A 57,671-nucleotide genomic window follows, 5' to 3' on the forward strand; every position below is an offset into this window, starting at 1 on the left:
CTTATGAATTTATGAAACACGCTAAAAAAAATGAAAAAAAAATTATACTTACTCCTATATATTGGGATTTAAAAGAATATTTTAAAGTAACAGGACAAAGTGAAAAAATAAAATTTTGGGAAATGAGTGAAAGAAAAAGAGAATTTATTTTTAAAAATTGTGATATATATTTACCACATTGTAGAGAAGAAGCAGAAAGTATTACAAAGAAATATCATTGCAACACACCTTATAAAGTAATTCCTTATGGGACAGATAAAAACTTTAGTAAGGGACAGAATCATTATTTAAAACAAAAATATGGAATAGATGATTATATCTTATGTGTAGGAAGAATTCATATTCAAAAAAATCAATTGGGTCTTATCAAAGCTTTTCAAAGAGAAAAAGTCCCTATTGTACTCGTAGGAGGAGTCAATGATGATCAATATTTAAGAAGATGTATGAAAGAAGCAGGCGAAAATATATATTTTATAAAAAATACTCATAGAAATGATCTGCCTTCTATTTATAAGAGTGCAAAGGTTCATGTGCTTCCCAGTTTTTTAGAATACCCAGGATTAGTAAACCTAGAGGCAGCAGTTGCAGGATGTAATATAGTCACTACTCAGATAGGAACTGCAAAATCCGTTTTAAGGGACTTTGCAGTCTATTGTAATCCTTATGAAAAAAAATCTATTTATGAACAAACTATGAAAGCTTATGAAAAAAAGAAGGATCATCTACTACAAGAATTTATAAAAGAGCATTATACATGGGATAAAATAGGATTAGCTATAAAGAAAGTTTATGAGATGATTGTATCTACATAAAATATACTAACTCTGATTTACCCTCTTTCTATTGATTTTTTAAAAAGTACTTCAAGATTATTTTAATAGTATTGAATGCATTTTTCAAATTTATTTTTATGTCTTTGCTAAAATATAGTTTGTTTTTAGTCAGAGCTAACCATATAGGATAGCTCTTTTTTTTGTGCTAATTTTAGTACAAAAAATAGGCGGAACCATTTCTAAAAATAATACATAGGTTAAATTGAGTAGATAAACTAAGGCAACTATTCGAATGATTTATATAACATCAAGAAATATAGAATGGAGGAGGAAAATGAAAGTTGTTATTTTATGTGGGGGAAAAGGTCTAAGAATGAAAGATAAATATGATTTACCCAAACCTCTGCAAAAGATAGGTGACAAACCTATATTATGGCATATTATGAAAACTTATATGTATTATGGCGTTGATGAATTTATTTTACTTTTAGGATATGAAGGAGAAAAAATTAAGGAATATTTTATGAACGATTATTGGAAAAACAATAATTTTATATTAGATAGAAAAGAAAATAAAATTTATCTTATAGAAGAATATGAAAAATGGAAAATAACTTTTGTAGATACAGGAAAAGACACTATGACAGGTGGAAGGATTAAACAAATTGAAAATTTGATTGAAGATGAAACATTCATGCTTACCTATGGAGATGGACTTTCAGATGTTCATATTAAAAATCTATTAGATTTTCATAATAAACATAAAAGAATTGCAACACTCACAGGTATTCAAAAGAATAGCTCTTATGGGAGGTTGATTGTAAAGGATCATATAGCTAAGTCTTTTGAAGAGAAACCTTCTACTGAGGAAATTATCAACGGTGGATTCTTTGTATTGAATAAAAAAATATTTGATTATATTTCAGATGAAAAAAATTGTATATTTGAACAAGAACCTTTGATGAATCTTGCAAAAGATGGACAATTGGCAGTTTATCCTCACAAAGGATTTTGGATAGGCATAGATACTTATAAAGAGTTAGTAACTGTCAATGAAATGTATGCTCAAAAAAAAGCCCCATGGGAGGTTTGGAAAAATGAAGAATCATTGGGAAAATAAAAATGTATTGATTACAGGGGCTACAGGTTTTTTAGGAGGATATTTGACAAATAGACTAATAGAAAAAGGAGCAAATGTAATTGCTTTATTTAGAGATCATATCAAAAATATAAAATTTAATAAAAATGTGAATTGGATAAAAGGAGATCTAACAGATAGATATTTATTAGAAAGAATATTAGGAGAATATGAAATTGATACAGTATTTCATTTAGCTGCTCAAGCTATTGTAGGTATTGCCAATAAAAATCCCATATCTACCTTTGAATCAAATATATTAGGAACATGGAATGTACTTGAAGCTTGTAGAAGAAGTCCTTTGGTTAAAAATATTATTGTAGCTTCTAGTGATAAAGCGTATGGAGAACAAGATCTACCTTACAAAGAAGAGATGGCTCTTATGGGAAAACATCCTTATGATGTATCAAAAAGCTGTGCCGATTTAATTAGTATGTCTTATTATCATACTTATAAACTTCCTGTTTGTATTACAAGATGTGGAAATTTATATGGAGGAGGAGACATGAATTTTAATCGAATCATTCCTCAAACTATTGAGTCTATTTTAAATCAAAACTCTCCAATTATTAGAAGTGATGGAACTTTTGTTAGAGATTATTTTTATGTAGAAGATGCAGTAGAAGCTTATTTATTGTTAGGAGAAAAAATGAGTGAGCTTAAATTGTATGGAGAGGCATTTAATTTTGGTAGCGAAGGATATTTATCTGTAATAGAGCTTGTAAAGTTAATATTAAAATTAATGGACAGTCATTTAGAACCTATTGTTTTGAACGAAGGAAATCATGAGATCAAAAATCAATATCTTTCTATAGAAAAATCAAAAAAAATATTAAAATGGAAGCCTCATTTTACTTTAGAAGAGGGGATAAAAAAGACTATTGATTGGTATAGGAAATACGCTCAAGGAGAGGTAAAATATGGATAATGGTTTTTGTATTGTTGTATCTAAATATAGGGTATATCAAGGAATCGTGCTCATAGAGTCATTGTGTGAAAATATAGAAAATCCTCAAATATTTGTGTTGTGTATGGATCATGAAGGATATGAAATTTTATCTCGATATAACAAAAATAATATAAAAGTTATTTCAATTTACGAGCTAGAAGATGAAATACTTCTTTCTAAAAAAAGAGAAAGAAGCTTTACTGCATATTGCTGGACGCTTAAACCTATATTTTTAGAACATATAATCAATCATTTTTCAAATCTAAAAAGGGTAACTTATTTAGATGCTGATATTTATTTTTTAAATGATGTAAAATCAATTTTCAAAGAAAATATAAATTCTTCTGTTCTATTATCAAATCACAATTATACAAAGAGTTTAAAAAAATATGAAGCTATATGTGGGAAATATAATTCAGGATTTATTAGCTTTAAAAGAGATGAAAAGGGACTAAATGCATTAAAATGGTGGAAAGACAAGTGTTTGTCGTGGTGTAGTGAAGTGATTGAAAAAGAAAGATTTGGAGACCAAAAATATTTAGATGAAATGATTCTTTTATGGGATGGAGTAGAAGAAATTCAAACTATAGGAACAAACATTGGATTTTGGAATCATGGCAGATATAAAACAAGTATCATAGAGGATAAGGTATATATTAATAATGTTCCTTTAATTTTTTATCATTTTGCAGGATTTAGAATTTTAAATGAACAAGAATTTGCATTTACAATTGGATTTAGAAATGAATTTGTAAATCATGTATATCTTCCCTATATGAAAAAAATTCAGGAGTCTATTAAAAGAGTAAAGGATATTTTTCCAAATTTCCCACAATATTTTTATGATAGAAATCAGCTAAAAGGAGCAACTATTTATACCATTTCTTAAATAGGGAGGGAGGATATGGATAGGTTTCATTTTTCTACGGTGATCTCTAATGGGTATTTATACAAGGTACTTGCCATGTACCAAAGTCTCAAGAAATATTGTAATAATTTTAGATTATATATATTGTGTATAGATCAAAGTGCATATGACATTTTATATGACTTAAAACTTTCATATGTAGTTCCTATTCATTTATCTAATATAGAAGATAGGCATTTGAAAAAAATAAAGTATACTCGTACTAAGGGAGAATATGCATGGACTCTAAAGCCTGTCATGATGCATTATGTGATGAAACATTTTAAAGATGCAAAGTATTTTGCTCATTTAGATGGAGATCTCTATTTTTATGAAAATATAGAAAAAATATTTAATGAAAATCAAGAAGCCTCGCTTTATTTAACTGATCATAACAATTCAAAAAGATTTTTAGATACTTATAATATAACAGGAAAATATAATACTGGATTTGTAGGATGTAAGAATGATGAAATTGGTTATGATGCAGTAAATTGGTGGAAAGATCAATGTATTCTTTGGTGTTATAAAGATGCAGATCAAAAAAATAAAAGATTTGGGGATCAAAGATATGTAGAAATGTGGGAAGAAAAATTTTCAAATGTACATGTAATAAAAACGATAGGAGCCAATGTAGCCATCTGGAATATAGATAATTATCGAGTATCCTCTAAAGAAGATAAGATATATGTAGAGGATGAAAAAATGATTTTTTATCATTTCTCAGGACTTAGTATATATAATGATCAAGAGTTCAATCTTTGTTGGTTTGAAGGGTTATCAGATCAAGTCGTAAAATATATTTATATACCTTATTTAAAAGAATTAAGTGATATGATTCAATATATAAAAAAAAGATATCCTAAATTTGAAAGTGGATGGATCAAAAGAGGAAGCGTCAGAGATGTTCATTACTTTCATTTATAAAATGATAAGCAAAGACTTTAGTCTTTGCTTATCATTTTTATATTTAAATATTTGTTTTGACTTCTTCTCGTGCATAAGAAGTTTCTTTTTTTGTAAATAGTTTTTTTCTTATCATATTTAAAGGAATGATAAAGAAAGATAAACCTATTATAATCATCCATTCATGCATATTTAAAGGTGCAGTACGAAGTATCTTTCCACCTACAAAAGTAAGCATGATTTGAACAAATATAATAAATAATACAACTTTTGAAAAACCAGGGTTTTTTCTGATATTGTCAAATATATTTGCTTTTTCTGTTCTGGCATTAAACATATTAAATACATTTAAAAATATAAAGAATGAGAAAAAGCCTGTTAAAAATACTATGTCTCCTTGAGAAGATCTAAAAGCTTTATGAATCATATCAGAAGAAAGAAATAGTATACTTGCTATTGCTACAAAAATTCCATTAAATAAAATCGAATTCCACATAGATTTAGAGACAATGCCCTCTGTTCTAGTTTTTGGTTTTTCCAGCATATATCTTAAAAGTGCAGGTTCTCCACCAAAAGCTAGAGCAGCTAAAGTATCCATTACAAGGTTTACCCAAAGCATCTGAGTCATAGTGAGAGGAAGTCCTCCTGCAAGTCCTAAAAAAGGACCCATAAAAGCTACGAGTACAGCAGCTACGTTGATGGTTAATTGAAATATAATAAATTTTCGTATACTATTAAAAATTGTTCTTCCATAAAGAATAGACTTTGTGATAGATAAGAAGTTGTCATCTAATACGACAATATCTCCAGCTTCTTTGGCTACTTCTGTACCTGAGCCCATAGCAAAGCCTACATCAGCTCTTTTAAGAGCAGGAGAGTCATTGACACCATCTCCTGTCATACCTACTACCAATCCTAATTCTTGAGAAATCTTTACAAGTCTAGATTTATCACTAGGAAGTGCACGGCTTATGACACGAATATGAGTAAGAACTTTTTTTAGTTCATCATCTGTCATGTTATTAATTTCTTCTGAAGTAAAAGCTAAGTCTTGATCATTTTTTAAAAGTCCTGTTTCTTTTGCAATAGCTACTGCTGTTTCTTTACGATCTCCTGTAATCATTACCACTTGAATCCCTGCATTTTGAGCTTCTTTGATGGCTTTTATAGATTCTAATCTAATTTCATCTCTGATTCCTACAATTCCTACAAGAGTATGATCTCCTGTAACTTGGTCATTTGAAATTTCCCCATTAGAAGTAACAAAAGCGAGTAATCTCATAGAACGATTAGCTAAAATCTCCATTTGCTTATCTAAATTAGTATAAAGCTCTTTTGAGAAATTTTGTTTATTTCCCTCTACATCATAATAGTGTGTACATTTGTCTAATAATTTTTCAGGAGCTCCTTTCATTAAGACTCCATTAAAATCACCACTTAATTGACTAGCTGAGAATTTTCTATTGCTACTAAATTCAATTTCGCCTATTTTATTAAATGTATTTGTAGAATCAAATGAAAAATCTACAAAATTCATTAAAGCTCGATCGGTAGCATTTCCTCCTACTACTTGAGGATGATTTGTATGAGTATCACTAATGACTGCTGCTGTGTTGTATTGTATAGAAGTTTTCATAAGTTTCTTAAAAGGAATAGAGAGCTGTCCAAAAGACTTGAAGCTTTCTCCATTTCCAGTGATAAATTCTACGCATTCAAGATGTCCTTTTGTAATAGTACCTGTTTTATCACTAAATAAAATATTGATACTTCCTGCTGTTTCGATTCCTATTAATTTTCTTACTAATAAGTTATCTGAAAGAAGTTTTCTCATATTAAGAGATAAAACGATGGCAATCATCATAGGTAAACCTTCAGGAACTGCTACTACAATAATGATAATTGCTAGTATAAAAGCTGTAACCAAATCATTTAAAGGATTGCCAAGGGCAGGATATTGATTTGTCCAATTACTTAAGTATTGTAATATAGTTTGAGTATTAAACTGATTATCAATCACTGCAGTTTTAAAGAAATAAGAGATAGCAATTAATGTTCCACCAATGTATCCAAATAGAGCAATTTTATCAGCTAAATCTTTTAATTTTATTTTTAGAGGAGAATCAATGTCATCCCCCATAGATAATTCTTGAGCAATTTTTCCAAAGGTAGTTGTATCACCAATTCTTGAAGCAATTAATATAGCTTCTCCTGAAGTGACTACAGAACCTCTATAAACTTTTTTAGGATCTGAAAAATCATCCTTTGAAAAATCCACTTCACTAGAAGAAGCTATTTTAGATACTTCCTCTGATTCACCATTTAAAGTAGATTGATCCACTTTAATATTTCCATCAAGTAAAAATCCATCTACTGGAACTTTATCTCCAGGCTGTAGAAGAATATAATCTCCCTTTACAAGTTCATCAATCAATAATTCTTGAGCTATTCCATCTCGAAATACTTTAATACGAATTTTAGAAGCTTCTTCTTGTAGTTTTTGAAATGAGTTTTCATTACTATATTCACTAACAGTAGAAATAAGTGTTGCCAAAACTACTGCTAGGGCAATTCCTAAGGATTCATACCATTCAGATTTGCCAAAGAAAAAAAAGATTACATTAATAAATAATGCTACAATCAGTATTTTAATGATAGGGTCATTTAAATTTCCTTTTAACTTGTCCCAAAATGTTTCTCCTTGTGAGGGAGTAAGTTGATTGGTTCCATATTTTTGACGAGAAATCTCTACTTCTTCTGATGTTAATCCATTGTAAAATTTCATGTTTTTTTATCCTCCTTATCTAGATGTGAAACTATATAGTTTTAAAAACTATATCAAGTTATATAGATATAATATTATTGGGTTAAATATATTGCAATATGCAAATATATTTAATTTTAGACACATATAATAAAAAATTATAAGATATCTCATTTATTCTTGATTTTTCTAAGAATATCTTTTAGTATGATTAAACATGCTTATTTATATGTTTATAGATAGTATTAAATACCGTATAATAGATTTGAGGTGAGGATATGATTCATAAAGACGAACTATTAAAAATAGTAGAAGAATTATCTTTTTCAGATGAAATAAAGCTTACAGATATTCCAGATCTACATTTATATATTGGACAAGTTCAAAATTTTTTAACCGATAAGCTTGATCATTTAAAAAGGTCTAAAAAGGATAAAATTTTAACTACTACTATGATTAACAATTATACAAAAGATAATTTATTGATGAAACCAACGAAGAGCAAGCAATATACAAAGGATCATATTATCTTAATGATTTTGTTATATTATTTAAAACAGATTTTATCTTTAGATGATATAAAAAAAATATTTAAGGTAGTATTAAAAGATATGTCTACTACAGAAGATGATGTGATTGCTTTAGAAGATATTTATTCTATTTTTGTAGATCTTAAAAATGACGAATTAATGGGAATCAACGATACTTTATCTAAAAATTTAGATGCTATTTTAGAAAAAACAAAAAATATTAATAGTCAAAATCCTAAAGAAAAAGAAAAGGATCAAGAAATGGCTGAGTTATTTTTAGTAGTAATTATGTTAGTAGCACAAGCACATGCACAAAAAAGATTGGCAGAAAAAATTATTGATACTTATTTTAAGGAAAATGAGTAAAAAAATTAAAAAAATTCCAGTTGAATGTTGACAAAATTACTTGGGTATAATATACTTAAAACAGAATTCATAGTAAATTGCTTGGGATTCCGAAGGAGTGATAGAATGAAGCTATCTACCAAGGGAAGGTATGGAGTAAAAGCTATGTTTGAATTAGCATTAGCCTTTGGAGAAGGACCAATAGCTTTAAATAGTATTGCAGAAAAACAAAATCTTTCTGTTCATTATCTAGAACAACTCTTTGCCAGTCTTAGAAAAGCAGGACTTGTTAAGAGTATAAGGGGAGCACAAGGAGGCTATATGCTTTCTAAAAAACCAGAAGAGATTACGGTTGGAGATATTATAAGAACCTTAGAAGGTCCTGTAGCTCCTTCTGAATGTGTTATAGAAGATGAGAAAACAGAATGTTATAAAGCTGATTATTGCGTAACAAGAACCATATGGGAAAGAATAAGAGATAGTATTAATGCGGTAGTAGATAATATTACACTTCAAGATATGATCAATGATTATAAAAAGATCAATAAAGATGGTTATATGTATTATATATAAACTTGCAGGGAGATGATGGAATGAATAAAAGAGTGTATCTTGATTATTCTGCGACAACACCAGTAAAAAAAGAAGTCTTAGATGCAATGTATCCATATTTTGATGAAAAATTTGGAAATGCCTCTAGTATATATTCTTATGGAAGAGAAGCAAAACAAGCAATAGACTTAGGAAGACAAAATGTGGCTCGTTTAATTGGTGCTCAAGCAGATGAAATATATTTTACAGCTGGAGGCTCTGAAGCAGATAACTGGGCAATCAAAGGAATTGCTTATGCAAATAAAGAAAAAGGAAATCACATTATTACTACAAAAATAGAACATCATGCAGTATTACATGTTTGTGAATATTTAGAAAAAAATGGATTTGAAGTTACTTATCTAGATGTAGACGAGGATGGTTTAATTGATTTAGAAGATTTAAAAAAAGCTATTACAGATCAAACAATACTTATTTCTATTATGTTTGCAAACAATGAAATAGGAACGATACAACCTATTGAAGAAATTGGTAAAATTGCAAAAGAAAACAAAATATATTTTCATACAGATGCTGTTCAAGCTTTGGGAAATGTAGAGATAGATGTGAAAAAATTAAATATTGATTTAATGTCTGTGTCTGCTCATAAAATTTATGGACCAAAGGGTATAGGAGCTTTATATATTAAAAAAGGAGTAAAGATCCATTCTTTTATTCATGGTGGAGCACAAGAAAAAAGAAGAAGAGCAGGAACTGAAAATACTTCAGGAATTATAGGATTTGGAAAAGCTTGTGAATTAGCTTTAGAGAATATGGACAATCATATTGAAAAGTTAATAAAATTAAGAGAAAAATTAATCAATGGAATTATAGAAAAAATCGACTATGTAAGAATTAATGGGCATAGGGAAAAGAGACTACCAGGAAATGCAAATATTGTATTTGAATTTATTGAAGGAGAATCTCTTTTATTAAGTTTAGATCTAGTTGGAATTGCAGGTTCAAGTGGTTCAGCTTGTACATCAGGTTCACTAGATCCATCTCATGTTTTAATGGCTATTGGACTTCCTCATGAGATTGCACATGGATCATTAAGACTTACTATTGGAGATTTTACTACAGAAGAAGATATAGACTATGTACTTGAACAACTTCCTAAAATTGTAGAAAGACTAAGACAAATGTCACCATTATATGAAAATGTAAAAGGGGGTCAAAAATAATGTATACAGAAAAAGTAATGGATCATTTTACAAATCCAAGAAATGTTGGAGAAATTGAAAATGCTGATGGAGTAGGACAAGTAGGCAATGCAAAATGTGGAGACATTATGAAAATATATTTAAAAGTAGAAAATGATATTATTGAAGATGTAAAATTTAAGACCTTTGGATGTGGATCTGCTATTGCATCTTCTAGTATAGCAACAGAAATGATTAAAGGAAAATCTATCAAAGATGCAATTAAGGTTACTAATAAAGCGGTAGTAGAAGCTTTAGAAGGTCTCCCACCACAAAAAATTCATTGTTCTGTATTGGCAGAACAAGCTATCAAATCTGCATTATATGATTATGCACAAAAGCATAATATTCAATTAGAGGGATTAGAAGATTTTGATCCTAACGAAGATCATCATCATGATGAGGAAGCAGAATAAGCCCAGGAATTCCTGGGCTTATTCTTTGAAAACGAGTTTAAAACAAAGTTATAAAAACGTCACTAATTTTTAATAATTGTTCCTTATGTTTATACTTTGTTTTAATATAATTTATTAATGATTTGAATACATAATTATATATATATCATAGAAAAATAAATAATAAAAGTAGGTGATCAAGTGACTTTATTAGATAAGAAAAAAGTAGTAGTAGGAATGAGTGGTGGTGTAGATAGTTCAGTAGCAGCTTATGTTCTACAAAAACAGGGATATGAAGTAATTGGAGTAACTATGCAGGTTTGGCCAGATATGGAGGAGGAAGAAGTACAAAGAGTAGGAGGATGTTGTGGACTATCTGCTGTAGATGATGCAAGAAGAGTAGCAGATAAATTGGGAATTCCTTTTTATGTCATGAATTTCAAAGAAATTTTTGAAAAAAAAGTAATTGACTATTTTGTAGAGGAATATGTAAAGGGAAGAACTCCTAATCCTTGTATTGCCTGTAATAAATTTATGAAATTTGAAGAACTTTTAAGACGAGCTCATAATTTAGGAGCTTATTATGTAGCTACAGGACATTATGCAAAAGTTTTATATGAAAACAATCAATATAAAATAAAAAGATCTAATGCAGTAGCCAAAGATCAAACTTATGCTCTTTATAATTTTACGCAAGAACAATTAAAGCATACATTAATGCCTCTAGGTGACTTTTCATCAAAAGATGAAGTTAGAAAAATTGCAGCAGATCTTGGATTTGATACAGCTTCAAAACCAGATAGTCAAGAGATTTGCTTTGTAAAAGATAATGATTATGGAAATTTTATTGCACAAAGAAAACCAAATAAAATTATTCCAGGAAATTTTGTTGATAAAGATGGTAATATATTAGGAAAACATCATGGAATTATTTATTACACCATAGGTCAAAGAAAAGGATTAGGAATTGCTTTAGGCAAGCCTATGTATGTAGTAGATATTATTCCTGAGAAAAATCAAGTTGTACTAGGAGAAAATGAAGAAGTTTTTGGAAAAGAACTTTTAGTAAAAGATGTAAATTTTATTACACCTAGTGAAATAAGTTCTAAAATGCAAATAAAGGTACAAATAAGATATAATGCAAAGCCTACAGAAGCTACTTTATATATAGAAGAAAATAATCAAGTACGTATTATATTTGAAAAACCTCAAAGAGCGATTACACCTGGACAAGCAGCTGTATTTTACGATGATGATGAACTCTTAGGAGGAGGAACAATTGTTAAAAAAGTAATATAATTGAAATGCACTTTTGAGTGCATTTTTTTTATTTATAAGTGGAATTATAAAAGTATAGCAATTAAATGTGTGGTGAGATAAGATGCTCAAAAGAGGAAGTGAATGTATAGGATTACCAGTACTATGTTTAGATGAAAGATGTAGGATTACTACTGTGAAGGATATTCTTTATTGTACTGAAAATTTTAAAGTTTTTTCTTTTTTAATCAAAGAAGGTGGCTACTTTTATGAACCTAAAATGATATTTTTTAAAGACATTTTAGAAATTCATGAAAATAGTATCAAAATTCAAAACCAAAAAAGTGTTCATACTATAAAAAGAAAGATAGAAAAAGTAAATTCTATTCAAAGTATTATAGGATTAGAGATTATTACTATTGATGGGAACACAATAGGAATGGTACAAGATGTACTGATAGAAGTAGGTACTGGAAAAATAGTGAATTTTATTTTATCAGAAAGTTTGTTTGATGATTTGATGGAAGGACGTCCTCAATTACCAGTTACAAATGTTTTTGAAGTCCATGACAGATCTATTATATTACCAGAAAATATGACTCACACTATTCTTCATGATACAGGAGGTATTAAAAAAAAGTTTTCTCTAGAATGATCAAAGGAAGGAGTATAGCAAATGAAAAATAGATTTTTTTCAGGGATGATTGCAGGAAGTATGCTTGGAATGACTACAGGAGTATATGCATATAAAAAAATGAGTCCTAGACAAAGAAGAATGGTCATGAAGAGAGGGAAAAGATTTATAAAGAATGCAACAGATGTAATAGATATGGTGCAATCTATGAGTATTTTAAGATGATTTTATAAAAAGCAGCTCCTTGTAGCTGCTTTTTATAAAATTAAATTTTAAACTAATAAGTAACAAAATAAAAAATGAAGGAGGAAAAAATGAGTAAGCCTTTTTATTATCTTTTTAATATTTTAAATTTAGGAATACGTTTATTTCTTATTTTATTATTAGGGTTTTGTAGTTATTATCTTATTCAGATTGGGAATCAATATATTGATAAAAATAAAAGACTAAAAATGAAAAAAAAATATTTTTTTTATTTATGGACTATAATTATTAGTTTTTTGTTGTTTTTTTTCATTTTTCATTTTAGAAAAATTTTATGGAAATTATTGATTCCTATTATGTGGTCAATCGTATTTGCTTATTTATTAAATCCCATAGTTAAAAAACTTGACAAAAGGGGAATAAAAAGAGTTTGGAGTGTATCTATTGTATATTTGTCTATTATTATGATTATTTTTATTATATCTTTTACAGTGACTCCTGCTATCATAGAAGAGACAAAAAAGCTAGTAGACCTATTTCCTGAATATACAAAAGAAACAAATAAATTTTTAAATAATTTATACATAAAAATTGAACAATTAGATCACTTTTCTCCAGAGCTAGGATTTATGAAAGATAGTATTGAAGAAAATTTGTATAAAATACAAAATATTTTTACAAAAGGAATGAAAAATATTACAACAAGCATATTAAATATATTTTCAAAAATGGTTACAATTATATTGATTCCTATATTTTCTTTTTATTTTTTAAAGGATATAGAATATTTTAAAAAGAAAATCATATTTTGTATCCCTAAATCATGTAGATGTGAATGTATTAGAATTTTTAGGGATATCCACTTACTATTGAATAAATTTATTAGAGGACAATTTATTGTAGCTATTTTGGTGGGTGTATTAAGTACAATAGCTTTATTATTTATTCGAGTAGACTTTGCTGTTTTAATAGGGATGATTGCAGGCATTTCTAATATTATTCCTTATTTTGGACCTATCATAGGATCTGTTCCAGGTGTTTTTATAGCTCTATTAGATAGCCCTATAAAAGCTTTATGGGTGATTTTGGCTTTTGCGATTATACAACAAATAGAAAGTGCTATTATTACTCCTAAAATAGTAGGAGAAAGTGTAGGACTTCACCCTATCATAGTCATTTTATCTTTATTATTAGGAGGTGAATGGTTTGGTTTAATAGGTCTTTTATTTTCTGTTCCTATAGCTGCAATTATAAAGATTTTTTTAGAACATATGATGGATTGGATGATGAAAGGATAAGATTTATAGGCAATTGACAAGAAGTATGAATTTTTATATAATCAATTCAAGTTCATATAATAAGTACGATGATGAAGAGGAGTACATAGATCTTTAATCTATAGAGAAGAAATCCATAGGCTGAGAGATTTCTGATTAAAGTCTTTAGAAGCAGCTTCAGAGTATTAATCTTGAAATGAAGTAGAGATTAACAGATGGCAACTGTTATCATGCTAGGTATTATAAAGAGACCAATTTTTTTTGGTAAGTAGGGTGGTACCGCGAGAAACCTCTCGTCCCTATACAGGGATGGGAGGTTATTTTTTTGTATAAATAAATACTGGAGGTAGGTACAGTGAAAAAAATGGGATTAAATGAAATAAGAAAAAGTTTTTTAGATTTTTTTGAAAGCAAAGATCATTATGTGAGAAAAAGTTATTCATTGGTTCCTGAGAATGATAAAAGTTTATTGTTAATCAATGCAGGAATGGCACCTTTGAAAAATTATTTTATGGGTATAGATACACCCCCTAAAAAAAGAATGTCTACGTGTCAAAAATGTATTCGTACAGGAGATATCGAAAATGTAGGGATTACTGCAAGACATGCTACTTTTTTTGAAATGCTTGGAAATTTTTCTTTTGGAGATTATTTTAAAAATGAATCTGTTCATTGGGGTTGGGAATTTGTAACAAAACATCTAAATCTTCCAATAGAGAAATTATGGGTAACTGTATATGAAGAAGATGAAGAAGCATATAAAATTTGGAATGAAAAAATAGGACTTCCTAAAGAAAAAATTGTGAAGCTTGGAAAAGAAGATAATTTTTGGGAAATTGGTACAGGTCCATGTGGTCCTTGTTCTGAGATTTATTATGATAGAGGAGAAAAATATGGATGTGGACATGTAGATTGCAAACCAGGATGTGAATGTGATCGATATGTTGAATTTTGGAATCATGTATTCACACAATTCGATAAAGATGAAAAAGGTAATTATAATCCTCTACCAAATCCTAATATTGATACAGGAATGGGACTAGAGAGAGTTGCATGTATTATGCAAGAAGTAGATAATATATTTGAAATCGATACAATGAAACATATATTAGATGAAGTGGTAAAAATTTCAAAACAAGATTATAAAGGTGAAGATAGAAAAGAAGATGTATCTATAAGAATTATTACAGATCATATTCGTTCTGTGACATTTATGGTAAGCGATGGGATTTTACCAAGTAATGAAGGCAGAGGTTATGTTTTAAGAAGACTTTTAAGAAGAGCAGCAAGACATGGAAAATTATTAGGAATTACACAAAGCTTTTTAACGAATCTTGTTGATTCTGTCATAGAAGTATCAGGAGGGGCTTATGAAGAGCTTATAGAAAAGAAAGAATATATCAAAAAAATTATTTCTATTGAAGAAGAAAGATTTCAAGAAACAATTGATCAAGGAAGTGAAATATTAAAAGGATATATTGAAGGGATGAAAAAAGAAAATAAAAAAGTATTATCAGGAGAAAATGCTTTTAGGTTATATGATACTTATGGATTTCCATTAGAGCTTACAAAAGAAATTCTACAAGAAGAAAATATAGATGTAGATGAAGATGCTTTTAAAGAGGAGATGGAGAAACAAAGACAAAGGGCAAGAAGTGCTAGACAAAATAAAGATGAGGTAGGATGGAAGGAAGATTTATATAGCAAACTAAATGATAGAATAAAATCTACCTTTATAGGGTATGAATGTGATAAGAATACTTCAAAGGTAATGGCTATCATAAAAGAAGGAGAAATCGTTTCAGAAATCTTAAAAGATGATGAAGCTATTATTATATTAGAGGAGACACCTTTTTATCCAGAAGGTGGAGGTCAAAAGGGAGATCAAGGAATTTTATATGGAGAAGAATTTGTATTTAAAGTATCAGATTGCAAAAAAGTAAATAACGATAGAATTATTCATATAGGAAAAGTATTAAAGGGTAGATTATCTATAGAATCTACTATTGTTGCTGCAATAAATATAGAAAATAGAATCAATACAGGAAGAAATCATACTGCAACTCATATACTACAATCAGCTTTAAGGGAAGCATTAGGAGAGCATGTTGAACAATCTGGATCTTTAGTAACATCAGAAAGATTAAGATTTGACTTTTCTCATTTTCAACCTCTTACAGAAGAAGAAGTTGAAAAAGTAGAAGATTTAGTAAACAAAAAAATATTAGAAGGTTTAGAAGTTACTGCACAACAGATGAATATGGAAGAAGCTAAAAAAAGAGGAGCAACAGCTTTATTTGGTGAAAAATACGGAAACGTAGTTCGTGTAGTGACTATGGGAGATTATAGTATAGAACTATGTGGAGGAACTCATCTAAATAATACGAGTAAAGTGGGTTTATTTAAAATCATAAGTGAAGGTGGAGTTGCTGCAGGAGTAAGAAGAATTGAAGCAGTAACAGGTCCTAAAGCTTATGAATATATGAAGTCTGAGGAACTGAAAATCAAAGAAATTGTGAAAATTGTAAAAAGTAATTCAAAAGATGTAGTAAGTAAGGTAGAAAGTTTAGTAGACGAGTTAAAGAATACTTATAAAGAAATGGAAGCTATAAAAAATAAAATGGCAAGTGGAGCAGTTGATGAAATTTTACAAAATATGATTGAAATAGATGGAATAAAAGTGATAAGATATAAATTATTAGGATTAGATGTAGAAGAGCTAAGAAATTTAGGAGACCAATTAAAAGATAAAATAAAATCAGGTTTGATTGTACTAGCAAGTATAAAGGATGATAAACTAAACTTTATTTCAATGGCAACAGAGGATATGGTAAAAAAAGGTATTCATGCAGGAAATATCATCAAACAAGTTGCAAAGGTTGCAGGTGGTGGTGGAGGTGGAAGACCAACCATGGCACAAGCAGGAGGAAAAGATTTATCTAAGATTGATAAAGCATTAGAAATAGTAGAAGCTTTAGTAAAAGAACAGCAAAAATAATCAAAAATGTGGACGGAGGTGATCAATACTTTCGTCCATTGCGTTCTATTTTGTAATTTTTAAAAGGATTATGTATAATTAGACAGAATATATACAATATAAGAGAGAAGGGAGTGTATAAAATGTACGATCCATCGAACTATACTATGAAATTTAATGTAGAGAAGGAAAATATAAATGAAGCACAAGAGATTTTGAAAAGTGTGTATCAATCCTTGAAAGAAAAAGGATACAATCCTATAAATCAATTAGTTGGTTATATTCTTTCGGGAGATCCTACTTATATTACAAGCTATAATAATGCAAGAAGTTTAATTAGAAAGCTAGAAAGAGACGAATTATTAGAAGAACTATTAAAAAATTATTTAGAAAAACAATAGGAGAGAAAAAAATTGAAAAAGAAAATCTACATAGCTATTCTTTTAATATTTATTTTACTTACTTCATTTTCCTATGGAGATGAAAAGAAAAAAGTAGTGTTACTTCTTATTAATGAAATCAATTATGAAGACTTATATAATTTAAGTGCTGTAAAAAATTTAATAGATGAGGGTAGTATAGGATTTCTTAATACTAGAAGCTCTGGAGGAGCGAGTGCATATAAATCTTATGCTACTTTGGGAGCAGGAACAAGAGCAGAAGCTTCCCCTACAACAATAAGCTGTTTTGAAGTAAATGATCAAACAAAGAACATCTATAAAAGAAGAACTGGGGCAGATATAAAAGATAATGGAATTATCAATATAGATATTCCTGCATTGAGAAGATTAAATGAAGCAGGTGACTATGGTGCAATTGCTGGAAGTTTAGGACAGTCTCTTCATAATCAAAATAAAAAGACTGCTGCTATAGGAAATGGAGACATTCAAGATGATTTTGTTAGATTAGCTCCAATTGTAGCTATGGATGAAAAAGGATATGTAGACTATGGAAGTATTGGAAAAGAAATCTTGATCAAAGATGATACATACCCTTTTGGATTAAAAAGTGATTTTTCTAAGATGATGGATGTATTTGAACAATCTTATAATCAGTCCGATTTGGTTGTAATAGATGTAGGTGATATGAATAGATTAGAAAGATATAAGCCTAATTTATCTGATGAAATGTATATTGTGCAAAAACAGAAAATATTAAAAGATGCCAATGACTATATAAATAAATTAGTAGAAAAAATAAATTTTGATCATACAAGATTAATTTTGCTGACTCCTTATCCAGCTTCAGATGATATAAAAACGGGGAATAGACTCACACCTGTAATTTTTTATGGAGATGGTATTACAAAAGGAATAGTAACTTCGTCTACAACTAGAAGAGTAGGTATTATAGGAAATGTAGATATTGCTCCATCTATTGCAAGATATTTACATGTAGATACAAATCAAATGAGTGGACAAGAAGTAAGATTTATAGAAAAAAATGACTCCTTTGCTTTTTTGATGAATTTAAAGGATAAGATTGTAAGTACATCTATTAATCGAGGTCCTGTATTATCTACTTTTGCTATATTTGAAATAATTGTATCTATTGTGGCTTTGTTATTTATTTTATTTGAGAAAAAAATAAACAAAAATATTATATTGCATTTTAAAAATATATTATTAAGCACGATGGCCATTCCTTTTGTTTTATTGATTTTACCTATATTTAATATTCAAAATATTTTTGTGACATATATTCTTGGTATAGGATTAGTAAGTTTAATCATATATATGATTAAACAATGTAGTAAAAATATATTAGATGGACTGTTTATGTTGTCTTTTATTACTACTGTAGGCCTACTTTTAGATATCTTGATGAATGCAACCTTAATTAAGAATTCACTTTTAGGATATGATCCTATTATCGGAGCAAGATATTATGGAGTAGGAAATGAATATATGGGTATTTTAATAGGATCTACTTTAGTACTAGCAACTATTATTCTGGATAGATTTAAAATAAGTAAAATATGGTCTATAGTTATATTTTTGGTGACTATTTTAATTATTGGATATCCAAAGTTAGGAGCAAATGTAGGAGGAACTATTGCAGCTGTAGCAGCTTTTATTTTTACTTCATTAAGATTATTCAAAATAAAAATAAAACTAAAACAATTTGTTGTTATTGGAATAGCAGTTGTCTTTGTAGTTTCATTTATGGCATTTATTGATATTAGGTTTTCTAAGAATCAATCTCATTTAGCTGGAGCGATTGAGCAAATTATCTCAAGTGGCCCTGGAGCTATTTTATTGATTATAAGAAGAAAATTGGAGATGAATGCAAAACTTATTGGGGTAACCATTTGGAGTAAAGTTTTATTATCAGCTATTATTATATTAGCAACTTTATTCTATAGACCAGTAGGGACTATTTATAAGTTAAGCAACAAATACCCAAATCTTTCTATAGGATGGTCAGGAATTGTAATGGCATCTATTGTAGCTTTTTTTGTAAATGATTCAGGAGTAGTTGCAGCTGCCACAGGAATTATTTTTTTAGTAATGAGTATGTTGTATCTTACTTTGTTTGGTTTAAACAAAGATAGTTAGGAGTCTTTTTTTATGGAATACAGAGCATTAGGAAATACAGGGATAGAAGTATCTAGATTGTGTTTTGGAGGATTGACAGTAGGCCCATTGCAAGCTAATTTATCTCCAGATGAGGGAGGAGAAATTATTGCACAAGCTTTTTTAAGAGGAGTAAATTTTATAGACACTGCTGAACTTTATGAAACCTATCCTCATATCAAAAAAGCATTAGAAATTTATAGAAAAGATGATATAATTATTGCTAGCAAATCTTATGCTTATGATGAAGAAACTGCTAAAAGAAGTCTTGACAATGCTTTAAATGGATTAGGAGTCAATAAATTAGGTATATTCTTACTTCATGAGCAAGAAAGTGAACATACTTTAAGAGGGCATTATGAAGCTTTAAAGTATTATTTAAAAATGAAAGAGTTGGGTATAATAAAAGCTGTAGGCATTTCTACGCATACCATAAGAGCAGTAAAGGCAGCAGCAAGTATGAAAGAAATTGATGTGATTCATCCTATTATCAATAAGACAGGTATTGGAATTCAAGATGGAACAAGAGATGAAATGCTAGAAGCTATTCACTTGGCTCATAAAAATGGAAAAGGTATATACGGAATGAAACCTATTGGGGGAGGAAATTTAATTTCTTCTGTAGATGAATGTTTAGAATATGCTTTGTCTATTTCAGATTTACATTCCATAGCAGTAGGAATGCAAACAAAAGAAGAAGTGATTGCAAATGTTATGAAGTTTAGTGGAGAGGAAGTACCTTCTGATATTAAAAATAAAATATCTAAAAAGCCAAGAAAATTACACATAGATTTTTGGTGTGAAAAATGTGGAAGCTGTGTAGAACATTGTAAGCATAATGCACTAAAAATTGAAAACAATCAAGTAGTAGTAGATAAAACAAAATGCGTATTGTGCGGATATTGTAGCAGTTATTGCCCACAGTTTTGTATTAAAATTGTATAGAGATGAGGATCAATGATGAGAACAATGGGATTAGATGTAGGAGATAAAACTATAGGTGTTGCTGTTAGTGATGCAATGGGAATGATTGCTCAAGGGGTAGAGACCATTCGAAGAGTTGGTAAGAAAGCAGATTACAAAAGATTACAAGAATTGATTGAAGAAAAGTGCGTTACAAAAATTGTAGTGGGACTTCCTAAAAATATGAATGGTACTCTAGGGCCTCAAGGAGAAAAGGTATTATCCTTTGTAGAGGGACTTAATAATAGATTTAAAGTAGAAATCATTTTATGGGATGAAAGGCTTACTACAGTAGCAGCAGAAAGAACTTTAATTGAAGGAGATGTAAGACGAGAAAACAGAAAGAAAGTAATAGATATGGTAGCAGCTACATACATTTTACAAGGATATCTAGATGCACAAAAATTTTAAAGAGGTGATGAAATGGAAGAAAATAAAATTACTTTAATAGATGAAAATGAAAAGGAAACAGAGTTTGAAATTATTGCAACTCTAAATATTGAGGAGACAGAATATGCAATACTTCAACCCTTAGATGATGAAGAGGGAGTAGTGATTTTTAAAATTATAGAGGTAGATGGAGAAGAGATATTAGAAAACATTCAAGATGATGAAGAACTAAATCAAGTATTAAGTGCATATGAAGAATTAATGATGGAAGAAGAATAAAAGCTGCAACCTAAGGTTGCAGCTTTATTCTTGACTAGAGTGTAAATATATAGTAAAATTTAATTGATAAGGTATTTCAGTTAATAAAAACTAAGGAAGTGAAGAGTATGGAGCTTATATGTAAAGTATGTGGAAATCACATAAAAGATGTAAGTGCAAGTAGATGCCCAAGATGCTATACTCTATTAAAAGAATTGCCTAAATGTGAAAATTGCAAGGGCTGTTCTTTAACAAAAATGAATTGTAGTAAAAAGGCATAAAATAAAAGTAGAAATAGAAAATACCCTTGACTTTTACAGATTTTACAAGTAAACTATTGCATATAAAATATATTATTAATTGAAAAAGAAGGTGCTAAAGTGAATGATATTATGGAAAAATTAAAAGATAAATTAAAAGAGAAAGGATACAAATTAACTCCTCAAAGAAGAGCAACTTTAGATACAATTATTAATAATCAAGGGAAGCACCTAAGTACTGAAGAAATTTATGATATGGTAAAAACAGAATGCCCTGAAATTGGATTAGCTACTGTATACAGGACACTACAACTTTTAGATGAATTAGATATTATTACAAAAATTAATTTTGATGATGGATGTAGTAGATATGAACTAAATAATCATGAGGATAATCATCAGCATCATCATCTCATTTGTGTAAAATGTGGTGAAGTTATTGAAGTAGAAGTGGATTTACTAGAAACACTAGAAGAAGAAATAGAAAAAAATTATGATTTTAAGATTCATGATCATAAAGTAAAATTCTTTGGATATTGTTCTAATTGCAAATAAATCCTGTATCCCATGTAGGTTACAGGATTTATTTCTTTTTGATACAAAGTGAAAAAATTATGTATTGGATAAAGAGTAGATATGTATATATGAAATACATTGTTTAGTTATAAAAAAATGAGTAATAATAATAAAAGGACTAAGTATTTTCATTAAAATTGTTACATATTGCTAATACATAGTAAATAAAGTATAATAAATTAGGTGGAATTGTCCGGGTTTTCAGTAGGAAATAACAAAGTTTAGGGCGGCTTAAATATTAAAGGAGTGTGACATTGTGGTAAGAAGAACATCAAAAATTAGAGTGATTCCGTTAGGAGGACTTAATGAAATCGGTAAAAATATGATGGCGATTGAATACAAAGATGATATCATCATCATAGATTGTGGACTTAGTTTTCCAGAGGACGAGATGCTAGGAATTGATATGGTGATACCAGATATTACTTATTTGATGAAAAATAAAGACAAAGTAAGAGGAATTGTTTTAACTCATGGTCATGAAGATCATATCGGCGCGTTACCTTATGTACTTAAAAAATTAAATGTTCCAGTATATGGAACTAAATTAACTTTAGGATTGGTAGAGAATAAATTAAAAGAACATAAATTGTTTTCAAGTGTACATATGGAGACTGTAAAACCTGGAGATATAGTAAAATTAGGAGAGTTTAAAGTTGAATTTATCCGTACAAGCCATTCAATTGCAGATGCAGTATGTTTAGCAATCCATACTCACTTAGGAACAATTGTGCACACGGGAGATTTTAAAATTGATTTTACACCTATTGATGGAGATCCTATTGATTTTCATAGATTAGCTGAACTAGGAAAAAAAGGAGTACTTTTATTATTTGCAGATAGTACAAATGTAGAACGACCAGGATATACTATGTCTGAAAAAACTGTGGGTACGACTTTTGAAAATATATTTAGGAATGCAAATCAAAGAATTATTGTTGCTACTTTTGCATCGAATGTACATAGAGTACAACAAATCATTGATGCAGCATACAAATTCAACAGAAAAATTTCTGTTTCAGGAAGAAGTATGGTCAATGTAGTAAATGTAGCGATGGAATTAGGTTATTTAAAAGTACCAGAAGATATACTGATAGATATTAATGATATTAATAAGTATCCAAATGATGAAGTAGTTGTAATTACTACAGGAAGTCAAGGAGAACCTATGTCTGCGTTATCTAGAATGGCATCTTCTGAACATAGAAAATTAGAAATTCAGCCAGGAGATATGGTGATTCTTTCTGCAACTCCAATTCCAGGAAATGAAAAAACAGTAGCAAGAGTAATCAATCAATTATTTCAAAAGGGAGCAAATGTTATTTATGAAGCATTAGCAGATGTACATGTTTCAGGCCATGCGTGTCAAGAAGAATTAAAACTTATGCATTCTTTGATTAAGCCTAAATACTTTATTCCTGTTCATGGAGAATATAGACATTTAAAGCAACATGCAAAATTAGCTGAAAGTTTAGGAATGCCAACAAGCAATATATTTACAATTGAAACGGGTCAAGTTGTTGAATTGTCTAAAGACTATGCAAGAGTTTGTGGAAATGTTCCAGCAGGAAATATACTAGTAGATGGATTAGGAGTTGGGGATGTAGGAAATATTGTATTAAGAGATCGAAAACATTTATCAGAAGATGGATTAATGGTAGTAGTAGTTACTATTAGTAAAGAGGATGGACATGTAGTTTCAGGACCTGATATTATTTCAAGAGGTTTTGTGTATGTAAGAGAATCAGAAGCATTAATGGATGAAGCAAGAGCAGTAGTAAGAAATTCTCTTCAAGTCTGTCAAACAAACGGAGTAAGAGAATGGGCAGCTTTAAAATCATCTATAAAGGATAGCTTAAAAGGTTTCTTATATGAAAAAACAAAGAGAAGTCCAATGATTTTACCAATTATTATGGAAGTATAGATAATGATGCAAGATCTTCAAATGAATAAATCACTCAAAAGCTATGGATAGACTTGATTTATCTATAGCTTTTTTCTATGAGAATATGTTGTAAAACATTGTAGACAATTGTATAATGAAATAATGAATATGTATTTTTGGAGGTATGTGAATGATATCAAAAATTAAAAGAGTAATAATGATGATGTTAATTGTCGGAGTTGCAGGAATTATTGGAGGAAGATTTTATTTTTATCAATCGATTCAACCTATAAATGTAAATAGCAATCGTGAAGCTATGGTAATTATTCCAAAAGGTGCATCGACAGGGAATATTGCTAATATATTAAAAGAGCAAAATTTAATTCAAAATTCATATACTTTTCGTATCCTTAGTAAATGGTCTAGTGCGGATGGAAAAATGAAGGCAGGAACATATTTATTAAAGGAAAATATGTCAGCTGAGGAAATGATAAAGATTTTATCTAATGGAGAAACAGCAAAAACTACTACAAATATTACAATTCCAGAAGGATTTGAATTTAAACAAATTGTGGATCGATTAGAAGCAAGAGGATTAATCAATAAAAATAAGTTTATAGAGATAGCAAATTATGAGGATTTTAATTATGCTTTTTTAAAAGATATACCTAAAGGAGAAAATAGATTAGAAGGTTTTTTGTTTCCAGATACTTATGAAATAGGAAAAGAAGAAACAGAAAGAGAAATTATTATAAAAATGCTAGATCGTTTTAATAATGTATTTAAAGATGAGTATTATAAAAGATCAAAAGAGATAAATATGAATATTAATGAAGTGGTTACTCTAGCATCTATTATAGAAAGAGAAGCTAAGTTAGATGAGGAAAGACCTATTGTATCTAGTGTGTTTCATAATCGAATCAAAAAGAAAATAAAGCTTCAATCTTGTGCTACGGTTCAATATGTATTAGGTGAGAGAAAGGTTCATTTAAGTAACAAAGATATTGCCATTGATTCTTTATATAATACGTATAAATATGAGGGGCTTCCGCCTAAGCCTATTGCATCATCTGGAGAAGCTTCTATAAAAGCTGCTTTATATCCTAAAGATACAAATTATTTATATTTTGTAGTTTCTAAAAATGGTGCGCATCATTTTAGTGAAACATATAAGGAACATTTAAATGCCAAGAATGCCAATTAACAGATAGGGAAAACTAATACGTGAAGGGTATTCACGTATTCCTTTTTGTTTATTTAAAATTAAAGGAGTTGTAAGTGTTGAGTAATATAGTCAATGAAGCAGTAGAAGAATATATTAGAGATTTGTTACCTGAAAAAAATGATCTATTAAAAGAAATGGAAGAGTTTGCAGAAATTCATCATGTACCTATTGTGCATCCAGAAGTAGCACAATTATTAAAAGTGATGACAAAAATAAATAAAACAAAGTCTATTTTAGAGGTAGGAACAGCCATAGGATATTCAGCTATGATTTTTACAAATGCTATGGAAGATGGTAAATTGATTAGTATAGAAAAAAGAGAAGATATGGTGGACTTAGCTAGAAAAAATATTCAAAGAGCAGGACTAAGCTCAAAGATAGAAGTGATACAAGGAAATGCCGAAGATGTATTGCCTACTTTAGAGGGAAAATTTGATCTTGTATTTTTAGATGCAGCCAAAGGACAATATATGAAGTTTCTATCCTCTACTATTGATCAATTAAAGCCAGGTGGAGTGCTTATTTCAGATAATGTATTGTATAAAGGAATGACGGCTTCTGATGAATATGTAATAAGAAGAAAGATAACAATTGTAAAGAGAATGAGAAAATATTTAGATTATCTTATGAAGCATTCTCAATTAACCACTTCTATTTTACCCATTGGAGATGGTGTAGCAATTAGTTATAAGAACGAGGAGGAAATAAAATGAAAAAAATTGAATTGTTAGCTCCAGCAGGAGATTTAGAAAGACTCAAAATGGCCATTATTTATGGAGCAGATGCAGTGTATATAGGAGGTCAAGTTTTTGGCCTTAGAGCTAGTGCAAAAAACTTTTCTTTTGAAGATATGAAGGAGGGAGTTGAATTTGCACATGATAGAGGAAAAAAAGTTTATGTTACTTTAAATATTATTCCGCATAATGAAGATTTAAAAGAGCTTGATGAATATTTAAAAGAGCTTTCTAAAATAGATATTGATGCTGTAATTTTATCAGATCCAGGAACACTTATGTATGTAAAAGAGCATATGCCTCATATGGAAATTCATTTAAGTACACAAGCTAATAATACAAATTATATGAGTGCTAAGTTTTGGTATGCTCAAGGAGTAAAAAGAATTGTAATAGCTAGAGAGTTAGCTTTTGATGAAATAAGAGAAATAAGAGAAAATACACCAAAAAATTTAGAATTTGAGGCATTTATTCATGGAGCTATGTGTATTTCTTATTCTGGAAGATGTCTTCTAAGTAATTATATGGCCAATCGGGATGCCAATCGAGGAGAATGTGCTCATCCTTGTAGATGGGAGTATTATTTGATGGAGGAAAAAAGACCAGGAGAGTATATTCCAGTGTTTGAAGATGAAAAGGGAACATATTTTTTTAATTCAAAAGACCTATGTATGATTGAATATATTCCTGATTTGATTGAATGCGGATTATCTAGTTTAAAAATAGAAGGAAGAATGAAAAGCTCCTATTATGTTGCAAATATAGTAAATGTGTATAGAAAAGCAATCGATACTTATTATGAAAATAAAGATCAATATACATATAATCCTAAATGGATGAATGAAATTAAAAAGGCGAGTCATAGAGAATTTACAACAGGATTTTATATGAATAAACCAACACAAAAAGAACAATTATATCAAACGAGTTCTTATGTAAGAGAATATGACTTTTTAGGCTTAGTAAAGGATTATGATGATGAAAGTGGTATCGCTACTATAGAACAAAGGAATAGATTGTTTAAGGGCGATGAAATTGAGATTATGGGACCGAATATGAAAATATTTACTCAAAAGGTTGAATATATATGGAATGAAGAAGGAGAAGAAATCTCTGTAGCTCCTCATGCCCAACAAATTATAAAAATAAAGATGAAAGAGCCAGTTGAGAAATATTATATTGTAAGAAAACCTAGAGAAAATCATTCAGATAAATAAATTCATATAAGTATACACCACTTTGAACTTGGAGATAATGAAAGTATCTTCATAGATCAAAGGAGGTGTTTCTTTTTGTGGAGTCTAGGGTAGAACGTAAAAAGAAAAATCAATATATTCAACAAAAAAAACAAAGAATTATTTTTATAGGAAGTATTTTTACTGTATTACTACTTACTTTAATAGGAAGACTTTACTATATTCAAATGGTAAAGGGAGATGAATATTATGAATCTGCTAGAAAACAATGGACAAAGGAAATTCCTATAGGAATTAGCAGAGGAAAAATATATGATAGAAATCAAAATTTATTGACGAATCGACACAAAAAAGAATATCTGATGGTTTTTCCTAAATATTTTACACCATCTAATCAAAATATAGAAATTTTACAAAAAATAAGTGGAAATAAAGCAGATATACTCAAAAATAAAAAAGTACTTAGGGATGAACCTATCAAATTAGAAATTATAAACCATAATAAAGAATTCATAGACCAAGCTATACATATGAAAGGGATTTTTCCTATTGAATATACAGATCGATATGAAAAAACAGGATTAGCAGCTCATGTGATTGGATATATCAATACTATTGATAATAGAGGAGAAAAAGGAATCGAAAAAGTATATGATGAAGTTTTAAAAGAAAATCAAATGTCTAAAGTTGCTGCTATTGTAGATGCACAAAACAGACGTATTCCAGGACTGAAGTATGAGATGATCTATGGTTCATCTATTCAAAAAAATATTATTACTACACTAGACTATAATATTCAAAAACTAGTTGAACAAGAGCTAGACCAATTGAATAAAAAAGGAAGTGTTATTATATTAGATTCAAAGAGTGGAGAAGTTATAGCAATGGCAAGTAGACCAAATTTTGAACAAGATCAAGTTGTAAAATATTTAAAAAGCACAAAACAAGAGCTTTACAATAGAGCAATTCAGATTTCTTATCCACCAGGATCTATTTTTAAGATTATTGTAGCGGCAGCTTTTTTAGAAGAAAATATACAAGAAGATACTTTTTTTTGCAAAGGATATGAGGAAATTGATGGAGTGCAAATAAAATGTTCTAGTTTTAAACAAGGAGGACATGGAGAAATTCATTTAGAGGAGGCTTTTGCTAAATCATGTAATAGTGCTTTTATACAAATGGGTAAAAGGATAGGAGGAGAAAGAATTGTAGATATGGCTCAAAAATTTGGATTAGGAGCCAAAACAGAAATAGGATTAGCAGAAGAAGTAGAAGGGAGAATTTCTACAAAAGATCATATAAAAGGAGCAGGAATAGGAAATTTATCTATTGGACAAGGTACTTTAGAAGTTACAGCTATTCAAATGGCTAAAATGACTAATATTATTGCAAATGGTGGAGTAGATCAAGGAATTACATTGATTCAAGGAATTAGTGATGAAAATGGACAAATTATAAAAAAAGTAGATAAAAAACCTATACAAAGAGTAATTTGCCATGAAACAGCACAAAAAATTCAAAGGATGATGCAACAAGTCATTGAAGTAGGAACTGCTAGGAATGTTAAGTTATATGAAATAGGAAATGTGGCTGGAAAAACTGGATCATCAGAATCAAGTAGTGAAGGAAAAAAAGTAGTTCATGCATGGTTTACAGGCTATTATCCAAGTAATGATCCTAAATATACTATTACTGTCATGATTGAGGATGGGAAATCAGGTGGGAAAGTAGCAGCACCTTTATTTAAAAAAATTTTGAAAGGAATATTACAAATAAAGTAATTTTATTGCAAAGACATGCACACCTTTATCTTTTTACACATATAATTAAAAATGACATAAAATTAGGAGGTGTGCATCTTCATGTGGACGACAATGGCAACTTTATCCTTGATTTTAGCAAAACCTATTTTTACATTTGTTTCTTATGTATCTAGTAATACTTCTTTTCCAAAACCATTAACACCAGAAGAAGAGGAGCATTATTTAAAATTATATGAACAGGGAGATGAGGAGTCAAAAAATATTTTAGTAGAGCGAAATTTAAGATTAGTTGCCCATATTGTCAAAAAATATCATAATACAGGTAGAGAAGTAGATGATCTTATATCTATTGGAACCATAGGACTTATTAAAGCCATCACTTCTTTTGATAGAAGTAAAGGAACGAGACTTGCTACTTATGCAGCAAGATGTATTGAAAATGCTATCCTATCATTGTGGAAACATTTTGGGAAATATATGAACGACATTTCCATCCCAGTGTATTTTTTTAATTAGATTCTGAATTAAATTTCTTTTTTTAGAAATAGTGAGTGTATTTATTAACTCAGAAAAACTCATCAATATATTATTGATTGTTTTTATTTCATTTTCATTTATCTGTATAGTATTCTTTTTTTCTTGTAAAGATGTTATTTTTTTCTCTATTTCTTCAATTTCTTTATGCAATTCGTTTATTTGATCCATAATATAGTTGATTATATGACGATCTTGTCCTTGAGATAAAGTATAAACTAAGTTTTGTATGGCTTTTTCTTTAATTTTTATATTTTTTTGAAGTCTTTTGATTTCTGAAGTTGTTTTATTTGAAATAAGTGGAATGGTTATTTTATTTTTTTTCATAATATCATATAATACAGAGGTTTCAGAAGTTAGATCTTGAATAGATTCAATGACTAGTTGATCAATTTCATTTCCATTTACATTGTTCATATTACAATTTTGTCTTTTGCTTTTTTCTTTTTGTTCACATATATAATAATATGCTTTCTCACCATTTTTTTTGATTCTACCCATCTTAGGTCTCATAAAGCTACCACAATTCTTACATATTAATATTCCTGAGAGTAATGCTTGAGTATTTTTAACTTTTCTAAATGACTTTGATTTATTTTGAGAGATCAATTCTTGAACACGAATCCATATATTACTTGGAATGACTCCTAGATGAGTTCCTATGGATATAATCCACTCAGATGTACTTTTTAACGTATTTGATTTATGTTTTTGCTGAAAGGTTTTATTATAAGCCATAATACCGTTTTTTCCATCAAAATCACTTTTATTCGAATAAACTTCAAAATCATTAGAAATAAAATAATCATAAAGATCTTTATCAGCAGTAGCATATACTGGATTGGTTAAAATATTTTTTAATGAAAAACGTGTAAAATCTATATTATTTTTTGTTTTTATATGATTTTGAATACAATAAGTTTCAAGCTTTGTAAGAGACTTAAGTAATAAAAATTGCTCATAAAGTATTTTAATGATTTTAATTTCTTCAGGTACGGGTGATAATTGAAACATTTTACGTGTTTTACCTTCTTTGTCAATAACTTGAGAAGATTTTGAAATAAATCCTGTAGGGGTAATGCCACCAAGCCATCTACCCGTTTTTGCAAGCTCTAACATATTATCACGAATTCTTTCAGCTATGGTTTCTCTTTCAAGCTGAGCAAAAACAGAAGCCGTATACATCATAGCACGTCCCATAGGAGTAGAAGTATCAAATTGTTCACGTAAAGATATAAAGTCTATATTTTGATTTTGAAGTATTTGAATAGTATTTGAGAAATCAGAAATATTTCTAGATATTCTATCTAATCTATAACATATTAAAACTTGAAATTTATAATGAAGAGCATCTTGAATCATTTCTTGATACTTAGGTCTATCAATATTTCCTCCAGAGAATCCTTCATCTTCATAGATGATAAAATTGTCAATACAATCAAATTTTTTTTGAGCATATTCTTTACAAAGATTGATTTGGGTATGTATGGATTCCCCTTTTCCAGTAAATCTGGATTTTCTTGAATAAATAGCAATATTCATAAAATCCTCCTCTAATTTTTCTTCTATTTTTTCTTGTATTTTTATATAGTTCTCATAAAAGTATATGAATCTTTGGGCAATATATAGATCAAATTGAAATAAATTTATTATTTCCGAGGTAATAGTGAAAATTAGACAGTTATTTTCAGTATAGTACAAACTCTAAAGTTCATATAAATAACAAGGGGGGATAATATGAAAATTAGAGCATATTTTCCAGAGAGCAAAGATGAAAACAAAGTATTTAAAGAAAAAATAGCAAAAGAACATATGAATATGATAAAAGATTATATTGGTCAATTAGCATATTCACAAGAAGAAAAATATATGATTTGGATGAACATTCAATGGGAAATTAAAAAAAGAGCAAAGGATGAAATGAAGAAGGTATTTCCTAGGTAATAGTAAAAATATGACGGCAAATATCAATATTATTAAAAAATGTGCACAAGAGGCTATGGAGTAGACAAATATATTTTCACTTCTTCACCATCCCACGAAATTCGATCAATAATATTTGTTAAAAAAATTTTTTTTTCTTTATTTAATAAATGGTCAATTTGGGTTGAAAAATCAATAGAAACATTATTTAGATTATGAAAAAAATTTTTATCATTTTGTATAGGGGAATTTAGTAAATTTTTTATTTGTCTATTTTCTTTATGTAAATTTTTAATTTCTTGTAAGATATATTTTAATAGAGACGAATTTTTATATATAGATATTTGATTGGATAAATTTTGAATTTTTTTATTATTATTTTCTAACTTACATAATAAATTTCCGTATGAAGAATTAATTTTAGAAAAATCTATATTAAGAATAGTTTGAGAAGATAAAATTTGTTTGAATTTATTTATTACCAATTGATCTATTAGGATTCCTGATAAATTTGGACATTGACACTTGCTTTTTTGACTGCAAATATAGTAATAATGTCTTTGATTAGTATTTTTTATGAGCTGACCATACTTAATTTTCATAAATTTATTACAATGTGCACATAGTAAAAGTCCAGAAAGAATTCCAGTTTCTGAAGTACCTTCACGAGGGGTTTTTGCTTTTTTTGAAGTTAAAATATTTTGTACAAATATCCAATCTTTTCCCTCTATAAGTCCTTTATGTTTTCCTATTGTACAAATCCAATCAGACATATTTTTTGTTTTTATACTTTTTCCTTTTTCAACTTTTTTTTTGTTATATACCATTATCCCATACTCACCATTAAAATCTTCTTTGGAGTTACTGATTTGAACTTTTTTATTGAGAAAATATTTATATATATTTATATCAGCCATAGCATAAACAGGATTCGTAAGAATAAGTTTAAGAGAATGCTCATAATAATCTTTTCCTGTCTTTGTATGAATTAGATTTTTATTACAATAAGATTTTAAAAGGGAAAGAGATTGAAATTCTAGAAATTTGTTAAATAATAATTTTACAGTGTTCAATTCTTTTTCAATAGGAGCAAGTTGATACATTTGTTTTGTATGGTTATTTTGATTTATATAAAAAACTGGAATAGACTCAAATCCTGTGGGAGTCATACCACCAAGCCATCTTCCAGTACGTGAGAGTTCTATTAAATTATCTTTAATTCTTTCTTGAATCGTTTCTTTTTCAAATTGTGAAAAAACAGATGAAATATATAGCATAGCTTTTCCCATAGATGTAGATGTATCAAAATTTTCTTTTAATGATATAAATTCTATTTTATTTTTTTTGAATAACTGCATAAGATAAGAAAAATCAGAAACATTTCTAGATATTCTATCTAAGCGATAACACACTAACATATCGAACTCTTTTCTTTGTGCATCAAGTATCATTTTTTCATATGCTGGTCTATGTGTATTGCTGCCACTAAAACCTTCATCTTCATAAATTAAAAATTTATGAATGGCTTTAAATTTTTCATATGCATGTTCTTTACACAATTTAATTTGATTTTGAATAGATTCTCCAGTAGGAGTAAATCTTGACTTTCTAGAATAAATGGCTATATTCATAAAATCACCTTTTTAAAATTAAGATGTAGTTAAAAGATTGGTACAGGATAAAAGAAAAGCCTTTATAAGAGTATATAGAAATATATATATAAACAGAACAAAAAAGACTAGAATCTATTTTAACTAGATTCTAGTCTAATATATTATCGATAGAAATCATGTAAATGTATGCTTTTATAGAAAGGCCTATTAGCAACAATCCAAAAACTAGTTGAAATACGTGGATTTAAGAAATATAATGCATTTTCAATATTATTATTTCCTAAAAGTGCTTCTTGTGCAGCTATAATACTTTCTTGTGATGGAGTATTATAGATAGTATTGTTCATTACAGGGGTAAATTGAAAACCATATTCTTTATCAAAAATTACTTCTTTTATGGTACTTGGAAAATCAGGACTATTTTTTCTGTTGAGAACTACATTGGCTACTGCTAATTTTCCATCAAAGGGTTCACCAGAAGTTTCAGCTTCTACGATTCTAGATAACCAATAAAGATCTTCTTCAAGATAATCATTATTTTTTTTAGTCTGAATAGAGACTATGTATTTTTCAGAATTCCACGTTACTGTACAGTTAAAGGTTTCAGCTATGAAACGAATAGGAACAAAAGTTCTGCCATTATAGATATTAATGGGAGCATCTAAAGATATACTTTTATCATCGATTATCGCAGTTCGTGAATGAAGAGGAAGAGAAATAGTTGAGTTATTGTTTTGGATAATTGCAGTATTAGTTTTTTCTATCCATTGAATGTTTTCAACACCTAGTGCGTTGCTAATGAAACGAATAGGTACGAAAGTTCTGCCATTTTCTAAATAAGGTTGCGTATCTGTATGAATTACTTTTCCATCTACTTGAATGGAAATATTTTTGTGATTTGGTAAAGCTTCTATTTTCATTAAGTTTCCAGCATACAATGATTCTCCTAAATCGTTGTTTAATTTTTTTAATTCATTAGCAGATTGATTGTATTTTTTAGCTATATTTTGATAAGTATCATTAGGTTGAATCGTATGCATCATATAAGAATCTGCATAAGTAGAGGTGCTGGATAAGAGTATTCCTAAAGAAAGGAATAAGGAAAGTGCTAGTTTTTTCATAGGTATTCCTCCTATCATAATTAATAAATATTATAGCTTTTTTATATAAAGAAAACAATTCAAAAATAATAGAAGAAATGACTAAATTTAACATACTCTATTTTTTTTGATAAATTAGAAAGGGTGATAAAATAAAATGAAAGATATAGAAGTGAAAATCTTTATTCAAAATAAAAGATTAGAAGAAGTATCTTATACGCAGCAAGAAAAATTAAAGACAAATATAATGGAAACTTATAAAAAACAAATTACAAGAAAAGTTATAAATATGATCAAAGAAGACAAATCTAAAGAAGAAATAATCAAATATTTAGGAATGAAGTAGCATTTAAAAAACATAGAAAATGAAATATTGATGACAATACGTGCTAACAAAAAAACAAAAAATGAAGTCTCCTTACAAGATCCTATTGGTGTTGATAAAGAAGGCAATGAAATATCTTTAATGGATATATTAGGAACAGAAACAGATGAAGTATTAGATGAAGTAGAACTAAAAATACAAGTAAAAAAATTATATGAAAAAATGGCAGATGTATTAAAGAATAGAGAGAAGACTGTCTTACAGCTTAGATATGGTTTGGCAAATGGAGGAAGTAAAACACAAAGAGAAATTGCACAATTTTTAGGAATTTCTAGATCCTATGTTTCAAGGATAGAAAAGAGAGCCATTAAAAAATTAGGTAAAGCATTCTATATAACCAATTTAGATAAAAAGGAAAAAAATGAAGACTGATAAAAATGTTAGCTTATGCTGACATTTTCTTTTTGTATCCATGAGATCACCTTTCTGATACATTATTATCTAATCTTATTGTATTCTTTTTTGATACAGAAATAAAAGCCACTTTCATTCAGTGACTTTTTTGAAAATCAAATTAAAATGTTTAGTTTATTTAATAGATTTTAAATGTGCAATGTCAGTCATGTTTTTTCCAGTAACGGCTTCTACAACTGTAAAGTCTTTTGATAAGTTATCGATCTTATGATTAATTTCTCTATGACTATCAGCATTTTTAGTATCCAATTGAGTGAGATGATCTTTGATTTCTTGTTGACCTTGTTCTAATTTAGCTTGGCCTTGTTCTAATTTGACTTGACTTTGTTTTAAATCCTTGATATCAGATTGCATGTTATCAAGACGTTCATTAGTTTGAATTTGATTTTGTTTAAGTTCTTTAATTTCATTTAGTATTTGTTGTAGTATATTTTCCATATTATTCATCCTTTCAATATATCCTGCTTATGTTATATATATTTTATCATTAGAAAGGTTTTTAGTCACTTGAAAAATAAAAAAGGAAATCAGTCAATTACTAAAAGATGATTCTCTTTTCCAATCCATAAAAAATCAGTAATTGACTATAAAAACTTTAAAAGAGCAATTAGTACTGTAGGACTATTTCATACTATGTATGTTGAAAAATCAATTATAAATATATATAATTGTATAAAATTGTAATAATATGTATTATTTTATCTTTCTATAATACTAGACAATTTTTAAAACTATTATGAATAAGTGGGGGATTTGTATGAAAAAAATAAAGAAGATATAGATAAATTCTTTAAATCATTTAAATTGATCAATAAATAAATATAACCAATTTAGATAAAAAAGAAAAACATGAAGACTGATAAAAATGTTAGCTTATGCTGACATTTTCTTTTTTATTTTTTAAGAATTGTTTTAAAGTAAGATTAAATACAGCCAGGATCCCTGTATTTGGTTTAATTGAGGAGCAGTTTGATTTTTTGAGTCGAATATTGACAGTCTGTAAGATGGTATGGTAAAATCAGCATGTAACATGTTTCATACTGGTTTTATGAAATAGATCAATTTATAATGAAAAAATTATTTTGAAATGCATTTTAACTGTTATTAAATAGCTAGCTATTGGATAAAGGATGATTTGTAGACCTTTTGCCGAATATGTTTTACAGGATTTAATACATACATGAGAATAGGATTAATAATATTATCAAAAGAATGAGGTTAAGTAAAAATTGAGGGAGACTATATTAAAGTTTTGTAGGGGTAAGATAATTTATGTCAAATATTAGAGAAATTGCAAAAAAAGCAGGGATAAGCATTGCTACAGTATCTAGATATTTAAATGATAACGGTTATGTAAGTGAAGAAGCAAGAAAAAAAATACAAGTGGTTATCGAAGAATTAAATTATACACCAAATGCATTAGCAAGAGCAATGTTTACAAAAAATTCAAAGACTATAGGATTGATGATACCAAATATATCCAATCCGTTTTTTAATCAAATGGCGGCAATCATTGAAGACTATGCAAAAAATATGGGATATACTATATTTTTATGCAATACAGATGATGATAAAGAAAAAGAAAAAAATTATTTAGAGGTTTTGCAAAGTCATAGAGTAGCTGGGATTATTGCTTCTAGAAGTCAATGTAAGGAAGAGTATGTTAATATTGATATTCCTGTAATAGCTTTTGAAAATCATATATTAGATAATATTATTACCATTTCTTCAGATAATTACAATGGAGGAAAGATTGCTTTTGAACATTTATACCAAAGAGGGTGTAGAAAAATACTGCATATAAAAGGACCACAGTGTTTTGAAGCAACGGAACTTAGATATACAGGTTTTTTAGATGCGGCAAAGGCTAAAAACATAAAAATTGACATAGTTGAATTTCAAAGTGATTTTCAAGTAAAAATGTTAGAAGTAGATAAAAAAAGTATAAAAAATATTAGAGATTATGATGGAATATTTGTTTTTAATGATATTGCTGCTGCTACAGTAATGAGATTTATTAAAAAAAGTGGTATTCAAATTCCACAAGAAGTCAAAATTATTGGATTTGATAATAGTTTTATTGGTGAATTATTATATCCTTCTTTGACTACTATAAGTCAACCAATAGAAAAATTAGGAACTATGATTGTACAATTATTAATAAAGTTAATCAATGGAGAAGAAGTTTTAATCAAAGATTATATAATAGAAACACAACTAATCGAAAGAGAGACTACAAAGGTGTTTAAATTATAAACTGTATGATTATTACTACTAAGAATATATGAGAATATAAAACGTATGGAAGGAGAAAACCATGAATGAAGGAATTAAATTAAGGGTGTCTAATATTGAAAAATCTTTTCCAGGTGTAAAAGCGTTAGATAAAATTAATTTTGCTGTAAAAAAAGGTTCAGTCCATGTGTTATGTGGAGAAAATGGTGCTGGAAAATCTACATTAATGAAAATTATAAATGGAATACACCAAGCAGATGAAGGCGATATATTAATTGATGAAAAAATTGTAAAAATACAAAATCCTATTCAAGCAAGAAGTCTTGGAATATCTATGATTTTTCAAGAATTAAACTATATACCAGAGATGACGGTTGAGGAGAGTCTCTTTGTAGGTAATTGGCCTAAGAATAAGTATGGAAAAGTGGATTGGCCTGAAATTAGAAAACGTACGATTTCTTTGTTAAAGAAGGAAAATTTAAATTATTTTCCTGAAACAAAACTTAAAGATTTGACAGTTTCAGATATACAAATGTTAGAAATTTTAAAGGCTATTTCTTATAATTCTGATATCATTATTATGGATGAACCTACATCAGCCATTACACAAAAAGAAGTTGAATTACTGCTTAAAAAAATTAAAGAATTAAGAGATAGAGGTAAAAGTATCGTATACATATCTCATAAGATGGATGAAATTTTTAGAATAGCTGATGAAATAACTGTATTTAGAGATGGTTGTGTTGTAGATTCTAGAGTAAAAGAAGATTATGATATGGAAACGGTTATTGCTCAAATGGTAGGAAGAAAACTAGAAAGTAACTTCCCAAAAGAAGATATACAAATTGGAGAGAAGGTACTTGAGGTTAAAGAATTAACTAATCACGGTGTTTTTCAAGATGTAAATTTTTTTGTTCGTGAAGGAGAGATTGTTGGATTTGCAGGGCTTATGGGAGCAGGTCGGACAGAGATTATGAGAGCTTTATTTGGACTTGATGAATATCAATCAGGTGAGATTTTTATCAAAGGTAAACAAACAAAAATCAAGAGTGCAAAAGATAGCATACAAAAGAAGATGGTTATGTTATCAGAAGACAGAAGAAGATACGGGATTATACCTGTTAGAAGTGTTAAAGAAAATATTTCTCTGAGCAATTTAAAAAAATTTATTTATAAGGGGATGCTTCATTCAAAAGAGGAAACAGATACAATTATAGATTATTGTAAAAAAATGAAGGTAAAAACACCTACAATTGAAACGAGCATTGAATCATTAAGTGGAGGAAATCAACAAAAGGTTATTTTAGCAAAATGGATGCTTACTGATCCAGATATTTTGATTGTAGATGAGCCTACACGAGGAATTGATGTCGGTGCAAAGTATGAAATATATAAATTGATATCAGAATTAGCAAAACAAAAAAAAGGGATTGTAATGGTTTCTTCAGAGCTACCTGAACTTATTGGTATGTGTGACAGAATATATGTTGTAACATCAGGTAAGATTTCAGGAGAACTAGAAAGAAAAGAATTTTCACAAGAAAATATTATGAGATATGCAACCCAAGTAATAAGTTAAAAGGAGCCGAATGATATGAAAACAAATCGTATAAATAAATTATATGCAGATATGAAAAGTAAATATAGTATATTTTTAGTTCTTATTGTATTGTTTATAATATCTTCTATTGTAGATGAAAACTTTTTATCATTGAATAATTTATCAAATATTTCAAGACAAATTTCAGTAGTAACAATACTTGCTTTTGGACAAACGATATTGATTATATGTGGTATGTTAGATTTATCCTCAGGCTCAGTTTTAGCATTGGCAGGTGTATTTTCAGTATCTGCATACATCAAAACAGAATCTATTGTAATTGCTTTAATGGTAGCTATTTTAGTGAGTGTAGCCTGTAATATAATTAATGGATTAATGATTACAAAATTTAAAGCACCTCCCTTTATTGCAACACTTGCCATGATGACTATGGCTCGTGGAGCTGCACTACTATATACAAATGGTCAAAATATTTATCAAATTGGAGATTACATAAAGTTAGGGCAAGGATTTACTTTTGGTATTCCTACACCTATTGTTTTTATGTTGGTTATTTTATTTACAATATGGTACATATTAAAACATACTGTACTAGGTAGATCAGTATATGCAATTGGAGGTAATGAAGAAGCTGCTAATGCATCTGGTATCAACGTAGATACTGTAAAGATGAAAGCATTTATAATTAATGGAATATTTGTTGGTATAGCAGGAGCAATATTTATGTCTAGAGTTAACGGTGGTATGCCAAATGGTGCAGTTGGATATGAATTTAATGCACTTACAGCAGCTGTAATTGGAGGAACAAGCTTTACAGGAGGAATTGGGACATCATTAGGAACGTTAGCAGGTTCATTTATAGTTGGATTTTTAGATAATATCATGGTTTTAACACGTGTTAATTCATATTTACAACAAATCATACGTGGAGCTATAATTGCATTAGCTGTTATCTATGATATATGGGCAAAGAGCAGAAGAACAAAAGGTACACTAGGAAAAGTTCAAGCAAAGTCAAAGTAGATTTTATTAGATTATATCTATTAAAATAATAAATTTTAGGAGGGAATTCAATGAAAAAATACTTAGCAGTATTATTAGGATTTATGTTAGTTGTATCTATGTTGTCAGGTTGTACAGGCTCTAAAAATGAAGACAAGGCAGAAAAGGGAAAAGATAACCCTTATAGAGTTGCTTATATTGTAAGATCACAGTCAGATTCTTTTGCAGCATGGCTTGCAAATGCAGTTTTAGAAGAAGCAGATAAATATGAAGATATGGTTGTTGATATATTTGATGGTCAATCTTCAGATGCTACTCAAAATGCATTAATTGAAAATGCTATTACAAGCAAGTATGATGCAATTATCATTCAACCAAATAATGGTGAGGCTCAAAGAGCATATGCAGAAAAAGCCGTTGAAGCAGGAATTATTACAATTACAACAAATGCTAGAATTGATGGAGTCAATGGAGCATCTTCTGTAGATGCTGATCCATATGAGCAAGCAAAAGTAAATGCTGTTGTTGCACTTGAACAAATTCCTCAGAATGCAAAAGTAGTTGTATTAGACGGACCTCCAGGAAATTTTCATGCTGATGCAAGACGTGAAAGCTGGAAAAAAGAATTTTTTGACAAACGTCCTGATGTGAAAATTGTTGGAGAAGAAATTGCTAACTGGAATAAAGATGAAGCTATGAATTATATGGAAACATGGGTACAAGCAAATGATAAAATAGATGCAATTATTTCTATGAACGATAACATGGCTGCTGGAGCTTTAGAAGTTATTAAAAATAATCCAAAATTCAAAGAAACATTGGCTTATGGAGTGGATGGTACTGCTGAAGCTGTTTTATTAATTAAAGATGGTATTATGACTTCAACAAGTCTACAAAGTGCATATGATCTTGCAAAAGCACTTTTAGATACAAGTCACAAACTCGTAACAGGTGTTGAAAAACAGATTGATATTGATATTGAATGTCCTTTAATTAATAAGGATAATGTTTCTGAATACATAGAAATGCATAAAAAAGCAGGTGCTATAAGAAATTAGATTATAAAAATATACAGTAAATATCCATTCAATTATGAATAGATATGAATAGGTCAATGGAGGATGAAAAGATGGATAACAAAGCTATTTTTATGCAAGGTACAAATAATATGGTAATAAAAGATGTTCCTATGCCTGAATTAACAGATAAAGATGTTTTAGTTAAAGTAGATATGGTTGGTATATGTGGTTCAGATGTGCACTATTATCAACATGGAAGAATAGGAGACTTTGTTGTAGAAGGAGATTTTATTTTAGGACATGAATGTGCTGGAGAAGTTATAAAAGTAGGAAGTGCTGTAAAAAATATTGCTGTCGGAGATAGAGTTGCATTAGAACCAGGTAAAACTTGTGGAAAATGTGAATTCTGTAAAGAGGGTAAATATAATCTTTGTCCAGATGTAGAATTTTTTGCAACACCTCCATATCATGGTGTATTTACAAACTATGTTAAACATCCTGAAGATATGTGTTTTAAACTTCCAGAAAAAGTATCAAATTTAGAAGGGGCATTAGTAGAACCCCTTGCAGTTGGATTACATGCATCTAATCAAGGAGATGTGAAATTAGGAGATACAGTTGTAGTATTTGGAACAGGATGTATTGGCCTTATGACGATCCTTTCCTGTAAGGCCAAAGGTGCTTCTAAAATAATTGTTGTAGACATCTTAGAAAATAGACTTAAAACTGCAAAAAAACTTGGAGCAACAGATATCATAAATGCAAAAGATGTGGATGTATTAAAGAAAATAGATGAGTTAACAGATGGTAAGGGAGCAGATGTTGTAATTGAGACAGCAGGAGCGGAAATAACTGTTAAACAGACAGTAGATGTAGTAAAACGTGGGGGTACAATTGTTTTAGTTGGAATGGCACCAAAAGATGAGATAGAATTTAATTTTATGAAACTTATGGGCAAAGAAGCTAGACTAGAGACTGTATTTCGTTATAGAAATTTATATCCAACTGCCATTAATGCTATTGCTAGTGGTGCTATAAAGGTAGCAGATGTTGTAAGTCATGAATTTGACTTTGAGCATACAAAAGAAGCTTTTGATTTTGTTGTAGAGAATGCAAAAGATGTTGTAAAAGCAGTAATTAAGATAAAATAGATTGCTAAAATAGAAAGAAGGGATATCGTGTATTTTATAGGAATAGACATAGGAACAACATCCGTAAAAATGATTGCTGTTGATGAAAAAGGAACAATTGCTAAATCTATCAGTAAAGAATATCCACTTTCTTTTCCAAAACCTCTTTGGTCTGAACAAAATCCAGAGGATTGGTGGAAGCAGTCTATCAATGGATTTAAAGAACTTTTAGATAGTTTAGATAAAAATGAAGTAAAAGCAATAAGTTTTAGTGGACAAATGCATGGGTTGGTAACACTTGATCAAGATGACAAGGTTGTAAGACCTGCAATTCTTTGGAATGATCAAAGAACAGAGAAAGAATGTTTATATCTTAATGAAGAAATTGGACAAAATAAAATATCTAAGTGGACAGGAAATCTCGCTTTGACAGGATTTACTGCTCCTAAAATATTATGGCTTAAAGAAAATGAACCAGAAAATTTTGCTAAAACTAAAAAAATCATGCTTCCTAAAGATTATATAGCATATAAAATGTCAGGTGTATTTGCTACAGATATGTCAGATGCATCAGGGACTTTATATTTGGATGTTAAAAATAGAAAATGGTCTCAAGAAATGATGAATCTCTTAGGAATATCTGAAAGTCAGCTACCAAAGTTATATGAATCTTATGAAGTGATTGGAAATATAAAAGCTGAACTTGCAAATGAACTAGGATTAAGTCAAGATGTAAAAATTATTATTGGTGGAGGAGATCAAGCGGTTGCTGCAGTTGGTTGTGGAATAGTAGGACCTGGATCATGTTCATTATCCCTTGGAACCTCAGGTGTGGTTTTTACTTCAAATGAAAAATTTTTCGTGGATGAAAAAAATAGTTTGCATTCATTTTGTCATGCAAATGGAAAATATCATCTAATGGGGGTAACACTTGCTGCAGCAGCTTCACTAAAATGGTGGGTTGAGAAAATAAATGAAACTAATGATTTTGATAAGTTATTAGATGGAGCTAAAGAAGTAAAAATAGAGGAAAGTTTATTTTATCTGCCATATTTAATGGGGGAGAGAACACCACATAATGATGCGAATTGTAGAGGTACTTTTATTGGATTAGATCTTACTCATGAAAGAAAACATATGACTCGAGCTGTGTTAGAAGGAGTTGCGTTTTCTCTTCGTGATACATTTGAAATTATGAAAAAAATGGGAATTGAGATTGCTAATGTTAATATTAATGGTGGTGGTGCAAAGAGTAGACTTTGGTGTGAGATTATTGCTGATATATTAAATGTGACGGTTAATAAACTCAATACAAATGAAGGTCCTGCTTATGGAGCTGCAATCTTAGCTTCTGTTGGATTTGGAATGTTTGATACAGTTGAAGATGCTTGTTCTAAATTATTAAAAATAACAGAAAGTATTTATCCAAGTAAAGATAAAAGTAAACTTTATGATAAGAAGTATGAGAAGTTTAGAAAAATTTATCCTGCAACAAAGGAGTTATTTAAACAGTTGACTGATTAGTAGAAAAAAACGCTAACAATGAAAGTATATTTTATTGTTAGCGTTTCTTTTATTATAGAAGTCTAATGTTTTTTAAATATAAAATTTAATAATTTTATATTATTAAATCATTAAACATTTTAATTTCCGAGTAGTTATATGATTTAGAATAAAATATAAAAAATACTAGCTTTATTGTAATAATATCATCTAATAATACAAAAAAGGCTATATTATTAAATATATACAAAGTATAAATTTGGGAATTATTGCCTATAATTATTAGATATTTAAAGATATAAAAAGAAAAATTTTTTAAAAAACGATTATGAAAATTATCTTATTGTCTTAGAATATTAATCAATAAAGTTTTTAAAAAGGAGAAAAAGAATGAAACTATTTAAAAAAAGATTAGGTAATTTGTTGGTTCAAGAAAATTTTATTACACAGGATCAATTAAATGAAGTTTTAAAACTACAACACTCATCTGAAAAAAAGTTTGGAGAAATTTTGATTGATAAAGGATTTGTAACAGAAGAACAAATTATAGAGGTTTTAGAATTTCAATTGGGAATTCCTCATGTGGATATTGAAAAATATGTTATAGAACCTAAAGTTCCTTTATTAATCAGCGAAGATTTGGCTAGAAGACATCTACTTATTCCTATCAAACGAGAAAATAATACATTAATAGTAGCTATGGCAGATCCACTCAATATTTTTGCTATAGATGATGTAAAGATTGCTACAAATTTAGAAATAAATTCTGTTATTGCAACAAAAGATTCTATTTTAAATGCTATTGATTATTATTATGGAAAAGAAAGTGCTGAAAAAGCAGTGAAAGACTTTAAAAATCAATATCGGATAGAGAACGTTACTCAAATGGATGAATCTATTTCAAATGAAATCAACAATGCTCCTGTTGTTCGTTTGATGAATTCGATTATTCGTCAAGGAGTAAAATCTAAAGCTAGTGATATACATATTGAGCCCTTTGAACATAAAGTAAGAGTTCGATTTAGAATTGATGGAAATTTACAAGAGATTATGTCTACGGAAAAAGCTACTCATTCAGCTATTATTACGAGAATTAAAATTATGGGAAAAATGAATATTGCAGAAAGAAGAGTTCCACAAGATGGTCGAGTTGAGACAAATATTGATGGAAAAGAAATTGATCTTCGTATTTCTACTCTACCTACAGTATACGGAGAAAAAATAGTGATTAGATTATTGGATAGAAGTAATTTTTTATTATCAAAGAGTCAATTAGGATTTTCAAAAAAGAATTTAGATAGTTTTGACTCTATTATTAAAAGCCCAAGTGGAATGATATTGATGACAGGCCCTACTGGAAGTGGCAAAACTACAACTATGTATACTATTTTAAGGGAATTAAATGAGCTGCAAAAAAATATTATTACAGTAGAAGACCCTATAGAATATAGATTGCATGGTATTAATCAAGTACAAGTAAATACAAAAGCTGATTTAACTTTTGCAAGTGCACTAAGATCTATTTTGAGACAAGATCCTGATATTATCATGATTGGAGAAATAAGAGATGCTGAAACTGCTCATATAGCTGTAAGAGCTGCTATTACAGGGCATTTGGTTCTAAGCACTATGCATACAAACAATTCCTCAGCAACAATTGCTAGATTGGTAGATATGGGAGTGGAACCTTATCTTGTTTCTTCTGCTCTTACAGGAGTCATTTCTCAACGACTTGTAAAAAAAATTTGCGATCACTGTAAAGAAGGATATATGGTTACAGAAGATGAAAAAAAATTATTAACTATGGAGAACTCCTTTATGGCGTATAAAGGACGAGGATGTAGCTATTGTAATTATACAGGATACAAAAGAAGAATAGCAGTTCATGAAATTATGCCTATTTATAAAGAAATAAGAACAATTATTGATACACAAGAAAGTATAGATTTGCTTAGACAAAAATCACTTCAAAAAGGAATGATTTCTTTAAAAGAAAGTTGTATGGAGTTAGTACTTTTAGGGATTACAACTGTAGAAGAAATGATTAAAGTTTCTTATAGTTTAGATTAGGTGGTGTCATATGAGTATTATAGAATTATTAAGAAAAACAATTGAATCTAATGCATCTGATTTACACATTACCATAGGGATTCCTCCTATTATTCGTGTGAATGGAAGTCTTCAGAAAATAAATGAAAAAGCATTATCACATCAAGATACAGAGCTTTTGGTACAAGAACTTCTCACTCATGAACATTTTATAGAGCTACAAGAAAAGGGAGAAATAGATTTATCTTTTTCACATTCAGGACTTGGAAGATTTAGAGTAAATATTTATAAGCAAAGAGGTAGCTATGGCATAGCTTTAAGATGTTTATCTCTTAGGATTCCAACTATTGATGAACTTGGATTACCTTCTGTTTTAAAAGAATTAGCATTAAAGCAAAGAGGACTCATCTTGGTCACAGGACCTACTGGAAGTGGAAAATCAACTACCTTAGCATCTATGATTGATTATATTAATGAAAATAGAAATTGTCATATTCTAACCTTAGAAGATCCCATAGAATATTTACATAAACACAATAAAAGTATTGTGAATCAAAGAGAAATTGGAGATGATTCGAAAAGTTTTGCAAATGCATTAAGAGCTGCTCTTCGTCAAGATCCAGACGTTATATTAGTAGGAGAGATGAGAGATTTAGAAACAATTAGTACTGCTATGACTGCAGCTGAAACAGGACATTTGGTATTGTCTACTTTACATACAGTAGGAGCTGCAAAAACAATTGATAGAATTATTGATATTTTTCCATTTCATCAACAGCAACAAATTAGAGTACAATTATCTACTGTCTTAGAAGGAGTTATATCTCAACAGCTTCTTCCCAGAAAGGATCAGTATGGTAGAATTGCAACTATGGAAATTATGGTAGCTACTTCTGCTATTAGAAATTTGATTAGAGAAGGAAAAACTCATCAATTGCAAACAAATATACAAACTGGTTCTAAATTTGGAATGAAAACAATGGATCACTCTATTTTAGAATTTTATAATCAGATGGTCATTGATAAAAAAACTGCTCTTACTTATGCAATAGAAAAAGAAAATTTAGAAAAATATATACTATAAAATTTAGCGATACAATTATCAAAATAAAAAAATTAAAATTGGAGGATTAATAAAATGAAACTACTAATTTTTATATTAGGATTGCTCATAGGATCGTTTTTGAATGTATGTATTTATAGAATCCCTAAAGGAGTATCTATTATTGATCGTCCTTCTTATTGTATAAAGTGTAATACTAATTTAAAACCTATAGACTTAATACCTATTATTAGTTTTTTATTTCATAAAGGAAAATGTAGATATTGTGGAGAAAATATTTCTATAAAGTATCCATTTATAGAGTTGTTGAATGGACTTGTGTATTTATCTTTGTATATAAAATATGATGTCTCTATATTTTTTATACAATATATAATTCTTTCTAGCTTATTAATTGTAATTTCTATGATAGATATTCAATTTAAAATCATACCAGATGAATGTAACTTATTTGGATTTATAATAGCAGTTATTTTTCTTTTATATAAAAATTTTAATCTTTTATCTTTTAAAGATTCTTTACTTGGATTTGTTATAGGAGGAGGATTTTTTTTTATGATTGCCATACTCACAAATGCTATGGGCGGTGGTGATATTAAATTAATGGGTATTTTAGGATTGTTTTTTGGATGGAAGATGATTATCTTTATTACTTTTTTTTCTTTTTGTATTGGATCAATTTTTTCTATCATCCTAATCTTATTTAAAATTAGGAAAAGAAAAGACTCTATTGCTTTTGGACCATTTATTGCTCTTTCAGTATGTTTAGCTATATTTTATGGTTCAGAAATTATAAATTTATACTTATCTGTTCATATGTAGAAATTCATGAAAATAAGAATTTTTTTAAGAAGTACCTATGAACAAGCTAAAAAATTTGTTAGAAAATCAAATAAATATTAATTTTATATATAAAAGCATTGACAAATAAAATAAATTTGTTAAATTATAATTAGCACTCTATTAAATAGAGTGCTAATTATATAAAAAAGTTTCTACGAAAGGAGAATAATAATATAATGAAAAAAGAATTTAAAGCAGAATCTAAACGATTGTTAGATTTAATGATTCACTCTATTTATACCCACAAAGAAATATTTTTAAGAGAACTTATTTCAAATTCAAGTGATGCCATTGATAAAATGTATTATAAAGCATTAACAGATGAAAATATTACATTCAATCAAAGTGATTACTACATAAAAATCACAACTGATAAAGATAATAAAACATTAACCATATCTGATACTGGAATAGGAATGACAAAGGAAGAATTAGAGGAAAATTTAGGGATAATCGCAAAAAGTGGTTCATTTGCATTTAAGAGGGAAAATGAATTAAAAGACGGATTTGATATAATAGGTCAGTTTGGAGTAGGGTTTTATTCTGCATTTATGGTAGCAGAATCTGTTGTGGTGATTAGTAAGGCATTAGGAAGCGACCAAGGGTATAAATGGGAATCAACAGGAGCTGATGGATATACCATTGAAGAATATGAAAAAGAAAAAATTGGAACAGAAATTATTCTTAAGATTAAAGAAGATACAGAAGACGAAAAATATGAAGAATTTTTACAAGAATATAGATTACAGTCTATTATAAAAAAATACTCAGATTTTATTAGATATCCTATTAAAATGGATATTGCTACAAGTAAATTAAAAGAAGGCTCAGAGGACGAATATGAAGAAGTAGTAGAAGAAAAAATTATAAATAGCATGGTTCCAATGTGGCGTAAAAATAAAAATGAGCTTACAAAAGAAGATTATGAAAACTTTTATTCTGAAAAACGTTATGGGTTTGATAAACCTCTAAGCTATATGCATATAAATATTGATGGAGCAGTAAGATATAATGCAATATTATTTATACCAGAAAAAATGCCATATGATTTTTATACAAAGGAATATGAAAAAGGATTAGAATTATACTCAAATGGTGTATTAATCATGAATAAATGTGCTGACCTAATACCAGATTATTTTAGCTTTGTAAAAGGTATAGTTGATTCTGAAGATTTATCTTTAAATATTTCAAGAGAAATACTTCAACATGATAGGCAATTAAAGATTATTGCTAAAAAAATTAAAGAAAAAATTAAAAGTGAATTACAATCTTTGCTAAAAAATGAAAGAGAAAAGTATGAGGAATTCTATAAAAGCTTTGGTAGACAAATCAAATACGGAGTTTACGAAGATTTTGGACAAAATAAAAATATACTACAAGATTTACTCATGTTTTATTCTTCAAAAGAAAAGAAAATGGTAACTTTAGATGAATATGTAAATAGAATGAAAAATGATCAAAAATATATTTATTATGCCTCTGGAGATTCTGTTGAAAGAATTGATAAAATGCCTCAAACAGAACTTTTATCAGAGCAAGGCTATGAAATTTTATATTTCACTGATGATGTAGATGAATTTGCAATTCGTATGCTCATGAATTATAAAGAAAAAGAATTTAAGTCTGTATCTAGTGGAGATTTAGGTATAGAAGAAAATGAGAACGAAGAAAAACAAAATTCTGAAATTGAAGGTAGTAAAGAAGTTTTTCAATTTATGAAGGATATTCTATGTGATAAGGTAAAAGATGTTAGAGCATCTAAAAGACTGAAAAATCATCCTGTATGTATTTCTACGGATGGAGAATTGACAATTGAAATGGAAAAAATATTAAATGCAATGCCAAGCAATCAAGAAATTAAATCGGAGAGAGTTTTAGAAATCAACATCAATCATGAAGTATTTAAAGCTCTAAGAGAAGCCTTTGATCATGATCAAGAAAAGCTAAAGGTATATACTAATGTGCTATATGATCAAGCATTACTTATTGAAGGATTAACAATAAATGACCCTGTGGAATATACAAACAATATATGTAAACTCATATTATAAAATTACAAAAATAGAGTTTGTACAAATTGAATTGAAAAACGAAAAAAAGAGAGATGCTTATTTACAGATGAATAAGCATCTCTTTTTTTGTAAAATTTTTATTTCTAAAAAATGTATTAAATATATAAAAATGAAAAAAATTAAAGTGTAATACAAATTTTATCAATATAAAAGAGGTGTATATATGCCTACTTATATTTATATGGCTCTTACTGAAGAAGGAGAAAATAAAAAAGGAACTTATTATGCTAAAGATAAAAATGAAGTATTAAATATGCTTATACAAAAAAAGTATTATCCTATGAAGATAATTCCCGTATTTTTTGAAATAAATAATTTTAGGAGTAAAATTTGTTCAAATGATTTGGCTATATTTTCTAGACAAATCTTTACTATGATACATGCAGGAATTCCTATTTTACAAAGTATTGAATCGATTGAAGAACAAACAGAAAACAAAAAATTCAAGAATACTCTAAGATACATTATAAAAAGTTTGAATCAAGGCATATCTTTTTCCCAAGCATTAGAGAGACAACAAAATTTTTTGCCTGAATTTTTTATTCATATGATAGAAGCAGGAGAAATATCTGGACAATTAGAAAAAATACTAAAAAATTTATCCTTGCACTATGAAAAAGAAACAAAGACTAAAGAAGTAATAAAAAAAGCTATGTTTTATCCTGTAATATTATTTTTTTTATGTGTTTTAGTAAGCATCTTTATGGTTGAATTTGTAATGCCTACATTTATTGAAATTTTTAAACAAGAAAATATTCCTCTCCCTATTCCTACTCAAATTTTATTATGGATAAGTAATCTATATAGGCAACATAAATATAGTATTTTATTTTTATTCATTTTATTGATTTATATCATAAAAATTTTACTTCGCAAAGAAAAAGTGAGGTTTATATTTGATGATATACTCTTGAGAATACCTTTTGTAAATATTATTATTAAGAAGATTGTATTTTGTAAATTTTCAAGAACGCTAGGAATTCTTCTTTCTAGTGGGATTTCACTTGTCCAAGCCTTAGAAATAACAAAAAAAGTGATTAGCAATCAATATGTAAAAAAATATATAAATGAAATGTCAAAGGCTATAATTATTGGAAAAAGCTTGGAAGAATCTATGAAGAGTGTTTCATTTTTTCCAAGTATACTGATATCTATGGTAAAAATCGGTGAAGCTTCTGGGCAGTTAGATATTCTTCTAGATAAAATTGCTGATTTTTATGATGAGGAAATAGAACTAGGGGTACAAAAAATGATTACTTTATTTGAGCCATGTATGACAATAATAATGGCTATAGTTGTAGGATTTATTAGTATATCAATTACTTTACCTTTATTGGATATGGTATATACAATCTCTTAGATAGGAGGCAATAAAATGAATAAAAAAATATCAAATGAAAGAGGGTACACTTTACTTGAATTAATTATAGTATTAGCAATAATAGGAATTTTAACTTCTATTAGTACCCCTTTCTTTGGGAAATTCAAAGAAAGTGCAGCTCAAAAAGCAGATGAAGCTACAGCAGTAACGATTGTTAATGCGATTCGATTATATTATATGGATACACAAGAAACCTTTAATGAATTTTTAATTAGTGAAAATGGTGAAAAAATATCAAATGAAGTGGTGTATAGAGAATACTTGGAAGAGGTTCCTAAACCACAAAAAACTAGTGAAAAAGCTTTTAGAGTTAAGATAGATAAAAATGAAAATATTTTAATTTATTATGATAAAAATGGTGGTTTGGGAGAACAATTATATCCTAAAAATATTCCCTAGGAGGTAATAAAATGTTTTGGGAAAATGTTTTATCTATAGATATAGGGAACCATAGTACCAAAATGGTGATAGGAAGATGCAAAAAAAATAAAGTAATCGTTCAACAAGCTGAATGTATTCCTACTCCAAAGGATTGTATACTAAACGGAAAAATTATTGATCTAATAAAATTGAAAGAAACTTTGAGTAATGTCTTATCCTATAAAGAGATTAAAATAAAAAAAGTGACTTTTACAGTAGAAAGTGAAGAAATGATTACTAGACAACTTATTTTGCCTTATGCTTCTTCTAAGCAATTATGCCAAATGATAGAATATGAAGTATTACAAAAATTTCCTCAATTATTAAAAGATCGTGTTCTACAATACAAAAAACTAGAGGATATATATATAAATGGTGTTCAAAAGACCCGTATTCTCTTAGCAAGTTTACCTAAGTCTGTAATAAAAGAGTTTTGGCAACTAGGCAAAAGTTTGGGTCTACAACCTCTTTTGTTAGAAAGTCATTTTCATTCTATTTATAAATTATTTAATTTCTATAAAATATTTATGCATAAAAAAGAAAGTATAGCGGTTTTAGATTTAGGTTACAAATGGATTCATATACATATTTTTTACAAAGGAGTTCTTCAAGGCACCAAAATAGTATCCTACCATGAAAATCAATGGATAGATGAAATAGAAAGAATTTTGATTTATTATAGTAGTGAAAATTTAGGAAATGAAATTAATAATATCTATTTAATAGGAGGCAAAGCAAACGACATTTATATAAGAGAAACCATTGAAAAATATTTTGGAAGCTTAGTAGGAGATATTCATTCTATGACTCAGATAAAAATAGAATCTTTTGATGCAGATCTAGATATAAAAAAATATCTAAATGCCATAGGTACAATCATTAGAACATAGAAAGAAGGAATGAAAGTGAATAATTTTAACTTTTTCAATGTTCACTTACATGATAAAAAAATAAAAAACATAAGTAAATTGATCCGCTATATTATAATTATGATTTTTATCTTTGCATTTTTAGTGATTCCTTTTTTGAATTTTTTTCATATAAAAAAAATCAATTATCAAATAGATATTGTAAATAAAGAAAACTCCAATCTTTCTTATGACAAAATAAAAGATATTCAAAACAAGAAAGAAAGTATAAGCAAGATGAAAAACTATATAAATGAATTGGATAATTTAAATTTATATATAAGAGACAAAGATATAATCAATGATTATTTATTAAATACTCTTAAAAATATGACTCCGAATAATTTGTTTTTTCAAACTATTCAAATTAACTTTAAAGAAATTAAAATAAGAGGTTTTGCTACAACTCAAATAGCTATTGCACAGTTTCAACATAATTTAGAATGTACAAATTGTTTTGAAGAAATATTTATTTCTAATATTGAAAAGAAAGAAAACTATGAGTTTACTCTTATTTTTTGTATAAAGGAGTTTTAAGATCATGTATCTAAAAAGAAAGGTGCTATTCACAAAAGTTATCATCATACTTATTGTTTTTTGTTTTTATTATTTTTATATTTTATCTCCACAAATATGCAAATTGAAATCTTTAAAAGAAACACTACAAATTCATACAAAAAAATTAGAAGAAAGAAAAAATATTTTAAATCAAAAACAAATTATTGATGAAGAATATGAACAATCGAATAAAGAAATAAAGAAAGCAAATGATAAAATTTTTTTATCTCTTAAGCAAGAACATATTCTTTTGATTTGTAATGAAATTTTTTATAATAGCAATGTAGAATTTGATTCTATTCAATTTTCAAAAGAAAACAAAGAAAAAATTAAAGATCAAGAAATATTTTGTATAAAAGCTATAATTCCGATGAAATGTACCTATGATGATTTGATAATTTTTTTGAAAAAAATAAGAGGGTATAAAAAGAAAATAATCATAGATGAATTACAAATAGAAAGTGTTGAAGATCACATTTTATCTAGCTCTATTTCATTAAATTTTTATAGTTTATCTAAACCTGTGAAAGATTCTTTTCTACAAAATGAAGAAGTTTTTAAAAAAATAGATCTCATAAAAGAAGACCCTTTTTCATCTTCTATCAAGACAGATAAACTCCAAATTTCTGAAAATGAAGAAAGTACACCTATTATACAAGAAACAAATCCATCTAAAAAAATTCTTTTAGATGGATTTGAAACAGTAAATACTTTTTTTATAGGTTCAAATAAAAATATACAAGGAAAACTTATAAAAGATACTCAAAAAAATGAAGGAAAATATTCATTAAAAGTAACTTATAATTTTATAAATCCCTCTAGAAAAAATATGGCGAATTTAGTATATGAAAATAAAAAAATATATATTTCTAAAAAAGGAAAGTTGGGTATTTCTGTATACTCTTTTCAGCAAAATAATCATCAAATGGGGATAGTGCTAAAAGACACGAATGGAAAATTATACCATATTCCTTTAACAAATAAAATTAATTGGACTGGATGGAAATATTTAAAATATGATCTTCCAACAGAAATTTCCTATCCAGCTATCGTAGAAAGACTTTATATACAAAGTATAAATTTTGATTCTGCAATAGAAGGCAGTTTTTTATTTGACAATCTAGAAATTGCTTATGAGTAGTATTTTAAAAAAAGGAGTGCTCATATATGAAAAAAATGAAAATATTTTATTTAATATTAGGAATCATGATTCTTCTCCCCTCTTTTGGACTTGCTCATCATGAAAAAAATACTGACAATCCATATGAAAAAGGTAAAATAATGGGGAATATTTTAGGACAACTTTATCAACAAAAAGATATAAAGAGTGATAAAAAAAGTGATTGGGAAGAAGTTTTTGAAAAAGAAAAAAATAATATTTTAAAAAATGAGTACTTAAATCAAACTACAAATACTCATAAAAGTGATTTTAAGAAAGGATTTAAAGATGGATTTTATTTAGGATACCAAGAGATATCTAAAAATAAGTATTCACAAAAAATACTTAGAAATTTGGGAGCAGAGCATGGCAACTGGTTTGGAGGATTAATGGGTAGCATTTATGGAAAAGAAGATTTTTACCATCATCAAAGCAATAATTATAAAACAAAAATACCTTCTTATATAGAAATCATCAATAGATATGATTTAAATAATATAGGAGAAGAATATAAGATGAGCTTCATTGATGCTTATCAAATAGCATATCAAGAAAATTACAATTATTCTTTTCAGATGGAAAATATAGATGAGAAAAAACTTTTAAAAGAAAATGGTATTCTTCACGGAACGCAAATAGGAAATCAAATGGGTAAAATTTATGGGAAAATTGATTTTTTAAAAAGTAAGAACAATAATTGGAAAAATACTCTTCCTAAAGAAGAAGAAGTAATATCTAATTTTCATTTATTGAAAGAATCCTCTGTATATGTAGAAGCTTTTTTAGTAGGATATAAGGATGGCTTTAAAGATGGATATATACAATCTTTTCAAGATACAAGATTAGAACAGGGGAAAGAGAGTAGTTATTATAAAAATATAAATATAGAGGGAGGAAGTATAAGTAGTTTAGATGAAAATGTAATTGTTTCTATTCCACAAGGAACTTTTTATCAAGAAATTTTCATATCTTTGCAAAAAAAAGATTTTTCTCAGTTTAAACAAGAAAATACATGCTATGAATATATGAGTAAACCTTATGAAATTAAAATTAAAAATGATGTAGACAATATTTTTTTAAAAAAACCAATGCTTCTTAGTTTTAAATACTATGGAGATATAACTGGAGGGATTTATCAATATATTCATGGAGAATGGAGATACCTATATAGTACAATAGATGAAAATACCATCTCAACATATATCCCGAACACTTCTTATTCTGGAGGAATATATGCTCTATTAGATAATCCTATATATCCAAATTTAAAAGATATACAAATCCACTGGGCAAATGAAGAAATTTATTCTTTCGTGAGAAGGAATTATGTATATGGATATATAGATCAAACCTTTAGACCCAATCAGCTTATCACAAATGAAGAATTTAAAACTTTATTAAAAAGAGTAATAAAATCAGATGATATTTCTTACATACATAAAATAGAAGATTCTAATCATTTTATTACTTATGAGCAAATAGAAAAAATTATTCAAGCATTACCTGGAAATGAACTTTTTAAGTGGAATGATATTGCACAGAAAATGCTTTATGAAAAATATACTCGGTCAAAGAGCTTAAGTGGACAAAATCAATATATTTCAAGAGCAGAAGTCGTATATATGTTATATACATTGCAAGCATGTAATAAATTATAGAGATAGAGGGATTTTATTGAGTAAAAGAAACAAAGGATTTACTTTAATTGAAGTTATATTGGTGATATTTATCATAGGAATATGTTCTTTTGTTGTATTTCCTACTACTTCAAAGCTATATGAAAGAAAAATATTAGAAAGTACTGCTCAAAAAATTCAAAGTACATTATTATTAGCGAAGCAGTTAAGTATGGATGAAGTCAATAGCTACTGTGTAGAATCTATTGATAACGGAAAAGGATTTCGGATTAGAGAAACTGACTTGATGGGAAAAACTATTTTTATAGAAAAATTTCACCCTTCTATAAAATTTTATTTTCAAAATAATAGTAATCATAAAATTGTTTACAATCATAAGGGAATGACTTCATACGGGAAATTTACTATTATGGACACTAAAAATCATAAAATTAAAATTGAAACTTTAATTGGAACAGGAAGAATTATAATTTCTAAAATATATTGAGGAGATTTTAAAATGAATAACAAAGGATTTACTTTTATAGAAGTTTTAATTTCCTTAAGTATACTAATTGTGATTGTTAGTACTACCTTACCTTTATTTTCACAAATAAACAAAATAGCTCTAAAAAGTAAAAGTCAATATAAATTGGGGAAATTAGCAGAAAGCTATATGGAAGAAATTAAAGCATCAGGAAATATATTGATAGACAATTACAAATATTCATTAGAAGATATCATAGAAAAAGAAACAGATATTCTATCAAATTATTATGAAATAAAAATTGTAATCAATAAAACGAATTCACAATCTATTAAACAAATTAATTTTCATATCAAAGATAATCAAACAAAAGAAAGTTATGAATTATCATCTTATATTTATTTGACACCTTATAAATCTGATTATGAAGTAGTCTTAAAGGAGTAGAGGATAATGAAAGGTATAAAGAATAATAAAGGATTTACTTTAATAGAAGCATTGTTATCTTTAACTTTATTTTCTATTATTATAGGATCTTTTACATATTTTTTTCTATTTCAATTCAAAAATTGTAATAGGCAGTTAAGGATTTTAAATGATAGACAAAATGTTCATGAGGTGTTATTACATATACAGAGAAATATAAGAGAATGTAATCAACAACAAATAGTTTATGATTCAAAAATAAAAGTATTTGAACTTAAAAATGATCAAAATGAAACTGTATATATTGATTTAAGTGGGTATAAAAACCATTCTTCTAATACACTACTATATTTTTATAAAAATAATAAAGAGCTTAGAACCAATAAGAATAAAGAAAATAATGTGGTAATCAAAAATATTGAAGACATTTATGTACATGAAATTATAAAAAAAAACTTGTAAAAGTAGAAGTATTTGGACAATATTATAATGAAACTATTCAATTAAGAATAAATGAAAGGTAAAAAATTATGAAAAATTACATTCATCAAGATAAAGGAAGCATTAGTATAGGTGCTTGTATGATTGGAATGCTTTTATTTATGTTATTGATTTTAAGTACTACATTATTTTTAAATCACTATCATATGATATCTTCTCACTTAGACAGTATAAAAGCTTATTATCTTGCAGAATCTGGAATAGATGAAGGCTTATATTATTGTTCAAACAAGATAGAAGAAATTGTTTCTATTTATCTAAAAGATCGAAAAGAATATCAAATAAATTATACAAAAAGCATAGAGAAAAATATCACTATAGATTATAAACCACCTGTTTTATATGATTATTTTTCTAAAAATTTTATACCTCAAATTCAATCTTATAAAAAAACAAATAAAAATCCTTTTTATAATTATAATCTTAATCATTCTTATGAAACTCAGATACTATGTAATAAATCTAATGAAGGTATGTGTATTTTAATAGAAAGCTTAGGAATTTATAATTATTCTAAAAAATATATAAAGGCAGTAATATCATTACCTAAAGAAGAGAGCTTTGAAGAAGATTTAAATAGTTTACCTATTATTAAAATAAGTCCGTTACAAATAAAAGACTATTTTCAATATTATTAATAAATAGGCATGAAAATATTCAACACAAATAGGATATAATAATTTTAGATTTACTATTTAATACATCTATGAAAAATTCTACTCAAAATACTAAAATTATGTTATCATATTATAGGATTAAAAGGTGAGATTCTTTAGTATTTTGGGAAATAGATGGATAGATTTTTTAGGGGGGATTTTGATGTTACATAGAATTTCTAAATTAAGAAGTGTTCTACAACAGAGAAATTTGGAAAGTATCCTAATTGTAAAACCTGAAAACAGAAGATATATAAGTGGTTTTACTGGTACTCATGGGTATGTACTTATTACAATGGATCAAGCTATATTTATTACGGATTCTAGATATATAGCACAAGCATCAAAACAATGTATAGATTATGATATTTTAGAACATAATTATGAGCATAATATTTATTCTATTATTAATAAATTCAAACTTAAAAATATGGGATT

Annotated in this window: 54 protein-coding genes, 2 pseudogenes and 1 other annotated feature (2 of these 57 cut by a window edge); of the genes and pseudogenes, 51 read left to right on the forward strand and 5 right to left on the reverse strand. The window is 28.0% G+C overall.

The features are described from left to right. The 5 genes from EK368_RS06475 to EK368_RS06495 form a co-directional block, all read left to right on the forward strand. A protein-coding gene (locus tag EK368_RS06475; RefSeq protein ID WP_129597653.1) for a glycosyltransferase family 4 protein crosses the window boundary here: on the forward strand, positions 1-812 show its 3' portion. Its footprint begins 187 nt before the window's first position; the window shows 812 of its 999 coding nt (coding positions 188-999); the start codon falls outside the window, past its left edge; its stop codon occupies positions 810-812. A gap of 295 nt (positions 813-1,107) precedes the next feature. Then, positions 1,108-1,893, forward strand: a complete 786-nt coding sequence (locus EK368_RS06480) for a sugar phosphate nucleotidyltransferase (protein ID WP_129597655.1) — start codon at positions 1,108-1,110, stop codon at positions 1,891-1,893. Next, the gene (locus tag EK368_RS06485) at positions 1,871-2,839 is read left to right on the forward strand and encodes a GDP-mannose 4,6-dehydratase (RefSeq protein ID WP_129597657.1); all 969 of its coding nucleotides are present in this window, start codon (positions 1,871-1,873) and stop codon (positions 2,837-2,839) included. The genes EK368_RS06480 and EK368_RS06485 overlap by 23 nt, the downstream gene beginning before the upstream one ends. Continuing rightward, on the forward strand, positions 2,832-3,749 hold the full coding sequence (locus EK368_RS06490; protein ID WP_129597659.1) for a glycosyltransferase: 918 nt from the start codon (positions 2,832-2,834) through the stop codon (positions 3,747-3,749). The genes EK368_RS06485 and EK368_RS06490 overlap by 8 nt, the downstream gene beginning before the upstream one ends. A gap of 15 nt (positions 3,750-3,764) precedes the next feature. Next, positions 3,765-4,694, forward strand: coding sequence for a hypothetical protein (locus tag EK368_RS06495; RefSeq protein WP_129597661.1), 930 nt, complete (start codon positions 3,765-3,767; stop codon positions 4,692-4,694). Between the two features lie 43 nt (positions 4,695-4,737). Here EK368_RS06495 and EK368_RS06500 read toward each other — a convergent pair whose 3' ends face one another. Then, positions 4,738-7,455, reverse strand: a complete 2,718-nt coding sequence (locus EK368_RS06500; protein WP_129597663.1) for a calcium-translocating P-type ATPase, PMCA-type — start codon at positions 7,453-7,455, stop codon at positions 4,738-4,740. Positions 7,456-7,712: 257 nt separating this feature from the next. Between EK368_RS06500 and EK368_RS06505 the strand changes: the two genes are divergently transcribed. From EK368_RS06505 to EK368_RS06605, 22 genes and pseudogenes are all read left to right on the forward strand, one after another. Beyond that, entirely contained in the window at positions 7,713-8,330 is a 618-nt protein-coding gene (locus EK368_RS06505; protein WP_129597665.1) for a DUF1836 domain-containing protein, read from the forward strand. A gap of 105 nt (positions 8,331-8,435) precedes the next feature. Then, the gene (locus tag EK368_RS06510; RefSeq protein ID WP_129597667.1) at positions 8,436-8,882 is read left to right on the forward strand and encodes an RrF2 family transcriptional regulator; all 447 of its coding nucleotides are present in this window, start codon (positions 8,436-8,438) and stop codon (positions 8,880-8,882) included. 20 nt (positions 8,883-8,902) lie between these two features. Continuing rightward, positions 8,903-10,084 carry a cysteine desulfurase NifS gene (gene nifS / locus EK368_RS06515; protein WP_129597669.1) on the forward strand — a complete coding sequence of 394 codons (1,182 nt, stop codon included), beginning with the start codon at positions 8,903-8,905 and terminating at the stop codon, positions 10,082-10,084. Next, entirely contained in the window at positions 10,084-10,518 is a 435-nt protein-coding gene (nifU, locus tag EK368_RS06520; RefSeq protein WP_129597671.1) for a Fe-S cluster assembly scaffold protein NifU, read from the forward strand. Before nifS ends, nifU begins: the two co-directional genes overlap by 1 nt. 180 nt (positions 10,519-10,698) lie before the next feature. After that, positions 10,699-11,796 carry a tRNA 2-thiouridine(34) synthase MnmA gene (mnmA, locus tag EK368_RS06525; RefSeq protein WP_279222265.1) on the forward strand — a complete coding sequence of 366 codons (1,098 nt, stop codon included), beginning with the start codon at positions 10,699-10,701 and terminating at the stop codon, positions 11,794-11,796. Positions 11,797-11,878: 82 nt separating this feature from the next. Continuing rightward, positions 11,879-12,409, forward strand: a complete 531-nt coding sequence (locus EK368_RS06530) for a PRC-barrel domain-containing protein (protein WP_129597673.1) — start codon at positions 11,879-11,881, stop codon at positions 12,407-12,409. Positions 12,410-12,430: 21 nt separating this feature from the next. Next, the gene (locus EK368_RS06535) at positions 12,431-12,613 is read left to right on the forward strand and encodes a hypothetical protein (RefSeq protein ID WP_129597675.1); all 183 of its coding nucleotides are present in this window, start codon (positions 12,431-12,433) and stop codon (positions 12,611-12,613) included. Between the two features lie 89 nt (positions 12,614-12,702). Then, complete coding sequence (locus EK368_RS06540) at positions 12,703-13,890, forward strand: AI-2E family transporter (RefSeq protein WP_165000352.1); 1,188 nt, start codon at positions 12,703-12,705, stop codon at positions 13,888-13,890. 59 nt (positions 13,891-13,949) lie between these two features. Continuing rightward, positions 13,950-14,173, forward strand: a binding site (T-box leader). A 51-nt stretch (positions 14,174-14,224) separates the two neighbouring features. Then, positions 14,225-16,867, forward strand: coding sequence for an alanine--tRNA ligase (alaS, locus tag EK368_RS06545; protein WP_129597679.1), 2,643 nt, complete (start codon positions 14,225-14,227; stop codon positions 16,865-16,867). A gap of 122 nt (positions 16,868-16,989) precedes the next feature. Further along, positions 16,990-17,247, forward strand: coding sequence for an IreB family regulatory phosphoprotein (locus EK368_RS06550; RefSeq protein ID WP_129597681.1), 258 nt, complete (start codon positions 16,990-16,992; stop codon positions 17,245-17,247). 12 nt (positions 17,248-17,259) lie between these two features. After that, on the forward strand, positions 17,260-19,404 hold the full coding sequence (locus tag EK368_RS06555; protein WP_129597683.1) for a hypothetical protein: 2,145 nt from the start codon (positions 17,260-17,262) through the stop codon (positions 19,402-19,404). A gap of 12 nt (positions 19,405-19,416) precedes the next feature. Next, complete coding sequence (locus EK368_RS06560; protein ID WP_129597685.1) at positions 19,417-20,367, forward strand: aldo/keto reductase; 951 nt, start codon at positions 19,417-19,419, stop codon at positions 20,365-20,367. Between the two features lie 15 nt (positions 20,368-20,382). Beyond that, entirely contained in the window at positions 20,383-20,796 is a 414-nt protein-coding gene (ruvX, locus tag EK368_RS06565) for a Holliday junction resolvase RuvX (RefSeq protein WP_341472778.1), read from the forward strand. Positions 20,797-20,808: 12 nt separating this feature from the next. Then, positions 20,809-21,054 carry a DUF1292 domain-containing protein gene (locus EK368_RS06570; RefSeq protein ID WP_129597689.1) on the forward strand — a complete coding sequence of 82 codons (246 nt, stop codon included), beginning with the start codon at positions 20,809-20,811 and terminating at the stop codon, positions 21,052-21,054. Between the two features lie 107 nt (positions 21,055-21,161). Beyond that, complete coding sequence (locus EK368_RS14840; protein ID WP_165000353.1) at positions 21,162-21,314, forward strand: hypothetical protein; 153 nt, start codon at positions 21,162-21,164, stop codon at positions 21,312-21,314. A 111-nt stretch (positions 21,315-21,425) separates the two neighbouring features. Beyond that, a complete protein-coding gene (locus EK368_RS06575; protein ID WP_129597808.1) occupies positions 21,426-21,848 on the forward strand; it encodes a Fur family transcriptional regulator in 423 nt (140 codons plus the stop codon). 277 nt (positions 21,849-22,125) lie between these two features. Continuing rightward, positions 22,126-23,793, forward strand: a complete 1,668-nt coding sequence (locus EK368_RS06580; RefSeq protein ID WP_129597691.1) for a ribonuclease J — start codon at positions 22,126-22,128, stop codon at positions 23,791-23,793. Positions 23,794-23,944: 151 nt separating this feature from the next. Further along, positions 23,945-24,958, forward strand: coding sequence for an endolytic transglycosylase MltG (mltG, locus tag EK368_RS06585; RefSeq protein WP_129597693.1), 1,014 nt, complete (start codon positions 23,945-23,947; stop codon positions 24,956-24,958). Between the two features lie 77 nt (positions 24,959-25,035). Next, on the forward strand, positions 25,036-25,692 hold the full coding sequence (locus tag EK368_RS06590) for an O-methyltransferase (protein WP_129597695.1): 657 nt from the start codon (positions 25,036-25,038) through the stop codon (positions 25,690-25,692). Beyond that, the gene (locus tag EK368_RS06595) at positions 25,689-26,930 is read left to right on the forward strand and encodes a peptidase U32 family protein (protein WP_129597697.1); all 1,242 of its coding nucleotides are present in this window, start codon (positions 25,689-25,691) and stop codon (positions 26,928-26,930) included. The genes EK368_RS06590 and EK368_RS06595 overlap by 4 nt, the downstream gene beginning before the upstream one ends. Positions 26,931-27,007: 77 nt before the next feature. Then, positions 27,008-28,690 carry a peptidoglycan D,D-transpeptidase FtsI family protein gene (locus tag EK368_RS06600; RefSeq protein ID WP_129597699.1) on the forward strand — a complete coding sequence of 561 codons (1,683 nt, stop codon included), beginning with the start codon at positions 27,008-27,010 and terminating at the stop codon, positions 28,688-28,690. 93 nt (positions 28,691-28,783) lie between these two features. Continuing rightward, a pseudogene (locus EK368_RS06605) lies at positions 28,784-29,161 on the forward strand (sigma-70 family RNA polymerase sigma factor); the annotation flags it as partial. Here EK368_RS06605 and EK368_RS06610 read toward each other — a convergent pair. After that, positions 29,123-30,748 (reverse strand): recombinase family protein, encoded by a 1,626-nt coding sequence (locus EK368_RS06610; protein ID WP_129597703.1) that lies wholly within the window; start codon positions 30,746-30,748, stop codon positions 29,123-29,125. The pseudogene EK368_RS06605 and the gene EK368_RS06610 overlap by 39 nt on opposite strands. A 195-nt stretch (positions 30,749-30,943) precedes the next feature. Between EK368_RS06610 and EK368_RS06615 the strand changes: the two genes are divergently transcribed. After that, on the forward strand, positions 30,944-31,150 hold the full coding sequence (locus EK368_RS06615; protein ID WP_129597705.1) for a hypothetical protein: 207 nt from the start codon (positions 30,944-30,946) through the stop codon (positions 31,148-31,150). Between the two features lie 53 nt (positions 31,151-31,203). Here EK368_RS06615 and EK368_RS06620 read toward each other — a convergent pair whose 3' ends face one another. Continuing rightward, entirely contained in the window at positions 31,204-32,760 is a 1,557-nt protein-coding gene (locus EK368_RS06620) for a recombinase family protein (protein WP_129597706.1), read from the reverse strand. Positions 32,761-32,903: 143 nt separating this feature from the next. Beyond that, the gene (locus EK368_RS06625) at positions 32,904-33,863 is read right to left on the reverse strand and encodes a stalk domain-containing protein (RefSeq protein WP_165000354.1); all 960 of its coding nucleotides are present in this window, start codon (positions 33,861-33,863) and stop codon (positions 32,904-32,906) included. A gap of 136 nt (positions 33,864-33,999) precedes the next feature. Between EK368_RS06625 and EK368_RS06630 the strand changes: the two genes are divergently transcribed. After that, positions 34,000-34,188, forward strand: coding sequence for a hypothetical protein (locus tag EK368_RS06630; RefSeq protein WP_129597711.1), 189 nt, complete (start codon positions 34,000-34,002; stop codon positions 34,186-34,188). A 12-nt stretch (positions 34,189-34,200) separates the two neighbouring features. Continuing rightward, positions 34,201-34,599 (forward strand): annotated as a pseudogene (locus EK368_RS06635) (sigma-70 family RNA polymerase sigma factor); the annotation flags it as partial. A gap of 156 nt (positions 34,600-34,755) precedes the next feature. On the opposite strand, the gene EK368_RS06640 reads toward EK368_RS06635, so the two are convergent. Next, positions 34,756-35,079, reverse strand: coding sequence for a hypothetical protein (locus EK368_RS06640; protein ID WP_243109371.1), 324 nt, complete (start codon positions 35,077-35,079; stop codon positions 34,756-34,758). Positions 35,080-35,913: 834 nt separating this feature from the next. On the opposite strand from EK368_RS06640, the gene EK368_RS06645 reads away from it, so the two are divergent. The 21 genes from EK368_RS06645 to EK368_RS06745 form a co-directional block, all read left to right on the forward strand. Then, positions 35,914-36,897, forward strand: coding sequence for a LacI family DNA-binding transcriptional regulator (locus EK368_RS06645; RefSeq protein WP_129597717.1), 984 nt, complete (start codon positions 35,914-35,916; stop codon positions 36,895-36,897). A 61-nt stretch (positions 36,898-36,958) separates the two neighbouring features. Beyond that, positions 36,959-38,455, forward strand: coding sequence for a sugar ABC transporter ATP-binding protein (locus tag EK368_RS06650; protein ID WP_129597719.1), 1,497 nt, complete (start codon positions 36,959-36,961; stop codon positions 38,453-38,455). A gap of 15 nt (positions 38,456-38,470) precedes the next feature. Continuing rightward, the gene (locus tag EK368_RS06655) at positions 38,471-39,460 is read left to right on the forward strand and encodes an ABC transporter permease (protein ID WP_129597721.1); all 990 of its coding nucleotides are present in this window, start codon (positions 38,471-38,473) and stop codon (positions 39,458-39,460) included. Between the two features lie 50 nt (positions 39,461-39,510). Next, complete coding sequence (locus tag EK368_RS06660; protein ID WP_129597724.1) at positions 39,511-40,497, forward strand: sugar ABC transporter substrate-binding protein; 987 nt, start codon at positions 39,511-39,513, stop codon at positions 40,495-40,497. 71 nt (positions 40,498-40,568) lie between these two features. Continuing rightward, the gene (locus tag EK368_RS06665; RefSeq protein WP_129597726.1) at positions 40,569-41,609 is read left to right on the forward strand and encodes an NAD(P)-dependent alcohol dehydrogenase; all 1,041 of its coding nucleotides are present in this window, start codon (positions 40,569-40,571) and stop codon (positions 41,607-41,609) included. 27 nt (positions 41,610-41,636) lie between these two features. After that, the gene (gene xylB, locus EK368_RS06670) at positions 41,637-43,112 is read left to right on the forward strand and encodes a xylulokinase (protein WP_129597728.1); all 1,476 of its coding nucleotides are present in this window, start codon (positions 41,637-41,639) and stop codon (positions 43,110-43,112) included. Positions 43,113-43,481: 369 nt separating this feature from the next. Continuing rightward, positions 43,482-45,161 carry a GspE/PulE family protein gene (locus EK368_RS06675; RefSeq protein ID WP_129597730.1) on the forward strand — a complete coding sequence of 560 codons (1,680 nt, stop codon included), beginning with the start codon at positions 43,482-43,484 and terminating at the stop codon, positions 45,159-45,161. A 10-nt stretch (positions 45,162-45,171) separates the two neighbouring features. Continuing rightward, the gene (locus EK368_RS06680; RefSeq protein WP_129597732.1) at positions 45,172-46,224 is read left to right on the forward strand and encodes a type IV pilus twitching motility protein PilT; all 1,053 of its coding nucleotides are present in this window, start codon (positions 45,172-45,174) and stop codon (positions 46,222-46,224) included. Between the two features lie 54 nt (positions 46,225-46,278). Further along, the gene (locus EK368_RS06685) at positions 46,279-47,025 is read left to right on the forward strand and encodes a prepilin peptidase (protein ID WP_129597734.1); all 747 of its coding nucleotides are present in this window, start codon (positions 46,279-46,281) and stop codon (positions 47,023-47,025) included. 197 nt (positions 47,026-47,222) lie between these two features. Continuing rightward, on the forward strand, positions 47,223-49,100 hold the full coding sequence (htpG, locus tag EK368_RS06690) for a molecular chaperone HtpG (protein ID WP_423243538.1): 1,878 nt from the start codon (positions 47,223-47,225) through the stop codon (positions 49,098-49,100). 184 nt (positions 49,101-49,284) lie between these two features. Continuing rightward, on the forward strand, positions 49,285-50,481 hold the full coding sequence (locus EK368_RS06695; RefSeq protein ID WP_129597738.1) for a type II secretion system F family protein: 1,197 nt from the start codon (positions 49,285-49,287) through the stop codon (positions 50,479-50,481). Between the two features lie 15 nt (positions 50,482-50,496). Continuing rightward, positions 50,497-50,901 carry a type II secretion system protein gene (locus EK368_RS06700; RefSeq protein WP_129597740.1) on the forward strand — a complete coding sequence of 135 codons (405 nt, stop codon included), beginning with the start codon at positions 50,497-50,499 and terminating at the stop codon, positions 50,899-50,901. 11 nt (positions 50,902-50,912) lie between these two features. Continuing rightward, entirely contained in the window at positions 50,913-51,812 is a 900-nt protein-coding gene (gene pilM, locus EK368_RS06705) for a type IV pilus biogenesis protein PilM (RefSeq protein WP_129597742.1), read from the forward strand. A 15-nt stretch (positions 51,813-51,827) separates the two neighbouring features. Then, positions 51,828-52,367: a PilN domain-containing protein gene (locus tag EK368_RS06710; RefSeq protein ID WP_165000355.1), complete on the forward strand. Its 540-nt coding sequence runs from the start codon at positions 51,828-51,830 to the stop codon at positions 52,365-52,367. 4 nt (positions 52,368-52,371) lie between these two features. Then, entirely contained in the window at positions 52,372-53,529 is a 1,158-nt protein-coding gene (locus EK368_RS06715) for a hypothetical protein (protein ID WP_129597746.1), read from the forward strand. A gap of 26 nt (positions 53,530-53,555) precedes the next feature. Next, positions 53,556-55,205 carry an S-layer homology domain-containing protein gene (locus EK368_RS06720; protein ID WP_129597748.1) on the forward strand — a complete coding sequence of 550 codons (1,650 nt, stop codon included), beginning with the start codon at positions 53,556-53,558 and terminating at the stop codon, positions 55,203-55,205. A 16-nt stretch (positions 55,206-55,221) separates the two neighbouring features. Further along, positions 55,222-55,671, forward strand: coding sequence for a prepilin-type N-terminal cleavage/methylation domain-containing protein (locus EK368_RS06725; protein ID WP_165000356.1), 450 nt, complete (start codon positions 55,222-55,224; stop codon positions 55,669-55,671). 12 nt (positions 55,672-55,683) lie between these two features. Continuing rightward, entirely contained in the window at positions 55,684-56,097 is a 414-nt protein-coding gene (locus tag EK368_RS06730; RefSeq protein WP_129597752.1) for a type IV pilus modification PilV family protein, read from the forward strand. Positions 56,098-56,103: 6 nt separating this feature from the next. Beyond that, a complete protein-coding gene (locus tag EK368_RS06735) occupies positions 56,104-56,538 on the forward strand; it encodes a prepilin-type N-terminal cleavage/methylation domain-containing protein (protein ID WP_129597754.1) in 435 nt (144 codons plus the stop codon). A 68-nt stretch (positions 56,539-56,606) separates the two neighbouring features. Continuing rightward, on the forward strand, positions 56,607-57,215 hold the full coding sequence (locus tag EK368_RS06740; protein WP_129597756.1) for a hypothetical protein: 609 nt from the start codon (positions 56,607-56,609) through the stop codon (positions 57,213-57,215). A gap of 178 nt (positions 57,216-57,393) precedes the next feature. After that, on the forward strand, positions 57,394-57,671 hold the start of the coding sequence (locus tag EK368_RS06745; protein WP_129597758.1) for a M24 family metallopeptidase. It continues 787 nt past the right edge of the window; only the first 278 of its 1,065 coding nucleotides appear in the window; its start codon is at positions 57,394-57,396; the stop codon falls past the right edge of the window.

The sequence above is a fragment of the Anaerophilus nitritigenes genome (assembly GCF_004138215.1).
GTDB lineage: Bacteria > Bacillota > Clostridia > Peptostreptococcales > Thermotaleaceae > Anaerophilus > Anaerophilus nitritogenes.

Excerpts from the sequence above, each read along its gene's own strand:
- EK368_RS06480 (WP_129597655.1), top strand. The coding sequence starts at position 1,108 with ATGAAAGTTGTTATTTTATGTGGGGGAAAAGGTCTAAGAATGAAAGAT.
- EK368_RS06485 (WP_129597657.1), top strand. The coding sequence starts at position 1,871 with ATGAAGAATCATTGGGAAAATAAAAATGTATTGATTACAGGGGCTACA.
- EK368_RS06490 (WP_129597659.1), top strand. The coding sequence starts at position 2,832 with ATGGATAATGGTTTTTGTATTGTTGTATCTAAATATAGGGTATATCAA.
- EK368_RS06495 (WP_129597661.1), top strand. The coding sequence starts at position 3,765 with ATGGATAGGTTTCATTTTTCTACGGTGATCTCTAATGGGTATTTATAC.
- EK368_RS06500 (WP_129597663.1), bottom strand. The coding sequence starts at position 7,455 with ATGAAATTTTACAATGGATTAACATCAGAAGAAGTAGAGATTTCTCGT.
- EK368_RS06505 (WP_129597665.1), top strand. The coding sequence starts at position 7,713 with ATGATTCATAAAGACGAACTATTAAAAATAGTAGAAGAATTATCTTTT.
- EK368_RS06510 (WP_129597667.1), top strand. The coding sequence starts at position 8,436 with ATGAAGCTATCTACCAAGGGAAGGTATGGAGTAAAAGCTATGTTTGAA.
- nifS (WP_129597669.1), top strand. The coding sequence starts at position 8,903 with ATGAATAAAAGAGTGTATCTTGATTATTCTGCGACAACACCAGTAAAA.
- nifU (WP_129597671.1), top strand. The coding sequence starts at position 10,084 with ATGTATACAGAAAAAGTAATGGATCATTTTACAAATCCAAGAAATGTT.
- EK368_RS06530 (WP_129597673.1), top strand. The coding sequence starts at position 11,879 with ATGCTCAAAAGAGGAAGTGAATGTATAGGATTACCAGTACTATGTTTA.
- EK368_RS06535 (WP_129597675.1), top strand. The coding sequence starts at position 12,431 with ATGAAAAATAGATTTTTTTCAGGGATGATTGCAGGAAGTATGCTTGGA.
- EK368_RS06540 (WP_165000352.1), top strand. The coding sequence starts at position 12,703 with ATGAGTAAGCCTTTTTATTATCTTTTTAATATTTTAAATTTAGGAATA.
- EK368_RS06550 (WP_129597681.1), top strand. The coding sequence starts at position 16,990 with ATGTACGATCCATCGAACTATACTATGAAATTTAATGTAGAGAAGGAA.
- EK368_RS06560 (WP_129597685.1), top strand. The coding sequence starts at position 19,417 with ATGGAATACAGAGCATTAGGAAATACAGGGATAGAAGTATCTAGATTG.
- ruvX (WP_341472778.1), top strand. The coding sequence starts at position 20,383 with ATGAGAACAATGGGATTAGATGTAGGAGATAAAACTATAGGTGTTGCT.
- EK368_RS06570 (WP_129597689.1), top strand. The coding sequence starts at position 20,809 with ATGGAAGAAAATAAAATTACTTTAATAGATGAAAATGAAAAGGAAACA.
- EK368_RS14840 (WP_165000353.1), top strand. The coding sequence starts at position 21,162 with ATGGAGCTTATATGTAAAGTATGTGGAAATCACATAAAAGATGTAAGT.
- EK368_RS06575 (WP_129597808.1), top strand. The coding sequence starts at position 21,426 with ATGGAAAAATTAAAAGATAAATTAAAAGAGAAAGGATACAAATTAACT.
- mltG (WP_129597693.1), top strand. The coding sequence starts at position 23,945 with ATGATATCAAAAATTAAAAGAGTAATAATGATGATGTTAATTGTCGGA.
- EK368_RS06595 (WP_129597697.1), top strand. The coding sequence starts at position 25,689 with ATGAAAAAAATTGAATTGTTAGCTCCAGCAGGAGATTTAGAAAGACTC.
- EK368_RS06610 (WP_129597703.1), bottom strand. The coding sequence starts at position 30,748 with ATGAATATTGCTATTTATTCAAGAAAATCCAGATTTACTGGAAAAGGG.
- EK368_RS06615 (WP_129597705.1), top strand. The coding sequence starts at position 30,944 with ATGAAAATTAGAGCATATTTTCCAGAGAGCAAAGATGAAAACAAAGTA.
- EK368_RS06620 (WP_129597706.1), bottom strand. The coding sequence starts at position 32,760 with ATGAATATAGCCATTTATTCTAGAAAGTCAAGATTTACTCCTACTGGA.
- EK368_RS06625 (WP_165000354.1), bottom strand. The coding sequence starts at position 33,863 with ATGAAAAAACTAGCACTTTCCTTATTCCTTTCTTTAGGAATACTCTTA.
- EK368_RS06630 (WP_129597711.1), top strand. The coding sequence starts at position 34,000 with ATGAAAGATATAGAAGTGAAAATCTTTATTCAAAATAAAAGATTAGAA.
- EK368_RS06640 (WP_243109371.1), bottom strand. The coding sequence starts at position 35,079 with ATGGAAAATATACTACAACAAATACTAAATGAAATTAAAGAACTTAAA.
- EK368_RS06645 (WP_129597717.1), top strand. The coding sequence starts at position 35,914 with ATGTCAAATATTAGAGAAATTGCAAAAAAAGCAGGGATAAGCATTGCT.
- EK368_RS06650 (WP_129597719.1), top strand. The coding sequence starts at position 36,959 with ATGAATGAAGGAATTAAATTAAGGGTGTCTAATATTGAAAAATCTTTT.
- EK368_RS06655 (WP_129597721.1), top strand. The coding sequence starts at position 38,471 with ATGAAAACAAATCGTATAAATAAATTATATGCAGATATGAAAAGTAAA.
- EK368_RS06660 (WP_129597724.1), top strand. The coding sequence starts at position 39,511 with ATGAAAAAATACTTAGCAGTATTATTAGGATTTATGTTAGTTGTATCT.
- EK368_RS06665 (WP_129597726.1), top strand. The coding sequence starts at position 40,569 with ATGGATAACAAAGCTATTTTTATGCAAGGTACAAATAATATGGTAATA.
- EK368_RS06675 (WP_129597730.1), top strand. The coding sequence starts at position 43,482 with ATGAAACTATTTAAAAAAAGATTAGGTAATTTGTTGGTTCAAGAAAAT.
- EK368_RS06680 (WP_129597732.1), top strand. The coding sequence starts at position 45,172 with ATGAGTATTATAGAATTATTAAGAAAAACAATTGAATCTAATGCATCT.
- EK368_RS06685 (WP_129597734.1), top strand. The coding sequence starts at position 46,279 with ATGAAACTACTAATTTTTATATTAGGATTGCTCATAGGATCGTTTTTG.
- htpG (WP_423243538.1), top strand. The coding sequence starts at position 47,223 with ATGAAAAAAGAATTTAAAGCAGAATCTAAACGATTGTTAGATTTAATG.
- EK368_RS06695 (WP_129597738.1), top strand. The coding sequence starts at position 49,285 with ATGCCTACTTATATTTATATGGCTCTTACTGAAGAAGGAGAAAATAAA.
- EK368_RS06700 (WP_129597740.1), top strand. The coding sequence starts at position 50,497 with ATGAATAAAAAAATATCAAATGAAAGAGGGTACACTTTACTTGAATTA.
- pilM (WP_129597742.1), top strand. The coding sequence starts at position 50,913 with ATGTTTTGGGAAAATGTTTTATCTATAGATATAGGGAACCATAGTACC.
- EK368_RS06715 (WP_129597746.1), top strand. The coding sequence starts at position 52,372 with ATGTATCTAAAAAGAAAGGTGCTATTCACAAAAGTTATCATCATACTT.
- EK368_RS06720 (WP_129597748.1), top strand. The coding sequence starts at position 53,556 with ATGAAAAAAATGAAAATATTTTATTTAATATTAGGAATCATGATTCTT.
- EK368_RS06730 (WP_129597752.1), top strand. The coding sequence starts at position 55,684 with ATGAATAACAAAGGATTTACTTTTATAGAAGTTTTAATTTCCTTAAGT.
- EK368_RS06735 (WP_129597754.1), top strand. The coding sequence starts at position 56,104 with ATGAAAGGTATAAAGAATAATAAAGGATTTACTTTAATAGAAGCATTG.
- EK368_RS06740 (WP_129597756.1), top strand. The coding sequence starts at position 56,607 with ATGAAAAATTACATTCATCAAGATAAAGGAAGCATTAGTATAGGTGCT.